We start from the raw sequence: 57,671 nt of genomic DNA, 5'->3' as shown, positions 1-57,671 counted from the left end.
TTTGCCTTCGGTGACGAGCGCTTTGGCCCCAATTATACAGTTTTTACCTATTTTTGCTTTATTAAGTATCACCGCGCCAATACCAATCAAGCTATTATCGCCGACTTCACAGCCATGTAACATCGCTAAATGACCGATAGTGACATAATCGCCAATTTTCACCTCGATGCCTGCATCGGTATGAATCACGCTATTTTCTTGTACATTGCTATAGTCGCCGATATGAATGCGCTCGTTATCCCCGCGAATCACCGCGCCAAACCAAACGCTGGCTTGATGGCCTAAATAAACATCGCCGATGACCCGTGCCGTATCCGCCACCCAACCATTAAAAGGGCTGGCAAATTCAGGTGTTTTATCTAAATATTGATAAATCATAGCCTATCCTTAGTCTTTATTATGATTGATTTTTATGAATAACAATTTGTCGCTAATGGCGGTTTGATGCTAATAATTTGACCGCACTTTATAGTACAATCGCTGCAAAATTAATCTGTCTATTCAGAGTATAACCAATACAACTTTAGGAATTAGGCTATGAGCCATAAAAATCATCTAGCGATACTTGTAATATCAACTGGCCTAATAACCATAAGTCCTGTTTGCAGCGCTAATAATTCTAACCTTGAGCTGGCAGGCGATATCGTTGCCGTGGCTATACCCGCACTTGCCTACGGTAGCACTTATTATAAGGATGATAAAGAAGGTCGTCAGCAATTTTATAAATCATTTGCAACCAACTTAGCAGCCACTCAAGTGCTCAAACTGACTGTCGATAAAGAGCGACCCAACGGCAGCGATGATAATTCCTTCCCATCACGGCATGTCTCTGTGGCTTTTCAAGGTGCTAGCTTCATTCATAAACGCTATGGATTAAACTCCAGTATTCCCGCTTATGTGGGCGCAGGATTTGTTGCTTATACGCGCTTGAAAGCCGATGAGCATGATGCTACAGATGTGTTGGCTGGCGCGGCACTAGGTATCGCTAGCAGTATGTTTCTAACTAAAAGCTATAACGATATTTTGCATATCGCTACTAATCTGTCACCTGATTATTATGGTCTAACGGTAAATTATCAGTTTTAATTTTTTAAATTTCAGTTTTGAAATCCAGTACTGAAATTAAGCATCTTGAAATATTCTGTAAAAACTTTACGAATGATGATGCTAGCCCTAAAAGTAAAATTTTAGTATAATACTCAAAATCTGTACCCAAGCGAGTGGACATGATGTGAGTTACTCTTCACCTAAAGTGAATTAAGTATCTTTTCATCTATTTGTCTTCTCGCTTTTTTGTGGAAAATTTTTGTGCAAGCACTAAATATTCTTAACAAAATTCAGAACTTACATCAATAACAGCGGAGGCAACCCCTTGAATTCATCGGCAGAAGTACAAGCAATTTTGGCACTAGCAGACGGTACGACTTTTCGCGGTGTCAGTATCGGTAGCACAGGTCATCGTGTCGGTGAGGTGGTGTTTAATACCGCCATGACAGGGTACCAAGAAATACTGACTGACCCAAGCTACGCGCGTCAGCTGGTGACGCTTACTTATCCGCATATCGGCAATACCGGCACCAATAGCGAGGACGCTGAATCGGGTAATAGTCATCAAGTATGGGCAGATGGTCTTATTATTCGTGACTCAACGATGGTCACCTCGAGCTTCCGTAATTCTGAGTCGTTGACCGACTATTTAAAACGTAATGATACCGTTGCTATCGCTGAGATTGATACTCGCCAATTGACGCGTTTACTACGCGATAAAGGTGTGCAAAATGGTTGCATCATGACTGCATCGGATGGCGAAACCATTAGCGCAGAGGATGAAGCCCAAGCGATTACACTGGCGCAAGAATTTTCTGGCTTAGATGGCATGGACTTGGCAAAAGAGTGCTGCCATCCAGACGGTTTTGAGTGGACAGCGGGTACGTGGGAATTATCAGACACGCTGTTAAATCGTGATATAGCAGGCAATCATGACAGCGGTACAGGCGGATTTTTCAAACAGTTAGGCACGCATATCGATTCAAAATATAACGTTGTTGCTTATGATTTTGGTAGCAAAACCAATACCCTCCGTATGCTCGTTGACCGTGGCTGTCATGTCACGGTTGTCCCTGCACAGACGCCAATCAAAGATGTGCTAGCGATGAATCCAGATGGTATCTTCTTATCGAATGGCCCTGGTGACCCAGCTGCTTGTGATTATGCGATTAATAGCGTGCGTCATATTATTGAAGAGACGGACATTCCAACCTTTGGAATTTGCTTAGGTCATCAGCTGATCGGTCTTGCCAGCGGCGCAAACACTATTAAAATGAAAACTGGTCATCATGGCGCAAATCATCCAGTACAAGATTTAGAGTCTGGCATTGTGATGATTACTAGTCAAAATCATGGTTTTGCGGTTGATGAAGATACGCTTCCTGCCAATGTTAAGTCGACCCATCGCTCATTATTTGATGGTACTAACCAAGGGATTGAGCTGACCAATAAGCCTGTATTTAGTTTCCAAGGTCACCCAGAAGCCAGCCCGGGTCCTCATGATTGCGCGCCATTGTTTGATAAATTTATCACCATGATGGCAGATGCTAAAACAGCGCAAGCTTAAGTTCCCCTTATCAAAAAACCATTCATTACCAATAGACTAGGCGCTAAGAGCAATCACAGCGCCTACAGTCGCAACATATAAATAGCCACAACAGATACAATCAAAATACATCTCCATTAAAATATTACTCAAACGAAGGTAGCCCCAATCATGCCAAAACGTACCGACATAAAAAGTATTCTTATCATCGGCGCAGGTCCTATCGTTATCGGTCAAGCGTGCGAGTTCGATTATTCAGGCGCACAAGCGTGTAAATCTTTAAAAGAAGAAGGCTACCGTGTCATCTTGGTCAACTCAAACCCTGCGACCATCATGACTGACCCTGCCATGGCGGATGCGACTTATATTGAGCCGATTACGTGGCAGACGGTTGAGCAAATTATTGCTAAAGAACGTCCCGACGCTATCTTGCCTACCATGGGCGGACAAACGGCATTGAACTGTGCGTTAGAATTAGATAAGCATGGCGTATTGACCAAGTATAACTGCGAATTGATTGGCGCGACCAAAGAGTCAATCGAGATGGCAGAAGACCGCAACTTGTTTGACAAAGCTATGAAGCGTATTGGGCTTGAATGTCCACGCGCTGAAACTGCTGAAACCATGGAAGAAGCCTTTATTACCCAAGAAAAAATGGGCTATCCGTGTATCATTCGTCCTTCGTTTACCATGGGCGGTTCAGGTGGCGGTATCGCGTATAACCGTGATGAATTCATCGAGATTTGCGAGCGCGGTTTTGACTTATCGCCAAACCATCAATTGCTTATTGACGAGTCATTGATTGGTTGGAAAGAATACGAGATGGAAGTGGTTCGTGACAAAAACGACAACTGTATCATCATTTGTGCGATTGAAAACTTTGACCCAATGGGCGTACATACTGGTGACTCAATTACTGTTGCGCCAGCGCAAACCTTGACCGATAAAGAATACCAAATCATGCGTAATGCCTCATTGGCAGTTCTACGCGAGATTGGTGTAGAAACGGGCGGATCAAACGTCCAGTTTGGTATTGACCCTGAAACCGGTCGTATGGTCGTCATTGAAATGAACCCACGCGTATCACGCTCATCTGCATTGGCATCAAAAGCCACGGGGTTCCCGATTGCCAAAATCGCTGCCAAATTAGCCATTGGTTATACGCTCGATGAATTACAAAATGACATCACTGGCGGCAAAACCCCTGCCAGCTTTGAGCCGGCACTTGATTATGTCGTAACCAAGATACCTAGATTTAATTTTGAAAAATTTCCACAAGCAGATAATGTTTTATCGACGCAAATGAAGTCCGTTGGCGAAGTGATGGCAATTGGTCGTAACTTCCAAGAATCCATGCAAAAAGCCTTACGTGGTATGGAAACGGGCTCAGACGGTTTTGATGAGCAAATCGACTTGACCCAAGTTCCTGCCGATAAAGCACGCAGCGAAATTACCAACCGTCTGACCATTCCAACGCCTGAGCGTATTTATTACGTGGCTGATGCTTTCCGTATTGGTATGAGCGTTGATGAAGTCTTTAATTTAACCAAAATTGATCCATGGTTCTTGGTGCAAATTGAAGATATTGTTAAGACTGAAGCTACTGTTAAAGCACTAGGCTTTGGTGGTTTAACTGAGAACAACCTACGTCGATTTAAGCGTAAAGGCTTATCAGATTTGCGTTTGGCCAAATTGCTTGGCGTCTCACAAAAGCAATTGCGTGCTAAGCGTTGGGATTTAGGCGTGCATCCTGTTTATAAACGCGTTGATACCTGTGCCGCAGAATTTGAAACCAGCACCGCTTATATGTACTCAACTTATGATAGCGAATGTGAAGCCAAGCCGACTGACAAGAAAAAAATCATGGTGATCGGCAGTGGTCCAAACCGTATCGGTCAAGGTATCGAGTTTGATTATTGCTGTGTGCATGCGGCGCTCGCCATGCGTGAAGACGGTTACGAGACCATTATGGTCAACTGTAACCCTGAAACCGTTTCAACTGATTATGATATCTCAGACCGCTTATATTTTGAGCCAATCACGCTAGAAGACGTGTTAGAAATCGTCCGTATTGAGCAGCCTGATGGCGTTATCGTGCAGTTTGGTGGTCAAACCCCATTGAAATTAGCACGTGCACTTGAAGCGGCTGGCGTTAAAATCATCGGTACGAGCCCAGATGCGATTGATCGCGCCGAAGACCGTGAACGCTTCCAGCATATGATTCAGCAGTTAAATCTGACTCAACCAACCAATGCCCTTGCAACCAGCTTAGAAGATGGTTTGGTGAAAGCAAAAGACGTTGGCTATCCATTGGTTGTACGTCCATCATACGTCCTTGGCGGTCGTGCGATGGAAATCGTTTATAACGAAGACGAGCTCAGACATTACCTGCGTACTGCCGTACAAGCCTCTAACGAAGCGCCAGTATTGCTTGACCGCTTCTTAGACGATGCCATCGAAGTTGATGTCGATTGTATATGTGACGGCACTGATGTGGTCATTGGCGGTATCATGCAGCATATCGAACAAGCGGGCGTCCACTCAGGCGACTCAGCATGCTCATTGCCGCCGTATTCATTATCAGAAGAATTATGTGATGTGATGCGCGCGCAAACCGTTGCGATGGCAAAAGAACTTGGCGTTGTAGGCTTAATGAACGTTCAGTTCGCAGTAAAAGGCGATACCGTTTATATTTTAGAAGTCAATCCACGTGCCGCGCGTACGATTCCCTTTGTCTCTAAATGTATCGGTACTTCCTTAGCCCAAATTGCCGCCCGCTGTATGGCTGGTACTTCTTTAAAAAACCAAGGCTTTACCTGCGAGATTGTACCGTCATTTTTCGCGGTAAAAGAAGCGGTATTCCCGTTTGCTAAATTTCCAGGTGTCGATCCAATCTTGAGCCCTGAAATGAAGTCAACGGGTGAAGTCATGGGCGTGGGCAAAACCTTTGGCGAAGCATTTTACAAAGCGGTTATCAGTAGTAATGAGCGTCTGCCAGGTTTGCCAACTGAAGGCGAAACCAAAACCGTCTTTATCTCGGTACGCGATAGCGATAAAGAACAAGTTACGCCGATTGCCCGTCAACTCATCGACTACGGTTTTAACATTGTCGCCACCACCGGCACGCAAAAGGTCTTGGCGGAAAATGGCATCAAGTGCAAGCAAATCAATAAAGTCACCGAAGGTCGCCCGCATATCGTTGATGCGCTAAAAAATGGCAAAATCGATATGATTATTAACACCACTGAAGGCAAGCAGGCACAAGAGGATTCATTTTCTATCCGTCGCAGCGCGCTACAAGGTAAAGTCTTCTATGTCACCACCTTAGGCGCAGCTGACGCGGTCTGTAAATCTTATTCGATTGACTTACCATTTGAAGTTTATAAGCTGCAAGATTTACACGCGCAAGCAAAGGCGCTTGACGCAGCGGAATAAATTCAGTAAATTAAGCATAACCGTAATGATTTAAAACATAGTAGTTGTTTTATATAATATAGTCTTTTAAAAGTATAGTGATCTAAAAAGCATAGTCGCCACATTGTGACTATGCTTTTTATTACGTCAGCTTACTGCTTAATAGTCAGTAAACGATTAATAATCTGCTGATTAAGTAACCGTAACGCTCCCTTTTCTAATTTTCATACTCATTATAATAATAACGTGCACACCATCTCACTATGAGGTGGTGTGGTGTTATTGGTTTAAGGAAAAAAATATGCAACGTTATCCCATGACGCCAGAAGGACATGCGGCTTTAGAAGCCGAACTCAAACAGCTAAAAACTATTGACCGTCCACGTATCACCGCTTCTATCGCTGAAGCGCGTGAACATGGCGATTTAAAAGAAAACGCTGAATATCATGCTGCACGCGAACAACAAGGGTTTTGTGAAGCGCGAGTTCGTGATATCGAAGCTAAACTTGGTGGCGCGCAAGTGATCGATATCGCAACCTTACCAAAAGAAGGTCGAATCGTATTTGGCGTGACGGTGGTTATTGAAAATATGGACACCGAAGAGGAGAAACGCTATCAAATCGTAGGTGATGATGAAGCTGACTTTAAAGGCGGTAAAATCTCAGTGAACTCACCTATTGCTCGTGGTCTGATTGGCAAACACAAAGGAGATGAAGCCCGTATTGAAACCCCAAGAGGCGTGGTTGAATATGAGATTGTGGAAGTCATTTACGGTTAATAGATCGTAGGCTTGTTGAATAGATTTTCATAATAAATACATAAGAGTTCATAGTGACACCATGCGGCTTTACTCCTTATTTTTGGCAAATAATTATTTGGTATGAAGGTTTAAGCATTTGGTGAATAATAAGGGTGACTGCTAGATTTGCGGTTATCATTATTGGTACCCCCGTTATTTGGCATGGTTATGATGTCATTTGGCGGGGGTTTTGTTTATCTATAATAGGCTGGCTGCTTATTTTTGCTATGTATTATAATTGTTCGCTATTATTTTTATTACTCCACAACAGGGATCTATAATGACTATAAAACTTGATGTACCAACCAGTGTGATTGCAGGTGTACTGACTGGCGCTCTATTAGCGACATCTGCCACTGCCGCTCCCAAAATTATCGTTACTCAGCCTGTTGCTGCTAGCACTACAGTCGTTGAGCAGTATTCTGACGGCAAAGTTGCCACTATCACCACGACTCCTAATAGCATATCGATGCAAGATGGCATCCCGTTTTCAGTCACCCAAATCAGCAATGTGCCTCGCCACACGGTTCATCAAGGCGTAACGACAGTCACTACTTTGCCCGTAACCAATCAGGCAAGTCCAATCACAGTAGTAACCACGCCTGTAAATACCGTGGCTCAAGTGCTGACTATGACTACCAATACCATTGCTATTAATAACCCAGCAACTGGCCCATTAACCTTAGATACTTTACAGTTAAAACCAGTTTTTAGTACCCCTGGTATCGTTAGTGCGCAGACTAAAGTTATGAAAATATTAAAAAACAGCACAGGACAAGAGTTTGCCGTGCCTGCCAATCACGTGGTTTCAGGCGATGTGATTGAATACCACACCACTTATACTAATACGTCAGCCCAGCCAATCCATCAGCTCAATGCGACGGTGTCTTTGCCGAACGGCGTTAACCTCGTCTCTTTAAACAGCCCGCTGCCAACGCTGGCAACTACGGGTGGAGGCCGCTATCAGACCATTCAGCAAATGGGGAATAATGTTGTGATTCAAGAAGCTTACTCTGGATTACAATGGAACTTGGTTAATCTTGCCGCCAATACGCCGCAAACTGTAATAATCAGAGCTAAAGTTCAATAGATTAAGAGCTAAAGTTCAATAGATTAAGAGCTAAAGTTCAATATGTAGCGCTCAATGATTTGATTATAATTTTCCCTAAGTTGCGATATGCTCAAAAATATTTGGTTATTCAAGGTCTTTTTTAAGCGTAAAAAGCAAACGCAATTTACCCGTATCTATACCCCGAATGTCTAGCACGCTAGAAGTTCACCACTGATGCTACTTACACTTACCTTCTTATTTATGATACTGAATAAGACTTCATAGTTGAGTTTTGACTGTTTTTAACTGACAATAGCCCCTTGATATTATTAACGGATATTTACCGCTATTATGATCGTAATGCGCCTACTATCGTCTTTAAAACATGATGAATCCGAACGGGGTATCTTTTATCTTGGGCGTGCTCTGGTCAAAAACGGTCATACCTCGATTATTGTCTCTAGCGCCGACGATGATAATGAGCTGGTCAAACGTCTAGAACGTGATGGCAACCTATATCATCAGCTATATATGAATAAAAAATCCTGGTTATCGTTATTACAAATTGCGCCGCTACGCCATTTAATTGAACAATATGAGCCTGATATTATTCACGTTCATTCTCGAACGCCTGCTTGGATATTACATTTAGCATTACGCCGCGCCCGCGTCAAAAACATACCAAAATTGGTCTCGACCATGTATGGTTTTTACCCTATTAATAAATACTCCCAAGCACTACTAGATGTCGATACCATTATTACAGTCTCTGATAGTGTGACTAATTATCTGAATAAAGGGCTGCGCCGCGAACATCTTGGCCCTAAAACTATCAAACGTATCTACCGCGGTATCGATATACGTCGTTACCCTTATCGCCATAATCCGTCAGTTTACTGGTTACGGCACACTTTTGCAGAATATCCTGAGCTTGAGAATAAAAAATGGCTGGTGTTTCCAACGGTTATCGGTAATGAGTATGGACAAGAATGGCTGATTGATATATTAGGCAATTTAAAAGAGCAATTTCCTAATATTCACGCCATTATTATGGATGAAGACCATAAAGATGGTGACGTGGCTCACGAGGACTTTCGCCAGCGCAGCAATACCCTTAATCTTGGCGATCATATCACTTATGTCGGCAGTAAGCGGAACGATATGCGCGAATGGCTATCGGCTGCCAATATCGTTTTGGCATTAGCTAACCAGCCGGAATCGATTGGGATTAACGCCCTACAAGCTATTCACTTAGGGACACCCGTGATTGGTTGGGATCAAGCTGCTTTTAGTGAGATTTTACAGCCCCTATATCCGCAAGGACTGGTCAAAAAGTATAATGCCCATGCGTTGTGTAAGGCGGTGAAAAACCAGCTGGAAGGGGTTACGCGTCCTGAGATGACTGATAAATTTACCATGCGTGAGATGATTCAAGAAACCCTTGCGGTCTATCAGGATTTATATGAGCAGACATTAACAGAAGAGCAGTTACTAAAAAAGAACTACACATCTCGTAAACTTAAGAAAAACCCAAAATCCATGCTTAACTACTATACAGAACCTACGGGGAAATTATCTACTATAACCAAGCCACTGAATACATCAAAAGCGCCTTCAGTATCAACGACTAAGCAACCAATAACCAACCTGAATGTTAATGAGTCGCCTACCGTAAAGTCCACACAGAAATAATAGTCATAAAGCCGGCGTATAAGAAGATAGAGTGCATCATGTATTAATTTGCTAAATAACACATGGTGCGCTCTAGATAGAATACTTAAATCTTCTTAGTAAAATCAGCTGATATCAGAACACCAATATTTAGTCACCACATATTCCTCAATACCATATTTGGAACCTTCGCGACCAAATCCTGACTGCTTTACCCCACCAAATGGCGCAACTTCCGTTGAAATCATACCAGTATTGTGTCCGACCATGCCATACTCCAGCCCTTCCGTAACACGCCAAGCCCGCGCAAAGTCGCGACTATAGAAGTAAGATGCCAAGCCATAAATAGTGTCATTAGCAGCTTGAATGGCTTCTTCTTCGGTCTCAAAAGTAAATATTGAAGCAATAGGACCGAATATCTCTTCGCTTGCAATATCCATATCGCTATTAAGATCAGTAATGACGGTTGGATTAAAGCTGAGCGCTGAAGCATCATTTTTATCACCGCCGGTTACTATTGTTGCTCCTTTATCAAGCGCATCCTGTAATAATGCTTGGACTTTCTCTAGGCCGTCTTGATTGATTAACGGGCCAATATCCACGCCTTCTTTTGCACCGTCTCCCACGCTAAGCGCTTGGACTTTTTTGACAAAGATATCTAAAAACTTATCTTTAATACTTGCTTGCACATAGACACGATTGGCGCACACGCAGGTTTGCCCGGCATTACGAAACTTGGAGGCAATCAAGCCATCAGCGGCTTTTTCTAGATCCGCATCATCGAACACTATGAAGGGCGCATTACCACCAAGCTCAAGCGATAACTTTTTGATTGTAGGCGCACATTGTGCCATTAAAGTACGTCCAACTTCAGTAGAACCGGTAAATGACAGTTTTTGAATGCGCGCATCGCCGGTTAAAATATCGCCTATCATGGACGATTTACCCGTCACGACTTGAATAACGCCCGCTGGAATACCCGCTTGCTCGGCTAATACGCCCAATGCCAACGCTGAAAATGGCGTTTCGGTTGCCGGTTTAATAATAATGGTACAGCCCGCCGCTAATGCAGGCGCCGCTTTACGAGTAATCATCGCTGCTGGAAAGTTCCAAGGGGTAATCGCTGCACAAACACCGACTGGCTGTTTCAAAACGACATAACGCAGATTGGCTTGGGTCGCTGGAATGGTATCGCCATAGACGCGCTTGCCCTCTTCAGCAAACCAGCGAATAAAGCTATTGGCATAGCCAATCTCACCGCGCGACTCAGAGATAGGTTTGCCTTGCTCAGCCGTCATTAAAATGGCTAAGTCCTCTTTATTATCGTCAATGAGATCCGCCCATTTTTGTAATAATTCAGCGCGCTCTTGGGCTGTTTTTGCTGCCCAAGTCTTTTGTACTTTGTGAGCATACGCTACTGCATCATTGACGTCTTGCTCGGTCAAACTTGGAATAGTGCCAATAACCTCACCATTGAATGGATTAGTCACGTTAATAGTAGTGCCGTCAACAGCAGCATGCCATCCGTCTTTAATGAAACAGCGTTGTTTAAGTAAATCGGGATTTGAAAGCGTTAGCATTTTTAGATTCCTTATTATTTTATGAGGCAGTATTTTTTGAATAGTGTTTCTTGCATCGTAAATTTAGACTATTTTTCAATAAATAGGATTACTTATTAATACAACCACCACTCTAATCACTATCTAGAACGTTATCGTTACCTATTTTGTTATTTTTCTGCCTGTATCTAGACTTGAATGTAGCCAATACAGGATACTGATAGCAATGTTAGCAAGCTGTTACTTCATTTATCTTTAACCCGTGATATTATGGAGGCAAGATACACGTGGCTTTTTAATAGGTTTACTTGCTACATCAGTAGCAAGTAAACCTATTATGTTCATTATTTGTTTTAATGAGGGCTGCGTTTTTTATTTTTCATGTTTTATAGTTGAGCGCTACTATGCCCAAATCTCGTACCAATCTAAACCCTAAACCTGAACATAACTCTCCCTATTTTATAGGGGTACTGTTGCGTTATAGTACCTTTGGCGCAGCGATATTACTGCTCATAGCAGGGCTATTGTTGTTGAACTGGTGGCTGATTGTCATTGGTGGGTTTGGGGTTGCGTTGGGCATTTATGATGTACTGCAATCAAAGCATGCCATATTGAACAACTATCCCGTTGCTGGTCATATACGCTATATTTTAGAAGATTTTCGACCTGAAATTCGCCAATACTTGCTTGAAGATGATAAAGAACAAGTGCCGTTTTCACGCCAACAGCGGGCGCTCGTGTATCAACGTGCTAAGAATGTGAGCGACACCAATGCGTTTGGTACGCTTGATAATCTATATGCGCATGGTAAAGAGTGGTTTTTACAATCGGCAATTAGTGAGCCGTTAAAAAATAAAGACTTTCGTATTAGCGTTGGGGGTGAGCGTTGCCTGCAGCCGCACGACATGTCAGTGTTTAATATCTCAGCCATGAGCTTTGGTAGCTTGTCAGCTAATGCCATCATGGCACTGAATCAAGGCGCAAAAATGGGGGGCTTCACCCACGATACTGGTGAAGGTGCGATCAGCCCTTATCATCGTAAGTTCGGTGGTGATTTAATTTGGGAATTAGGAACCGGCTACTTTGGCTGCCGCGATGACAATGGTCATTTTGATCCCCAGTCTTTTGCAGAAAAAGCGGTTGACCCCCAAGTAAAAATGATTGAGATTAAACTGTCACAAGGTGCCAAACCTGGTAAAGGGGGCGTACTGCCGTCTGAAAAAATCACACAAGAAATCGCTGATACGCGTCAAGTGCCGATGGGACAAGATTGCGTCTCGCCATCCTCCCACTCTGCTTTTAGTAACCCACGCGAGCTGGTTGCATTTTGGCAGCAGTTGCGTGAATTATCAGAAGGTAAACCGGTCGGCTTTAAAATCTGTATTGGGCAGCCGTGGCAATTTATGGCGATTGTGAAAGCCATGATTGAAGCGGACAACTATCCTGACTTTATTGTGATTGACGGTGCGGAAGGTGGGACAGGTGCAGCGCCAGTTGAGTTTATGGACAATGTCGGTATGCCAATGGTCGATGGTTTTTTATTAGTACACAATACCTTAGTCGGCGCGGGTATCCGTGACAAGATTAAGCTTGGTGTCAGCGGTAAAATCGTCTCAGGATTTGATATTGCACGTTTAATCGCCTTGGGCGCAGATTGGTGTAACTCAGCACGTGGATTTATGTTTGCCGTGGGTTGTATTCAGTCGCGCTCATGCCATACCAACACTTGCCCTACAGGGGTGGCAACGCAAGACCCTTATCGTCAAAAAGCGCTCGATGTCCCTAGTAAAGCTGAACGCGTAGCAAGCTTTCATAAAAATACGGTCAAGTCTCTTGCCAGTATCGTGGGCGCGGTAGGGTTACAACATCCAAGTCAGTTGCAACCCTACCATATTGCGCGGCGTTTAGATGATGGCAAGATTAAACTATTATCAAAATTCTTTTACTTCGCCGATAAAGGCGCGTTACTAGATCATAGTGCTCGAGCAGATGTATTTAATCAGATGTGGGTGATGGCAAATCCTGCTAGTTTCTTAGCGGATAATGATGCACTAATTGCTTACAATTCGGACTCCCGTGATAAGGGTAAAGAGACTGAGGCGCCCACTCTTGAGTCTGGAGATACGGTAATGGATGAGGTTCACGGTGGCCGGTTGATCGGCAATGTTAATCATACTTTCCGTGATCTACCTGATACAACAAGCTAAGCAAACATAAAAACTGACAAATCATCAACCCTCTAAACTCTATAGAAGTTAAGTGCACTATGCCGCGCTCTATTATTACTGTACCCGTTATAGCGGCATTGCTTGCGCTGACTTCAAGCGTAAGTGCCTGTCGGCCTTCACCTCCTGACGCTACTGCCGAAAGCTGGTTGTGTCAGACTCAAGAGAAGCCTTTTAAGTATAGTGTTTGCCGTATAAATGCAACGGCTCTAACCGATAATGACGCGACCCATAGCGATTATGCATTGAAACTGTTTTGGCAAGAAACAGATAATGAGACGCCGCTGCTGACCTTTGATAAGCTATTATCTGCCTTGCCGTCATCGCAAACCTTAGCTTTTGCTATGAATGCTGGCATGTATAATGAGCGTTATGCCCCGATTGGTTATACCGTCATCGAAGGAAAAGAGATACGCGCGCTAAACCTCAATGAAGGCGGTGGTAATTTCCATCTGTTGCCCAATGGTGTCATGTGGTGGGATAAAGCCGGTCAAGTCCAAATTACTGAAAGCCATGCGCTTCAACAACAGCTTAATGATGGGTCGGCTAAGCCTTGGTTTGCCACCCAATCAGGACCGATGCTGGTCATTAATAACGAAATCCATCCAAAGCTTAATCCAGCGGGTACTTCTGCCAAATTCCGTAATGGCGCAGGCGTCTGTAGCGATGGCAGCATACAATTTGTCAATAGCAATGAGCCTGTTACCTTTTATCAATTTGCCTCACTGTTTAAAGATGACTTGCAGTGCCAAAATGCGCTGTTTTTAGATGGCGGCATTGCCTCAGCCTTATATGCACCCACTATCGACAAACATGATAAAAAAGAGATGGGCGTTATGATTGGAGTGGTTGCAACCAAAGAGTAAAGCTACCATAAAACTGTAAGTAAAAACGGTCTTTAGTCAGGCTGCAATTTAAATTACTTTTAATGCCATCTCTTATCTAAATATAAAACTTAGGGTTAAGTAAGCCTTAAAAACTCAAACAGAACCATCAGCGCAAGTCGGTAATTTTTGCTACAATACGCCCAATTTTGATTTCCAATTTAACTACTTATTAAACCACCTTATTTTATTACTTTATTGAGAGACTGTTATGGGTTTTAACTGCGGCATCGTCGGCCTACCAAACGTGGGTAAATCCACCTTATTTAATGCTTTAACCAAAGCGGGAATCGCCGCTGAAAACTTTCCCTTTTGTACCAAAGACCCCAATACCGGTATCGTGCCAGTACCAGACCCACGCTTAAAAAAGCTGTCTGATATCGTCAAGCCTGAACGTGTATTGCCAACTACGATGGAATTTGTTGATATTGCAGGCTTGGTTGCTGGAGCTTCAAAAGGTGAAGGTATGGGTAACCAGTTCTTGGCCAATATCCGCGAAACTGACGCCATTGCCCATGTGGTACGCTGCTTCGATGACGATAATATCGTCCACGTCGATGGTCGCATCAGTCCGATTGATGATATCGAAACCATCAATACTGAATTGGCATTGGCTGACCTCGAAGCAGTTGAACGTGCTATATTTAACTTGACCAAAAAAGCTAAAGGCGGCGATAAAGACGCGGCAGCCATGCTTGATGTGTTCAAAAAAATTGAGCCATTACTTGCTGAAGGTCAACCTGCACGTGCAGCCAATCTAGATAGTGACGAGAAAAAACTGATTAGAAGTTATGGTTTGATTACTCTAAAACCAACGATGTATATTGCTAATGTTAGTGAAGATGGTTTTGAAAACAATCCTTATCTTGATGCGGTACGCAACTATGCCACTGGCGATGAATCAATTGTCATTGCATTATGCAATCAAATTGAATCTGAGATTTCCTTGCTTGATGAAGCCGATAAGCAAGACTTCTTAGAAGCTATGGACATGGAAGAAGCGGGTCTTGATCAAGTAATCCGTGGCGGCTATGACTTACTTGATATGCAGACTTACTTTACCGCTGGTGTTAAAGAAGTACGCGCTTGGACGGTTGCCGTTGGTGCTACCGCGCCGCAAGCCGCTGGGGTGATTCATACCGATTTTGAGCGCGGATTTATTCGTGCTGAAGTGATTGCTTATGACGACTTTATCGAATGCAACGGTGAAAAAGGCGCAGCAGCAGCCGGAAAGTCACGTTTAGAGGGCAAAACCTATATTGTCCAAGATGGCGATGTGATGCATTTCCGCTTTAACGTGTAAGTAAAAAACTTACCTAATATTGTTATTTATATCACTTTGATATTGAACAACTAAAAGTCAGCCTTTGTGCTGGCTTTTTTACTATACTAAGTTTAACAATTATTGGAAAAGCCAGTTAACTTTAAAGTTTAAAATAATAATAATGGACTATTATTTATGAGCAATCAATTCGATGAACCACGCAATTCTTCCGAACACTGGGCACGACTATTTAGTGCACAGCGCTTGGGTAGTGATAAATTACCACCAACCCCCGATAGTGTCCGTAGCGCCTTTCATAAAGATTACGATAGACTGGTGTTCTCCCACTCCTTTCGTCAGCTTAATCAAAAAACTCAAGTGCACCCCTTAACCAATCAATTGGGTATTCATACCCGTTTGACTCATTCATTGGAAGTGTCTTGTATTGGGCGCTCACTAGGAATGATGGCTGCAGAAAAGCTGCATGACGTATTAGCAGAGGGCTTGCCAGCCGGAGTCACACCTGCCGATGTTGGCGTGATTGTCCAAGCAGCTTGCCTTGCTCATGATATCGGTAATCCGCCGTTTGGTCATGCCGGCGAATATGCCATTCGTGATTGGTTTTTAAATCCTGAGCGTGAGTCAGTGCTGCAATATTTAAGCGCTGATGAGCGTTTGGATATCACTACTTATGAAGGCAATGCCCAAGGGTTTCGACTGTTGGTAAGCAATGAGCGTCATCCAGATGCAGGTGGCATGCGTCTCACTTGCGCGACCCTTGGCGCCTTTATGAAGTATCCGTGGTTGGCCACTCATAGCAATGGCAATGATAGTCATAATAATAAAACACTAAATCCGCAAAAATTTGGTAGCTTCTCTAGTGAGGCGGCACAATTAGAAGAGCTGGCGGCTTGTTTGCATCTGCCACGTTCAGCACAACATGGTGGCTACGCCCGTCATCCCCTTGCCTATTTGCTAGAAGCCGCCGATGATATTTGCTATGCGCTGATAGATTTAGAAGACGGTGTTCATCTTGGTATGCTCAGCTACAAGGAAGTGGCCCGTATCCTATATGAGCTGATTGGCGAGCGTCCTGACACGATAACTTTACCGCTAACAATGTCGATTAGGCAAAGTCTAGCTTCTCTAAGGGCACGAGCCATGATGCGTTTGGTTAATACTGTCACCGATGCCTTCGTTGCCAATAGCGATGCAATGCTAGCAGGAACTCTAACTGGTAGTTTATTTACCCATTGTGATGCAGCAGTACAAAACGGTATCACTCAGGCAAAGCAGCTGGCACGTGAGAAGATATTCAATCATCCCAGTAAAGTAAGGATGGAGCTGATGGCCAATCAATGCTTGCACCGACTGCTTGATGCTTTTATGCCGCTAGCTTGGACTCAAGTAGCAGCGTTGCAAGCTGCGCCAATGTCTTTTGAGCAACAACGGTTATTAAGTTTGCTACAGCCACATCTTGCTGAACATCAACGCGTATTATCAGACAATATTTATCATAATATTCTTAATATTTTAGATTTTATTACCGGTATGAATGACCATGAGGCTTATCGATTGGCGCAAGAACTACAAGGCCATTGGGGGACAATGGTATAGCAAATTTGCCATATGGAGTTTTGCTGTATTTAAGATAGATAGGGATTTCAGTCGTATTTTTGCAGCGATGTGAGTATGATAAACCTCTAATAACTAACTTTTGATACATTATGAGCAGTCGCGAACAAAAAAAACTTCAAACCCGGCGTGCCTTCTTTAACGCAGTCTTAGACCTTTGTATGACCGGCCAATCTTTTAGCTCCATCAGCTTACGGCAAGTGACGCGTGAGGTCGGTGTGGTGCCGACCGCCTTCTATCGACATTTTGATGATATGGAATCGCTCGGTCAGGCGCTAGTGGTTGAGGAGTTAGGCAGTACGCTCGCGATATTAAGTAATAGCCTACAAATTGGGCGCAAACGTAGTTTTGATCGGCAAATCGCCAAAAGTATTCAGCTGTTTTTGCAAACAGTCAGTACCCAGCCACACTATTGGCAGTTTTTAGTGAGCGAACGTTTTGGTGGCTCAGAAGCAGTGCGCAAAGCAATCAATACATTGATGAAAATGCATGCACAGATTTTAGGAGAAGATTTAGCGCTGCAACCTGCTTTTGCTCATATCAATGCTTATGACCGCCGCCTGCTTGCTGAGGCTGGAGTCAATATGTTCTTTTCTTGGATAATCGACTGGCTGGAGCTGACTTATTCTGAAGCTCATGATGACGAAATTAATTTGACAGAGATTGAAGATAAGAAACAATTGATGCTACACAATTGCACTCGCCAAGCACAAATGCTGTTTTATGGCGCTTATAATTGGAAGTCGAGCGAAGAGACCCGCCTTAACGACTGATTTTATATAAATAATTTTTAACTAACCGGCTCTTAATTATTTACTTTTAAGTGACTGGTTGTTGAATAACTAGAAACTGGGTCGAAATGCCCACAAGCGTTGCGAGATTACTCGAATCTCTTTAGCGCTGTCGCTAGCCTCATTGCTATTGGTGTTGGTACTGTTATTACCATTACTGTTGCCCGTAGAATTTGTATTGCTATTGCCATTACTAACAACGCTATTTTCAGCAGTATTAATTTTGGTTTTACTAATCAACACTGTGGCATAACGCTGGCGCGCCGCACCCATATTTGAGTTATCGGTCGCAGTGATAAGTGCTGTAAAAGCTTGGCTATCCACTGCTAGCATTGGTGTTAAAGCTTGGCGCTGCTCATCACTTAAAGCACCCAACTGTGGCAATTGCCATAGATTATCAATAGACTCTAATACTTGCTGGCTGCGCAGCTCAGTCAATGCTTGCATCTGCTCAACAGTACCGCCCTTTATCAACGCCGCCAACACCACTGGACTGGCAGTATTGACATTAATAGGTAAGTAATAAGGCACAGCAGTGATATAAGGGCGCAAAGTCGCCAACACGTCAGCACTTACTCCGCGTACCTCTTGCAACTGTTCAATATCTATAAACGGCTGATTGGGCAAGGTCTTATCGGCACTATTCCCAGATTGACTATTACCTGCCTGCTGTGCATAAACCACTGCTTCATCACCGCCATCTTTATAACTTTCACTATCTGTATCCTGCCAATCTAGCACCGCAATAGCAATGTCAGGCTCTAAATTTAGTTGGGTTAAAAGCCGCTGAAATACATCTAATGCTACGCTATCAGCTGCGCCATCATGATAAAGATTATTGATATTAAAACGACTGCCTTCATCACGCAGTTCAGCAGTAATGCTATGTGAGCCCAAGGTATAAGGTGGTAGCGGCTGCGCCCAAATATCTTGCATGCTATCGGTATCATTAAGCTTGGCATCTGCACGCAGCATAGTAATTGCCAACTGCTGACCAGCATTGATATCTTGTAGTAACTGATTTTGGTTAAATAGTAAACCACTGCGGCGAATAGCAATTTTTTGACTGGCCAGCATCGCCCCTGCAACCACAGTAATGCTGACCACCAATAGTAAAATGGTCAATAGTGCCACACCGCGCTGAGAGTCTGCTGTGTTTATCATAAGCGATTTATTTTATTGAATCCTTATTAACTTACTGGCGGATTATTAGAACTGGAGTTATTGCCTGCATTGTTTTGCGAACCATTATTGTTACTGCTATTGCTGTTATTAGAATTATTGCCATTAGCGTTATTATTATTCTGATTATTAGGGTTATTGTTCTGCGGATTATTAATGCTGTTTTGAGGAATGGCTTGCGGGGTCAGCGCCCATTGCCAAGTAATTGGCATATCTTGATAAGTGAAACTAACACCAATACCTTTAGGCAGCAGCATCGTTTCCACATCACCGACAGCAGAATTGCTTGGTTGTCCTACTACACTATTATTATTGCTCTGACTATTTTTCGCATCTGCATTGGGGAATTTTGTACTGATCTCAGGTAAATAAGCCTGCCAGCGCCCTGCACTTATCCCTTCAAGTAGTATGGTATCTAGGCTGATACTATCACGCCCCTCTTGAACGCTAGTATATTGGCGGCGAATCAAACGCTCATCAGCAAGAATATATTCAATACGTTGGATGCTAGGACTGTTTTGATAGCGTGGGTCAGGGTCAGCAAAACGCACAAAGCTAACATGCTCGCCATCCAAACTCATAAAAGGTTCAGTAACAATAACTGCGGCTTGATTGCTGTTTGGGTTGGAGGGATTAGGCGTATTCTCAGCATTATTATTTTGAGCAGCAGGTGCTTGATAGGCAATGACTTGCCCCATATCTTGCTGTAGCTGTAGATAAGCATATTGCAATACTGCCAAATTATCGGCATGGTATTGCGCTCGTTCACGCGCTCGATTAACGCTATCAAATACTTGCCAGCCTGAGACCGCTAACATCGCAAATATCGCCATCGCTACCATCAGCTCAAGTAAGGTGAAGCCGCGTTGTGGTCTCACCGCTGGCCTCGCGCTTTATTTAAGCTACCCAAATCCATACTGCCGATATCTTGCTTAGCATTACTTAGCAGCACGTTGATATCAGTGACAGTTGCTCGTGCTTGACCATTGATAATGGGTGCAACCGCAATATTAACGTCTTTTAAGGCTGGAGTTAAGGTATCGGTAGTGGTCATATTAATTTGCCAATCACGACCTTGAGCATTGACAGTTTGAGTACGATTGGCCGTCAGCCATGTCTCTTGAATACGTAAATCAGCTGCTGCGTTTTGTGCCACAAAGTGTGCGAGCGTACGTGTTCGCAGCACATCAACTGAGCTTAAATAGGCACTGCTGGCACGGCTAGCCGCAACCGCTACCACGGCTAAAATAGCCAGCGCTACTATCACTTCAATGAGTGTAAAGCCACTTTCACGTTTTACTAATAGAGGTTTAGGAATTATCAATTTATTAACGACGTTTTTACTGGTCGATTGATCAGTTTTGGACATCAGTTATAACCCCTGTCCAATGGTGATACTGCCATCAGGCATGATAGTAATCACTTCACCAACCAAGCGCGACTGATGCCGAACCTCTATAGTTACCGGCGCAGCTTGCCCCGTGCCAAACCACAATACTTGCGGCACAGTTTGGTCACTAAACCAAGGTTGTAACGTGCGCGTTTCTACCTCAGCGCTGCCAGTGCTCATACTACTGGCCTCTAAGCTCTGAATATTTAGACTTACCCCAAGCGGTAGCTCTGGCAACGTCACTTCTGGCTCCAACTCCCAACTCGGTGTGGGTTGTTTTTCACCATTAGTCGCTAACAAATTAGTGGACAGCTCCATTGAATTTTTGGGCGTACTATCGTTGTTATTGGCGGGGTTAGCTGAGGTTTGATAAGGGCTATAAGGATTGGATAAGGTGACGATAACTGGCGTGACTTGCCCTTGTTTATTTGATTGCAAGCTCAAGCCCATCGGCTGCATACGCTCAGCGGATAGCAGACGCACGTAGCTTAACGAATCAGTGAGATGCTCATAAAAAGCACGGTTCTTACGCGATTCACCACTACCAACCGACAAGCTCATCATGCCAGCAAAGATAGAGATAATAACCACTACCACCACGATTTCAACCAGCGTAAAACCAGCCTGCGTGCTGGCTACTACAGATTTATTTGATTGGTTAAATTGGCTAAATTTAGTACGTTGACCAGACTTGATAGATTTTGCAGACATATCTGCTGATAGGCAAGGCGCGACGCTGGACTGAGATTTAGCAGTGACCGGCATAATATACCTATTATCAGGATGTATAAAAATAGAGAGAAAGTACAAAGGTTAGAAGATACTAAGAGCTTAACCGATGCCCATAGCGACCGGCTAAGCTTTTTGAAGTCATAGTTTTAATTTAATTATTAACTTAAGTTAAATCTTAATTTAACAGACGCTTTTTAATAAAATGCTATTTTCAATAAGCGGTATTGCGATGTGCCTTCGACTCAGTCTCAATTTGCTCGACCAGCTCATGCATATCCTCATCCCTCACCTCTTCATTACGCGCGGAGGACGGATAGTGACTGGGCAAATCTAACATCTGCTGTACTAAAGCATAGCGCAAGGTATCACGGCGACCTAAATAACGCTGATAAAAGCTAGAATTTAGTAGACCAGCACCGCCTTGTCCCATCGCCCAAATTGAAGATAGATAATCACGAGTGCTCAAAATACTGCGTTCATCTCGAAGATAAACACTAATAATATCAATCAGACGCTTCATGCGCTGGCGGCGAATGTCATACAATTCTCCAAACAGGCGATTAAGCCCGGTCACCGAAGCCGCCAGACGTTCTTCAATTTGATTGAGCAGCATGGCTTTTTGTGGATTTAGTAACTGCTGAAGAATCATTCGGGCAACGCCGGCTGATGCACAATCATCAATGCGATTAATGTCGAATAACTGCTCTTCATAACGAATAATAATACGCAAATACAGCTCATCTTTACTGGAAAAGTGCTTATACAAGGTACCTTTTGCCAAATCAAGCTGGTCAGCAAGACTGTCCAAAGTAATATCACCATTGCCAGACTCAAGCAACAATTGCTCAGCCATCGCTAAGATATTCTCTTCTCGTGCTTTGAACTGATGCTGGCGACTCATGACCTCTCCTAAAACCTGTTAAGGATTAGCCGCAACGAGCAGCTAAACAACTATATTCGGTAAATGACTGACTGGTCATAGCATAACGATTTTAGTGATACTGTGCTAGCAAATTCTCGAAGTTTTTTGCAGTCAGCACGCCGACCTCATCAACGCTCATGCCGTACATCTCCGCAAGGCAACTGGCCACATAAGGCACATAGGCTGGCTCATTTGGACGCCCTCGTTTTGGCACGGGCGCAAGATACGGACTATCCGTTTCAATTAACACCCTATCTCTAGGCATTTTTTGCGCAGCATCCTTGATGGTTTGCGCACTTTTAAAACTAACAATTCCTGAAAACGAGATATAAAACCCCAAATCAAGAGCTTTTTTGGCGGTATCCCAGTCTTCAGTAAAGCAATGAATAATACCGTGCTCTGCACCTTCTGCCTTGAGAATATCAATGGTATCGTCTTTAGCTTCACGGGTATGGACGACCAGGGGTTTTTTAAGTTGTTGGCTGGCATGGATATGACGCGCCAGGCTTTCTTGCTGAGCCAGTTTGTTCTCCGTTGACCAATAATAATCCAGCCCTGTCTCACCTATTGCCCACACATGCTCAGCGCTTGCTGTCTCAATAAGCCGTTCTACGGTTGCTGACTGTAATACGTTAATATCTTCGCACGGATGAATTCCGACACTCATACCCAAGTTTAAAGTCTCATCACTATAAGTGCTGACGATATTGGCAATCTCGTCATATTCAGCAAAATCACACATAATGGCCATGGCACGGGTGACGTTGGCTTCTTTCATCGCGGCAATTGCTCCGGACAACTCACCGTCATATTTAGTCAAATCTAAGCGGTTAAGATGGCAGTGGCTATCAGTAAACATAAATAATCTCGTAATTTAAAAGTGTTTTAATAAAAGCTTTAATTGTCCTAACTATGATATTTTTCAAGTGACCGTTTTTAAGAAGCTGTTCTAAATAAAATGCTAAATTGATTTGACGTTATATGAACGATCGTTGCTCAGTTTAGTTTAGTGGCACCACGCGCATAACTTCTTCCAATGTCGTCACCCCTTCACTAATACGTTTTGCACCGGATAGACGCAAGGGTTGCAACCCTTCACGGTACGCTTGTTGTTTAATAACATCCAAATTGGCATCAGCTGCGACCAGCTTTTTGAGCTCATTGGACAAGGGCATAATCTCATACAAGCCAATACGTCCTTGATAACCGGTGTGACGACAATGCTCACAGCCTTGGGCGCTATAAACTTTCTCAGGTAATGACGCGCGCCATGGTTGGACAAGCTCTTGCCACTGAATAGCAATCTCACTATCAGCTGTCACAGTATGGGCTTGCTTACAATGGGGACAGAGCGTTCTTAACAGGCGCTGCGCCATGACACCCAGTATCGTCGCTGAAGTCAAAAATGGCTGCACTCCTAGATCATGCAACCGCGTTAAAGAGCTGGGCGCATCATTGGTATGCAAGGTCGATAATACCAAATGCCCCGTTAATGAAGCTTGTACCGCCATATTAGCCGTCTCGCTATCACGAATCTCACCAATCATCACAATGTCAGGATCTTGGCGCATAAGCGAGCGGATACCATCAACAAAATTTAAATCAATGCTTGTATTTACCTGCATCTGATTAAATGCCGGCTCAATCATCTCAATCGGATCTTCAATCGTACAGACGTTGACTTGCTCAGTTGCCAATTGCTTGAGCGTACTATAAAGGGTGGTGGTCTTACCGGAACCTGTTGGACCCGTGACAAGAATAATACCATTAGGATGCGCAGTCAGCTCATGCCACATCTCTAGCTGCTTTCCAGACAAGCCCAGCTGAGCAAAAGAGCGCACTAATACTTCTGGGTCAAATACACGCATCACTAGCTTTTCACCAAAAGCCGTCGGCAAAGTAGATAAGCGCAGCTCCGTTTCTACCCCATTATGAGTACGCGTTTTTAGACGCCCATCTTGCGGCTTGCGCTTTTCTGCGACGTTCAATCGCCCTAAGATTTTAATGCGGGCAGTGACCGCAGTCATAATAGCAATCGGCATCTCATAAACGGTATGCAGCACTCCGTCAATACGAAAGCGTACTTTGCCAGTCTCACGGCGCGGCTCCAAATGAATGTCACTCGCCCGCTGCTCAAAAGCATATTGCAACAACCAATCGACAACTTTAACAATATGCTGGTCATTGGCATCAGGATTGGTATTATTACCCAATTGCAGTAAAGCCTCGACATTACTAATATCAGCCGCTGCCCGCTTATGAGCGGAACTTGCCCCAGCAATCGCTCGGGTCACTTGATAAAAATCTTGCCGATAACGGTTAATTTGTTCAGGATTAATATAAACCGTACGATAGGTTTTTGATTTGATGATTTTATCAATATTGGCATGCCAATCCGTATAAAACGGTTGATCGGTACCAATAACGACTTCATCATTAGTAACTTCAATCGGTAAAACATGCTGCGAGCGCGCGTATTCAAATGACATGATTTGAGTCACAGCTGGCACATCAATCTTCAACGGGTCAATGCGTACTATTGGCATATTTGCTTTGGCAGCCAACCACTGATTAAGCCAAATCAGCGTCAGTTTCTGCTCGTTTTTATTATCCAAATCATGACCATTGGGCAGACCAAATTCGCTGATAGTAACAAGTGGATGCTGGGCTTTGTCACGGCGACTGGTCATCACTAAGTTATAACCGCGCTGGTCAATGACTCTATCCGCCAACAACTCATCCAAACACCAGCGTAAATCAACGACTAAGGAGAGTTCTGGAACAGGCATATTTTTCTTCTTTTATTGTCGAGTATTAAAATCTAATTTTTAAGGTAAATCTGCAGCTAACTTAAGATTATTTAATGCAAGCTTAGTTTATGTTGCTGACGTTGGTTATCTGGAGTTGTCTCTCTCCTATCATTTGGAAACTCACATCAACGTTTTTATAACGCATGACAAACGGTTTATTTAGTTCTTCACGGCGATAGGCAGGTCGTGGGTCTTGCGCAATCAATGTATTAATATAATCAATGTCTGCTTCTATAAGTTGAGTTTGATAGGTATAAATAATGGCTGTCAAACTAGAATTTTTGTCGCTAGTCTTATTTCTATCTCTATAGTCCTGTCCATCAGATATTATTTTTACAAACTGATCTCGTACTTGTACCGTCATAGTGACTGTTAATAGTGTAGGCACACTTGCGGCAAAACCACTGTCCGCGCTGATAAGCGCATCACTATAGGCCACGTACGGCTTAATATCGATAATCGGTGTGCCATCAATCATATCAGCCCCACTAATCATCAATAATACGCGCCCCTCTGCTACTTCAACACGCTCAAGCTTAACCACCGACAATCCTAAGCCTGACGGACGATACATACTACGACTGGCAAATACGCCTATCTTTCGATTGCCACCGAGACGAGGCGGTCGTACTTGCGGGCGAAACGTGGCTTCGTTGGCAGTGGTTGTGTGCTCTTTTTTCTTAGATTGGTTGGATTGACTTAATTTATTAATAGAATTTGCTTTATAAAGATAATTATGATGAAACTGCCAACTTATCCAAATATGGCTAAAACCTTCTAAGCCTACGAATGCTGCTGGCGTATCATAAGGCGCGAGCATTTCAATCACACTAATGAGCGCCACTAAATTCGGCTGCCTTGGCGCGCCAAATTTCTGCGATAATGGCGCGCGGTGATAGCCAATAATAGGCGCAACATGGCTAGTTTCAGAATGACCCAGCATAAACCACATCCATAAAATATTTATTAACAATAAATTAGCGCTCTAATACTTGCATAAGTGAGCATACAAAGTTTTTCGCTAACGATATTCCATTTTATCATGCTAGTGATAACGCTACTTGCCGGATTTTTATTTTAAAGTTTGTTATGATAAGCAACCATATTTATTGAGAATAGCTTGCATCCTTACTTACGTCTTGATAGACGGATAATAAATGGCGCGCTAATAACCACGTAACTTGTTTAATTTGAAGGAAATTTGCTTGCCTTCGCAGTATCAATTTCGACAAATTTATTTTTCCTCTTTACTATTATTACTAATTTTTAACCCCATTTTTTATCTAATGTTTAATTTAACACCCATATTTAATACCATTCTCATTCTATTTAAACCCATAACGAGCTACCAACGAGGAATTTATGTCAAAACTTCGCACCGAAACCGTCACAGAGGTTCACCATTGGAATGATGCCTTATTTAGCATTAAGACCACGCGTGACGACGGCTTACGTTTTCGCAATGGCGAGTTTGCGATGATTGGAATCGTTGTCGATGGTAGACCTTTATTACGCGCATATTCTATCGCCAGCCCCAACTATGAAGAACATTTAGAATTTTTCTCTATCAAAGTTCAAGACGGTCCACTGACTTCACGCTTGCAACATATCAAAGTCGGTGACGAATTACTGGTTAGCAAAAAACCAACGGGCACCTTAGTATTAGACGATTTGTTACCAGGTAAACATCTGTATATGCTGTCAACCGGCACCGGACTTGCCCCATTTTTGGCATTAGCCCGTGACCCTGAAGTATATGAGCGCTTTGACAAAATTATCTTGGTACATGGGGTACGCTGTGTCAGCGATTTAGCCTATCGTGATATGTTTGAGAACGAATTGCCTAATGATGAGATATTTGGTGAATGGTTCCGCGAAAAGTTCATCTACTACCCGACTGTTACCCGTGAAGAATTCAGAAACCAAGGTCGCGTTACAGATTTAATGACCTCAGGCAAACTTTTTGAAGACATTGGTCTACCGCCAATGAATAAAGAAGATGACCGCGTTATGCTTTGCGGCAGTATGCCGTTTAATGCTGAAGTATCCGCTATTTTAGATGACTTTGGTCTGACGGTATCACCGCGTATGGGCGTGCAAGCTGATTACGCGGTTGAACGTGCCTTTGTTGGTTAAAAAAATGTCAATTAAGGCAATGCGGGTCAGAAAAAAGATAATTATCATAAATAATTCTTGACGGCTAACAATAGGCTGCTATAATACGCCACCTATACAGTTAATCCTGTAACCCAATACGATAGAGTTTAACTTTATTATCCTAACACGCCGGTGTGATGGAATTGGTAGACATGACGGATTCAAAATCCGTTGCCTTTAAAAGCGTGTCGGTTCAAGTCCGACCACCGGTACCAATATTAAAATACCGCTAACAATTTAAGTTAGCGGTATTTTTTTGTCTAATATTTATAAAAGCATCTTAAAACTATCATTTTATTCTGCAGCATCTAATAGCTTATTAAGCGCATCCACCATACCATCATTTATAATACTGTCTTCTACGTAATCAACTATTTCATGTATGGTGGTCAGATCCATTTCCCGAATCCCTAAACTTGCCAGCTGCTCATTAATAGATTCTAAACTTTCATTATCTTCAGGATTACCTAATAAGCTTTCTTCAAATCCACTACTGGCGAACCAGTATATTTTCTCTAATAAAGACTCGTTTCTGGTTAAAGTAGAATAACTATCGCCATGAATAAATAAGTTAAACTGATAAGGCATCTCTACGTCGTTAATGAAAAAAGTACGTGTGCATTCTAAAGTATAAGCTTGTGCCTCCTCTTCATTACCGTCTTCGTCCGCAAGCTCTTCTTTTACTAAGCCGCCCAATATCTCATAATCACCTACTTTTATCTTGTGGTTATAAATGATACAGAAATCAGCGATTGCTTCAAAAACCACCGCACAGATATCTAAAGTATTATTGTCAATATCATAAAAACTTTTTAGAAACGGTAAAAACTCAGTCAGCTTTTCTTCCGATACTGGGGTTAAAAACTGTTGTTCGTATATCTTAATCATATCTTGAGGAGAATAGGTATTGCCACTATCCGTCTCATTTCTACCGGTAGGCTGCAAAGGTATGAGGTTGTATGGGTTATTATTGGTCATTCAGGACTGCCTTCTTATTTAAGTGAGCTGTATTAGATGTCTGTTGCTATGTATTTTAGTTATCACACTGTCTCAGAATCTATCAAGAGTATTATCTCTTATTCAGTCACTTTTAGATATGTTGTGTGCTTTATCGAAATACTTAAACAAAAAATAAGTGTCGCCACATTACCTTTAGGTGCTTATTTGTACTGTCGCTTCGATTCTGGCCAATGATAAAATTTAGTTATTTTAGACTAACCTATAACTTTCAACAAACTTTTACAATCAAGATTTTAAGTTTTCCTGTATATGCTATACCCTACTTTATCTCACCCCATTCGTACATTTTGATTATACTTATGATGTCTTATTTTTCAGGTAAAAAATAGCACTCATGACAGCTCCTATAAACCAAGCCCAGCGTAAGATTATTCATATCGATATGGATGCCTTTTATGCCAGCGTTGAACAGCGCGATTTTCCTGAGCTTCGCGGTAAGCCCTTAGTGGTTGGCGGTGACCCTAGCGGACGTGGTGTAGTTGCAGCAGCTAGTTATGAGGTGCGACAATTTGGCGTGCGCTCGGCAATGTCCTGCTATGAGGCGCGTAAACGCTGTCCAGATGTGTTATTTGTATTACCACGCTTTGACGTTTACCGCGCTGTTAGCGCCGATATTCGAGCAATTATGCTTAGTTTAACTTCGCAAGTTGAGCCGCTGTCTTTAGATGAAGCCTATCTTGATGTGACAGGTCTACAGGTTCATAAAGGTTCAGCAACCTTAATGGCTAATTGGGTACGAGCGCAAATTCTAGAGCAAACAGGCCTGACCGCATCAGCTGGTGTCTCATTTAATAAAATGCTGGCCAAGATTGCCTCTGACCTCAATAAGCCGAATGGTACAGCAGTTATCACCCCAGCAGATGCCGATGCCTTTATTAGTACCCTACCGATTGAGCGCTTTCACGGTATAGGTAAGGCTACTGCCAAGCGTCTACATGATATGGATATCAGTACCGGAGCTGATCTCAAGCGTGTGTCTGCTGCATTATTGGTCAACGAATTTGGTAAGCGTGGCCAGTTTTATCATGATATTGCGCATGGCCGTGATGAGCGCCCGGTAAAAGCTGAGCGCCAGCATAAATCTGTAGGTTCTGAGACCACGTTTCGAGATAATTTGAGCGCGAATGAGGAATTGCTGACACAAATATACGAGCAGAATGCGGATGCTTTTACCCAACTGTGTAATAAAAACCTCATTGCTTATACGATTACTCTAAAAATAAAATATGCTGACTTCACGCAAATTACACGCTCACATACTCTATCAACAGCTTTTGTCAGTGCTGAATCGTCTCATTATTGGTTAAATAAACTCTTTTTAGACATTCCGCGCACTTTACCAATCAGATTAGTCGGGGTAACTTACTCATCTTTAACTCCTGCTGGGCAAAAGCTACCTCAATTGAACTTATTTGATTGATACTTTGCATGCTACAAATAAGTAAATTTCAAATGATTTTTGACATTTAATACTTAGGCTATTTTATAAAGTATATTGCTACTTGTCATTAGTGAATAACTATAAAACGTCCAAATAGCGACCGCGCTAGCACCTAGTTTCTGCTACAATTACGGCAAAATTACCCTTCATTTAATGACCAATTATGACCACTTCTAATTCTACCAATTCTGCTAGCCAATCTCGTGCAGACGATACTACCTTAGAATATCTAAGTGTAGCTGACTACGATTATGAGCTCCCAGACTCTCTAATTGCGCGTTATCCTTTAGATCAGCGCTCAGCCTCTAAACTATTATACTTGCCAGCAAGTTCCCAGGACCAGCCGCTGCACTCACCACAAGACCATATATTTACTGAGCTACCGGAACTTCTCAACGCTGGTGATTTAATCGTTTTTAATGATACCAAAGTCATGAAAGCGCGCTTGTTTGGAAATAAAGATACGGGTGGTCGCGTTGAAGTGTTGATTGAGCGTTTGCTAAATGGCGACTCTTTAGATATTAACAATACAAATCCTAAAGAAGCGCTAAGCCTGCATAAAAATGTGGCGCTGTGTCATGTAAAAGCCAGTAAAGCGCCAAAGCTGGGACAACGTCTATCATTAGCCGATGGTAATATGGGTTGTGTAATGATTGGACGTCGCGATAATCTATTTATTTTAGCTTTTGATGCGCCCATTTTACCAAATTTAGAACTTCATGGTGAGCTACCCATACCACCCTACTTTGAGCGTCATGCTGATGCCACTGACAATATCCGCTATCAAACGGTGTTTCATGATCCCGCTAAACTTGCCAGCGTTGCAGCACCTACTGCTAGCTTGCATTTTGATACGTCTGTTTTAGAGCGCTTAGCCGCCAAAGGTATTAACACCGCTTTTGTCACCTTACATGTTGGTGCTGGTACTTTTGCGCCAGTCAAAACGGAAAACCTACTCAACCATACTATGCATAGTGAATACGCCCACTTACCGCAAGCGACAGCAGAGATAATCAATCAGACCCATGCTAATGGTGGTAAGGTGATTGCGATTGGTACTACGGTGACCCGTGTCCTTGAGACCGCTTACCAAAAAACGGCGCAAAATGGTCAACCGCTCACTTCTTGGTCAGGTGATACCGATATTTTTATTTATCCTGGATTTAAATTTGGGGTAATAGATCGCCTGTTAACTAACTTTCATTTGCCTAAATCCACTTTATTAATGTTGGTATCAGCATTTGCAGGAAAATCAGCTATTGAAGAGGCATATCAACACGCTATTACTAACCAATACCGCTTTTTTAGTTATGGCGATGCCATGCTGCTTGATAAAATCAATTTTTAAGCACGCCACTTTCTATTAGAGCTCAAAAACGACATAAAGTAGCAAAAACAATAGTTATTCGCTAGAACACCCTAATTTGTTATATCAGTATAGATAGTATAATATTTGATGAAACAAAACGTTTTATGTATGGATTAGCTAGGCCGATAGATTATAAATAGTATAAGATGGGCTCAGTAACGGCTTTTGAGTTCAGTTATGTCTGTTGTCATTTACGCTGTACTTCTTTGCGTTTGTGTTTTATCACGTGCGACACGTTATTGTTGCTTCTATTAATATCTCATCAGTTACTATAAAAGGGCTGTGCATGTTTTGGCATTTACCTCATCGCTTGACCACCATATATTATACTGTGTCAATTGCGCTCCTGTATTCGGTCAGCTCAGCTGCACTACCCTCTGTCGCACATGCAGCGAGCTTTGGTAAAACCATGATTACCTCAACTCAATTTGAGCCGCTTGCTGCCAGTATCACGGTAGCAGATATCAGTTCAGCTGATTTTACGGTAGGTTTAGCCAGTCCCACAGTATATGAGCAAATGGGGCTGACACCAACGACCTCAATGTCGGTACGCTTTGTACCTACCTCTGCTGACACGGGGAAAGTCATTATCAATACTACGCAACCTATTGCCCTGCCATTCGCTGACATGATATTGACCCTCAATGACAAGGGACAGCGTAACGTCATGCCTAAGACTTTGCTTTTACCCTTGAGCAAGAGCGTTTTAACCGAGCAGCCAAATAATAGTATTATGAGTCGTATTGCTTCTACTTCTACCACCCAAGCGCCTAGTTTGGTTATGAACCAGACCTTCGATGACCAACCTTTAATAGTCAAACATGTAACACCTCCGCCATTGTTATTTATCTCATCTAAAGCGTCTACATCTATGCAGATGCAGGCATTAACACAAGATACGGCGCCCAACACTGAGTACAATCGCTCTCCATTTAGCTTTAACCTACCTCCAATTTCAGCCTCTAGTATAGACATGCCAGCAGCTCCGCAAACGTCGCAAGCATCAAATACGACTGTAAGCACATCATCGGTATATCAAGGCAATAGCCTTATTAACAGCAATACTGACACTGTTATTAGCATTGATAATCAAGCGCTCACGGCACGAAATGAGCAAGACCCAGCAGAATTAACAACCGTCCGTACGATAGATCAACTGCTTGATGTTCTCACGATACAAATAACTCGTCGCATTCAATTGTCTAATCAAAAATTCGCTGTTGATACCACACAGTCGTCACTATCGTCAGGCATCGCAGAAGACTTAAACCTTCAGTCATCTATGATATTGGCTGCTGACTCTAACGATGCTGACGCGATAACTGACGAAACTATAACTAACAAAGATGCCTTTTATCAGCAAGTGACATTGATTCCACAAGTGCTTACTCCTAAAGCAGGCAGCTATACGGTTCAACGTAACGATAATTTATGGCTAATCTCGCAGTATATTGCTCAGAAAAATAATCTTAACGTCACAACGACCATGGCGCAAATTCAGAATCAAAACCCTGAAGCCTTTACTAATCAAGATGCCAGTCAACTTAAGCACAAGGCTCAACTGAATCTCTCCATTTACGATGTCGTACCTTCTCAACAGAGTATGCAAACTGCGATTGCGGCACAAAGACAACTACAATATACAAAAGCTATCAAACAACAAAAAGCTAAGCGCAACAAATCAACTAATAGTATCCTTGGCAACTACTCCAAAGAGTTACCATTACAAAACCAAAAACTGGCTAAGCGTAACGCTCGCCTTAAAACATTACGCACTCAATGAAAGCCTAATTGCTCAGCATGAGATGCTGTAGACAGTAGTTATAGGCGTGGGAATCTCTATGGATAATATGCTATATATCATTGCAGGACTGGTTATCATTTTGCTGGTAGGAGTCTGGGTGCTACGCAAAAACAAGGCGCAACAGCAGCCTACTTCACCGCGCGCTCAACCTATTAGTGATGACAGAAAGAATACGGCATTCTCTGCGGTACATGTCAACCAAGGAACGCCGACCCAACGCGCAGCTGGTAATGCAACACATGGCGTTACTAAGTTTGATAACCTAACCGTTGCTCAGCGCTTTATGGATCAGCAGCGTTATGATAAGGCAATTGAGGCCTTAGAGCGTGGTTTGAGTGAAAAACCAAATGATGCCCAGCTGTCTCTCAAACTGCTCAGTGTCTATGCACTGACCAATCAGAAAGAAGATTTCTATAGCACTTATGCGACTATTAAAATGCACAATGACGCGTCAACTGTTGAAGAAGCCCAGCAGCTCAAAGATTTGTTAGAGGAAGCACAAGCATCAGCGACATTCGGTACAATGACCGATACCAAAACCAGTATGAATTTAGAGAGTGATATACCTCTATATCATTCTAAAAACTCAACCCCAACTACAGACATCAGTGATGATGACATGTCTTTAGACTTTGACATACTATCACCGTCTACCGAACAAGAAAGTACCTCTGACTCAATCGCTAGCAATAGTATTAGCAGTGATGATGACGATAGCGACGTCTTTGACCTTACTTTAGATGATTTAGAAACAGCAGAACTACAGCAAGATACTTTAGATGATAATTCCACATTTGCACTAGAAGATACCCCTGCCGTTACAGCTACCGATGCCGATTCAAACACCAAAGCAGCCGTATTAGGCCTCGATAATATTAATGATACTAATAGCTTCGATGACACTAACGATGATGGTTTCACGCTCGATTTTGATATGCTCTTGGAGGATATGTCTACAGACCTGAAAGAGGAAAAACAGAAAAATGAGCCCACGCCCACGCTTAGCGATGATGACTTTATTTTAGATTTTGATAATTTGGCTGAAGATGTAGACAATGAAGTTCATGTAGCTACTACGCCAGTAAGCTCAGAGTCCATTGATGATGACTTTACACTATTTATAGATGGGGATGACAACGCTACTGTTCATACTACTACTATTAACGCGCCGACAACTGACACTCAGGACAGTAGCCAAACCCTAAGTTTAGAAAGCGATGTTTCAGAAAGTAGCACTAACGGTACGCCAACACAGCTTGACGGACTAGTTATAGGCCAAGAAGATGTGCCAACAGACAGCGCTGATTTTATTGATTTAAATGTAGGCTTTGATACTGACAACAACCTAGATATAAGCAATAATGAGACAGAATCAACCCCCACCCTAGATAATGACATTCTCACTTTTGACGATGACACTGGCATTGATAGTTTTGACTTCGATATTGATGTTGATAGCACCGATATATTACCAACAATACTCACACCCGTAATTGTAGAAAGTGACAATGTTAATGATGGTAACGATAATGTTAGCTTTGATAGTAAATACGAAGAGTCGTTACCGTCAGCTGACTTTACCGCACAATTTGCCTCAGATTTTGATTTTGTTAAAAACTTAGATAACAATCAAATCACCTTGGATTTAGCGGGTCAGTATCTACAATTGGGTGAATACGATAGTGCCAAACGCCTACTTAATGAAGTGGTTGCGCAAGGTAATAGCCAGCAGCAGCAGCAAGCACAAGAGTTGCTTACTCGTACAGCTTAAGTGATGGGACTCTAAACGACATTTAGATTTAATAGCCATCTTCTATAAGAATAGTCTACATGTTGGCTAACCCTACCTAACAAGCATTCTATAATCATAGACTGCTTGTTAGGTAGGGTTGATTATGATTTATATTATCGACTCTTTCTCTTAATCTCTACTGCGGTACTTTTATGCGCTCACGCACTGCTTTATTATTACACTCTGATAGCAATCCTATTCAAGTCATTTATGCGGGTGGCACTTTTGGTAGCTATGGCAAACCCCTAGCACCTCTATCAACCGCAGAGTTTTTACCAGTTATGCAAGTCTTGCTTGCAGAGCATGAAAGTGCTGCAAATCTACCTGCTATATCCTGGTTAGACAACCCTTTAATCAAAGACAGCAGTCAGCTCAATGCGTGTGATTTTGTTCATTTTTATACCTTATTGTTAGAATCTTATGCCGCAGGACATCGCCAGTTCGTTCTAATTACAGGAACAGATACCTTGAGCTATTTGGGTGCGTTTTTAGCAGAAGCGTTTGCTGGTACTGACTTATGCCTGATTGTTACCGGCAGTATGAGTCCCTTATTAGACAGTGAAATGCTAGAGTCTTATAGCATAAATGCCAATAGCGATGCTTGGGACAACTTGAGTGATGCTCTACGGCTAGCTGCAGCTGGAGAATCTGGAGTCAAAATAAGCTTTGGCGGTGAATCATGGGCTGCACAAACCGTCCAGAAAATTCATAGCCATGATTTTATGGCTTTTACTGGCCATACTCGTGCCGCTTATCCCGCTAATAGTTATCTAAAAGCACTACCTGCTACGCGCAAACAACATTGGCTTGATGACCAGCACGCTGTTTTAGAAGCTATCCAGACTCGTGCTGAGCATAGTAGGGTTCATGCATTATATTGTCTGCCAAACGACCCCGAAGTCTTATGCACACAAATTCAAGCGTTAATATCGCAGCCACCTTGCGGTATTATTTTATTAGGGTTTGGGGCTGGTAATATCCCTTATTCATCAGCATTGGCAGCAGCGCTACAGAGCGCTTATGACTGTGGCCATATGATAGTATGTGCCAGTCAATGTCCGTTTGGCGGAGTCAGTGATAATTATGCAGCTGGCAGTTGGCAATATGAGTATCAAGTGATTGCTGGAGGTCGATTGACCATTCCAGCTATTTATGCTCGATTATTATGGTTATTGCTACGCTACGCTACTGCTGCACGCCGGCGTCAACGCTGGATGCATACGATTAGCAAAACACAAACTACCATCAGCAAACATCGCTAATCAAAAGTACACTAATTAGAATTACCTTATTTACAAATACAATGCGAAATATTATGTCCGACCCTATCCTACTTGAGCCTGTAAAAGCTTCAGAACTACCCACTTATACCTTAGCTATTGCTATTGAGTTTTTGGGTACCAACTATCATGGCTGGCAGCGCCAAAAAGAAGTCCTTGGTGTCCAAGAAGCATTAGAAACAGCCATCAGTAAAGTCGCTAACGAACCTGTAGAGGTGATTGCTGCAGGGCGTACCGATTCTAGCGTCCATGCCAGCAATATGATTGCCCATTTCGTCACCCATGCTTACCGGCCAGCTTATAACTGGCTGCGCGGCATCAACAGTCTGCTGCCAGATGATATTTCATTGCGCTGGGTTCAGCCTATGCCTCCCGACTTTCATGCGCGTTTTGGGGCGATTGCCCGTCGTTATCACTATATTACGCTTAACCAGCCCCAGCGCCCTGCTATTCTTAATCATCAAGTGACTCACATTCATGAGCCGCTTGATTTGGCAGCAATGCAGCTTGCCGCCGCTGATATTATCGGTACGCACGACTTCAGTAGTTATCGTGCTGCTGCCTGTCAGTCCAATCAGCCAGTGCGTACTATTAGCCATGCTAGACTTTTTATGCATGGACAATTTATCATCTTTGATATTCAAGCGGATGGTTTCTTACATCATATGGTACGCAACCTGATGGGCACGCTATATGCGATTGGCAAACATGACTTACAACCAGCGGACTTCCTCAGTATTTTAGCTAAAAAAGACCGCACTATTGCACCGCCCACCGCCTCAGGAGATGGGTTATATTTTATTAATGCTTATTATTCTGAACAGTATCAGCAGCTATTACCCAAAGCTCCTTTAACCCCTATCTGGCTAAATCTGCCTGATTGATATACATAACGCTTACACGCTGTCAAGTAAAAATCATATATTTTGTTGCTTTAAGCCGTTAACTTACGTATAATGTGGGCTTATTTTTCATTGATTGATTATATAATTATGGCCAAAAAAGACGACATTATTGAATTCGAAGGCGAAGTTGTTGATACCCTTCCAAACACCCTATTTAAAGTTCGTTTAGAAAACGGACACGAAATTATTGCCCACATTTCAGGTAAAATGCGTAAGCATTATATTCGTATTTTGACCGGTGATAAAGTTAAGGTCGAGATGACCCCTTACGACTTGACTAAAGGTCGCATTACTTATCGCGGTAAAACCTAGTTATTAAGTTATATTCGCAATACATAAGCCTTTGAGAACAGTACTTGTTAACAAGCAGCACCTATTCATAAGTGCTGTTTATTAAGCTACGGGCGCCCGTAAGCATGATTACAAGTAACAAGCATACACCGTTTTAATAACTGGATATTCATTGGTAACTAAGAATATATACTGATGAGTTGCTGGTGTTATTGTTAGCCTTATATTTTTACCATGCCATCAATCTTATCTTTGTTCATTTATTCCTATTTATAAAAAATACCGCTAATCTTCAGCGGTATTTTTTTGTCTAAATTTCTTAACTGACTTACCTTTTTATTAAAATGCTTGGAAGCATATTAAAACTTCACAGCTGCTATTGAAATTCAACCGTCGCATCATTGGTAATGGTCCCTAGTAAAGCCAGCGCATCCCAGTTGGTTAAGCGTACACAACCAGCGGACGCTTGACGACTGATACGCGCAGGATCTGGTGAGCCATGAATACCATATGTAGGTTCGCTCAGTCCAATCCAGACCGCTCCCACTGGGTTATTAGGGCCTGGTGGAATAATTAACTTACTCCCATCCTCGTTAGTATAGGTATAATTCGGTTCATGAACCTTCACTTTTACCGTGTGCGTGCCTGTAGGTGATGGTGTGGCGATACTACCAACGGTAGATGGATAGCTGGCAACCAAATTATTCTCATCATCATAGGCATACAAGGTTTGCGTCGTTTTGTCAGCAACGACTCGACTAACTGACTTGGTATTTGGGTTGCCGGGGTTATAAACGGTAATAATATCACCCGTGTTAAAAGTAGCCTTAGGGTTCAATGACTTAAGATAACTCTCGCTCATATGAAATTTTTCCGCCAAACCTTCTAGTACACTTTCATAGTACATGCCGTCAAGCTTGGCTTTTTCTGCTGCACTCGCAGGTATGGTGGTGGTCTTAATATAAACGTCGTTATCACTAAGTATGTAGTTGGCCAATACTGGCTGCATGTTTAATTTACTATCTTTAGTTAATGCCTGCCATGTTTCCATATTTAAAGTGTTCGTTATAGGTAACCCTTGCGCTTTTTGAAAGGCTTGCATGGCTTTAAGCGTATTTTTGCCCCAATACCCGTCTACGGGACCAACGCCGCTATGTTGCCAGTTCAATAAAGCTTGCAGCTTAGTGCCAATGGTACGGTCTATCTTTGCACCAACAGTCCAGTTAGCAGCGTTAACTTGTTGGGCTGCCTTTGGTAAGTTTTCTGTATTATATTGAATAGTAGGCAAGAGCTTATTGAGCAAGGGTACCGATTTATTAGTGCCAGTGAGCTGTTGGCTAAGCTTGTCGGGCTTAACGTTGACTTCATTGCTATTGTTTACAGCTCTGTTAGGCATACCCTCAGTTGTAGAACCATTTTCGTCAGCATCGTTGCTGCCATCTTGATTGGTAACTGTAGCTGATAAGTCTGCTACGGCAGTAAGTGATTGGATTGATTTTGCCATCCTGTCCGGCGTTTTAGCTGGTATATTGGCACTTGTATCAGCAACACTATGACCCATAAATAATACAGAAGATAGCCCAACCATTCCTATCGCTGTACTAATTTTTGTTAATTGACGCATGAATTACTCCCAAAATTATTCTTAGTGTGTTACCTACCTTTCTGTATTATGAATAATGCCATACCAGCAGGTTATCCTGTAAGAGATTTGTGTTAATAAACGCTGACTCATACGTTAACTCTATTCATGCTAAAGCCTAACCAAAAGGTACGATAAAAACTCAGAATTAATACTAATATTATAGATAGCCATCAAAAAACCCATAAACTGCCAAGCAATTTATGGGTTTTTAGCTTTTAGTCTCTAATATTTATTAAAAATGTGCGTTATATTAATTTAGCTAATACGGCGGCGCCCATTTGTTTACAGCCCACTTGGATAAGTCCAGCTTCATTTTTATCTAAAATATCAAGGGTACGCAGACCATCATCAAGTACGTCACTGACTGCTTGTTCAATAGCGAGCGCGGCCTCTTCGTGTTTGAAGGTATAACGCAGCATCATCGCAACTGATAAAATAGTCGCTAATGGATTGGCTTTGTCTTGTCCGGCAATATCAGGCGCTGAACCATGACAAGGCTCATACATGCCTTTGCCTTGCTCATTAAGGCTGGCGGATGGCAGCATGCCAATTGAACCCGTCAACATGGCGGCTTCATCGGATAAAATATCACCGAACATATTACCGGTGACCATGACATCAAACTGCTTAGGGTCACGAATCAGCTGCATACAAGCATTATCCGCATACATGTGTGACAAGTTCACATCGCTATAATCTGACTCTTGCATCTTTGTTATTGTCTGTTTCCACAGCTCAGTGACTTCTAAGACGTTGGCTTTATCTACTGAGCATACTTTAGCTGGTTTTCCTGAGGCCTCAGCGCGGGTTTGTGCCAGCTCAAACGCAACTTTACCAATACGCTGAATCTCGCTAGTGCTGTATACCATCGTATTATAGCCTTGCTGTTCGCCATTTTCTAATGTGCGAATACCACGTGGCTCTCCAAAATAAATACCGCCCGTTAATTCACGAACAATAAGTAAGTCCAAACCTTTGATAATCTCAGGTTTAATACTTGACGCGTTTACCAGCTGCGGATAGAGTTTCGCCACGCGCAAGTTAGCAAATAAGCCCAGCTCACTACGGATTTTAAGTAGGCCACGCTCAGGGCGTTTGCTACGCTCAATGCCATCCCATTTAGGCCCGCCCACTGCCCCTAATAATACGGCATCAGCTGCGCGGGCACGGTTTAGAGTTTCTTCTGGCAACGGCTCACCAGTGGCATCAAATGCCACACCACCGATCAAACCAGACTCAAGGGTCAAACCCAACGCAAACTTGTTATTGACGGCTTGCAGCACATCAATCGCTTGGGTCATAATCTCAGGACCAATGCCATCGCCTGCTAATGTTAATATCGTTGCCATACTAATCCTTGTGAGTAAATGAGCTATGAGATGTACTATATAATGATTGAACGCAATGATAATGCGATATTAAGTAATATAAAATGCAAAGGCAATAATATTACTTATTAGCCTTTAGCTTGGTTATTAACTTTTAATTTGGCTGGCGCTTTATTGACCACACGCGTTTCTACAAACTCACCCTGATGCTCAGTATCTAATTGCTTACAAAAGCGTCTTACTAAGCTACTGTCTTGTAGCAAGTCAATGCATAACGGTTCAGGCGAAGCAGTATCTAATAGACTGCCTGTTGCTTGGGGGGATTTTTGGCGATAAGCGCGTAGATGATAAATACCGGGCTGCATGAACTCATGAATCATCGCAAAACGCTCGACATAGCCGACGTTATTTTCAGGATAAAAATTGAGATGCACTTCGCGCTTTGCGGGTTTTACTCGTACATAGTAATTGGTTAGGCCCTTCATACCGGACGCAGATAACGGCACCACCTTTACCGATTTTTGGTTTAATAGTGGCGTCATATCTATATCTACTGGTGCTGTCTTATTTAGGGTTTGTGCTTGCGCGCCTTTATTAGGCTTGGCATTATTTAGTCCGCTGCTACCGCTTATATTCGCTAACATAGCGGCATTTACAGGTTTATGGGAGTCAGGAGCAATCACCAGCGTCTGATCAATTTGGGTAATCTCACAATGATAGGTTCCTAAACAGGCGATATTCACCTCACCTGCCACAGGTTTAATTTTTCCTGCCCATGACTCAGCATTTTCCGCTTGGTCTATCTGCTGATAACCGGTCAAAGATTGGCAGCCAGACAAAGCCAATAATGATAATAAGCTGGCAGCGACAGCCATGCTTGTAAATGCAGCGTAACGTTTTTTATTCATAATGGCGGCTACTACTCTTATAAAGGTGAGAAAGTCTTATAAATATGAGGAAGCATATAAATCTAATTATAGCCTATATATTGCCACTCATTTTATCCAGTTCATCGTCATAACTCAACGCTATAGGCCTAACTGCATTCTTTTATTTCTATCTATCTTCATGACAGTGTGAATAAATAGACCAACCACTATGTTTGTAAAAATAACTACGCTTGCACCTCATTGAATATCCAAGGCGTCTTTTGCATCATCTTACCTTCATAAGCCTTGATGGCATCGCCTTGCTGCAATGTTAAATCAATATCATCTAGACCATTTAATAAGCAATGTTTACGAAAGGCATCAACTTCAAATGAATATTCTTCACCCGTTGGCGTAATAACGACTTGGCGCTCAAGATCAGCGCTCAGCTCATAGCCTTCGATAGCAAAGGTCTCTTGCATGAGTTTATCAACAATGGCTTCATCTAAAACGATAGGTAACATACCGTTCTTAAAGCAGTTATTATAAAATATATCGGCAAAACTTGGCGCAATAACCGTACGAAAACCATATTCTGACAGTGCCCAAGGTGCATGCTCACGGCTAGAGCCACAACCAAAGTTCTTGCGTGCGAGCAAAATATTAGCACCTTGATAGCGTGGTTGGTTTAAGACAAAATCTGGATTAATGATCCTTTTGCTGTTGTCTTGACCCGGATAGCCGTCATCAAGATAACGCCAGTCGTCAAATAAGTTGACCCCAAAGCCAGTACGTTTAATAGATTTTAAAAACTGCTTGGCAATGATTTGATCAGTGTCAACGTTCGAGCGATCAAGTGGACAGACGATGCCAGTTTGGACATGATAGGCTTGCATAAATATTTCCTATAAATAAAATGTCTTATGAAAAGATAAATAGCTAGTGCATATCGTTAAAACGTACGCACATCAACAAAGTGACCGGCTAATGCCGCTGCTGCTGCCATTGCTGGACTCACCAAATGCGTACGTCCGCCCGTTCCTTGACGACCCTCAAAGTTGCGGTTAGAAGTTGAGGCACAATGCTCTTCAGGCTCAAGCTTATCGGCATTCATCGCCAAACACATTGAACAACCCGGCTCACGCCACTCAAAACCTGCATCGGTAAATAAGACGTCCAAGCCTTCTGCTTCCGCTTGTAGTTTTACTTGTCCTGACCCTGGCACTACGATGGCCTCTTTCACAGTAGACGCTACCGTACGACCCTTAATGACTGCCGCCGCATCGCGTAAATCTTCGATACGAGAATTGGTACAAGAGCCGATAAATATCCGATCGAGCTGAATATCAGTAATTTTTTGACCAGCCTCTAAGCCCATATAAGTATAAGCACGTAGCCAGCCTTCTTCCTGTGCTGCATCTACTGCTTGCTCAGGCATCGGTACAGACTGAGTAATATCTACGACCATCTCAGGGGACGTACCCCAAGACACTTGTGGGGCAATTTGACCTCCATCAATCTCAATAAGGGTATCAAAGACCGCATTGTCGTCTGAGTATAAAGTACGCCAGTACGCTTCTGCTTGTGACCATTGTTCATCTGTTGGCGCATAAGGGCGACCTTTTACATAGTCAATCGTGATGTCGTCAACCGCGACCATACCGACGCGCGCACCCGCTTCAATCGCCATGTTACAGACCGTCATGCGCCCTTCCATGCTCATATCTTCGAACACTTCCCCTGCAAACTCAATCGCATGACCCGTGCCACCAGCAGTACCAATTTGCGCAATAATAGCCAGCACCACATCTTTTGAGCTCACGCCAGCACCAAGCTTACCGGTAACGCGAATCTGCATATTTTTCATTTTTTTAGCGATCAAACACTGGGTAGCAAGGACGTGTTCAACTTCAGACGTACCAATACCATGTGCTAAGCAGCCTAGTGCGCCATGAGTTGCTGTATGCGAATCACCGCATACCACCGTCATACCCGGTAATACCAATCCTTGCTCAGGACCAACGACATGCAAAATACCTTGACGGGCATCATTAATCGTAAATTCTGCAATATCAAACTTCGCACAGTTATCATCTAAAGTCACTACCTGCAAGCGTGACACTTTATCTTTAATACCCGCCACGCCCTCTAGCCGCTCTTTGGTCACCGTCGGCACGTTATGGTCAGGGCTTGCGATATTAGCAGAGAGACGCCACGGTGCTCTATTGGCCAGCTCTAGGCCTTCAAACGCTTGCGGGCTCGTCACCTCATGTAATAGATGACGGTCAATATAAATGAGGCTTGAGCCATCATCACGTTTAGTAACTTCGTGAGCATTCCAAAGTTTGTCGTATAAAGTTTGACCGGCCATGTTGCTATCCTTTATTGGTTGCTAGTTGCTTAAGAGGCTATATCTGCTCATATATTTATCAGCAAAGTCTTTAAGCGTTGGCGTTTTACAATTATCTGAAATATCTAATCTTTAAGCTATCTGGTATTTGAACTATTCGTTACTGGCACTGTTAACCACTGGGTTATGAAGAAATATTATTGACACAATAAAATATCAAAAACTCTCTTCTATGTCTTGTGATTATAACAGGCTAATCCTATAATAATAATTGATGATTTTTATCTATTCACAAACTTTTATTTCTAATACTTTATGAATAGGTCAGCCAACTTTTATTTATAGCTTAATTAATAGCTAAGGACACCGGTTTGAATACCACTAATCTGACAACGTTTGTGACCGTTATGCAAGTAGGCAGTATCTCGGGTGCTGCAGAAAAGCTTTTTATCACCCAGCCTGCGGTAAGTAAGCGTATCAAAAATCTAGAAGAAGAATTTAAAATTACCTTGTTTGATACGGTGGGTCGCGGTATTGTTCCCACTCAAGCAGCAAGTGAGATGCTACCGCATGCCAAACGCTGGCTGGATGACTACGAAAATTTTAAGATTAATCTGCAACATTCCAAGAAAATCGTATCGGGCAAACTGGTCATAGGTACTAGTCATCATATTGGTCTGCATCATTTAGCGCCGGTATTGAAACACTTTATCCAAAGTTATCCAGCAGTACAGTTGGAAGTGCATTTTGTAGATTCAGAAGAAGCACATAAAGCGGTGCTTGATGGTGACTTATCCCTAGCCTTTCTGACGCTGCCACCTGTATATGACAAGCGTCTGACCTATCATACCTTATGGTCAGATCCACTCTACTTTATGACCGGCACGCTATCGCCGCTGGCACAAAAGACCAATGTAACTCTAGAGCAACTGGCACGTTATCCCGCTATTTTGCCTTCTGCAAATACCTTTACCAGTCAGATCACTTTAGCAGAGTTTGCCAAGCATAACCTGAAACCTTATGCCACGATGAGTACCAATCCACTAGAGTCTATTCGTATGTTGGTATCGGTTGGACTAGGCTGGTCAGTGCTACCGCAAACTATGATTAGTCAGGATTTAGAGCGTATCAATATGGCGGATAACATTGAGCTTCAGCGTTATTTGGGCGTGGTTATTAATCCAAAATTGACGCCTTCTAACAGCGTTACCGCCTTACTTAACCTTCTTGCGCCTATTGATTAACACCAAAAGGTTAAAGAGACTACCTTGTTTAAGAGTATAGGTTGAGGATACTGCTAAATAGCCACAATTCGCAATTGAACTTGCTATACGTTATAATGCGTCCTAATTTAATGTTATAACATATAATTACTAGAACCGTACTGATGGTTACTTTTTGAATGTTTTGAGTAAGGTACTATGGCGAAAAGGCTATAAATATCTTTAAAGACATTGGGTGATAGCGCTATATGTTAGTACCTTTTATTTTGCATGAAGGGACTATTTATATTTTATAAAATATTGTGATACAAAATATGACACTGTTTAGCAGCGGGGCTAAGGGTTTTAAATGATTGATGTTATACGTGGCTACGCATTAGACATAATGATGTGACAATTTTACTGATTAGATTCGTAAGTAAAAGGTAGCTCGACAAGAGGATAAAGTAGTATCAACCCTATAGAACTAACAGCAAATTTTTATCCTAAAAAGCCATTATGTCTTACTTAATGGCTTTTTTTGTCTTCAGATGTCGTCTTTAGATATGTTTTTTAAGATTATGGTCTTACCGTCGAATATTATTACAGCCAACTATGTTGGTTAAGGACAGTTTATATGAACGGAGTTTCTAGTGGCGTGCTGGTATCGCTTGGCGCCTATTTTATTGTAATGATTGGGATCGGCATTTATGCCTACTTTAAGCAGTCTAATGACTCAGAAGGGTATATGCTTGGCGGTCGTAACTTAGGGCCTGCAGTAACAGCGCTATCTGCTGGTGCCTCAGACATGTCCGGTTGGTTGTTACTTGGACTGCCCGGTTACATGTATGCTGACGGTGTCGTCAGTATCTGGATTGCGCTTGGTCTAACGACAGGTGCCTTTTTAAACTATATTATTGTGGCCCCACGTCTGCGTGTTTATACCGAGATTGCAGACAATGCCATCACTCTTCCCGACTATTTTGCCAACCGCTTTGAAGATAAATCGCACATGCTACGCGTCATCTCAGCAGTGGTTATTATTTTATTCTTTACCGTCTATACCGCAGCCAGCTTAGTTGGTGGTGGTAAGCTTTTTGAAAGCTCGCTTAATTTATCTTATAGTACTGGTCTTTGGGTTACCGCCGGTGTCGTTGTCGCTTATACCTTATTTGGTGGTTTCTTAGCCGTCTCAATGACGGACTTTGTACAAGGTGTCATCATGTTATTTGCGATGGTGATTGTACCTGTGGTTGCGTTTACTGACCTTGGCGGAATTTCAGCTACGACTGCTGCTGTCAGAAACATTGACCCGAACTTACTAAATATTACTAGCGGCATGACAATTTTAGGCATTATTTCATTGTTAGCTTGGGGCTTAGGCTATTTTGGTCAGCCACATATTATCGTACGCTTTATGGCCATTCGTTCAGTTAAAGATGTTCCGACCGCGCGTAATATCGGTATGAGCTGGATGATTGTGAGTTTGCTTGGTTCTTTAGCAACTGGTTTTGCTGGTCGTGCTTATGTACAAAAAACAGCGATGACGTTAGATGATCCTGAAACTATATTTTTAGTATTCACGCAGTTCTTATTTACGCCATTAGTCTCAGGATTCTTATTAGCGGCTATTTTAGCAGCAATTATGAGTACGATTTCATCACAGTTATTGGTGGTATCAAGCTCACTGACAAAGGACGTTTATAAACTTTTTTTTGATAGAGAAGCATCAGAATCCCGTCAAGTAATGGTCGGTCGTATTTCTGTGGTATTGGTCGCTGTGGTTTCTATTCTATTGGCCTCTGACCCTGAAAGCTCTGTACTTAGCCTTGTATCCCATGCATGGGCAGGCTTCGGTGCTGCATTTGCACCATTAGTGGTGTTCAGTTTGACATGGCGCCGTATGAACCGCAATGGCGCCGTTGCTGGTATGGTCGTTGGTGCACTAACTGTAATCTTATGGGTCTACGGTGGCTTTGAATATAATGGTATGCCACTCAATGATTGGTTATACGCTATTGTTCCTGGCTTTGCCCTCAGTACTATCGCCATCTTTGCGGTTAGCATCATGACAGGTGCTCCAAAACCTTCAGTCTCAGCGAAGTTTGAAGAGATGGAAAGCATCATAAAAGAGTAAGTTCAATAGCTATTCTATGATAGCTATCACCTTAATCTAAACTAACAACCCTCGTTATCATTATGATAGCGAGGGGTTTTTTATGGGATACTATGACAAATGTGCCTGACACACCTGAAGTACAGACCTAAAAAAGCGACCTACAAGAGGTCGCTTTTACATTATGCACAATGTAAATAACTTTAAATGAACGCTATATCATTCTAGTTAAAGTTTTGTTTGCCTTGATAAGAGAGCTTCAAGCCAAGTATATACCCATCATTATCTTGGAAATCACCAACAAGTTTTTTGGTTGGTAATTGGCCTTTAGCATCACCGAACCATAGGTATTTACCACCGGCTGATACTGCCCAGTTTTCAGTGACATTATACTTCGCGCCAAGACCGACACTGTAGTAGCCATCGATAGGGCCTAGTGAAGTCGTTGGGTCACCAGCGCCACTATCCCAACCAACAGTACCACTTAAAGCAAGAGCTGGCGATAGACGCTTAGCCATGCCTAGCTCTACCTGCCATTGATCATCATCATAGCCAACCAGTGCTAAGCCATCTGGACCATATGAGCCCTTGCTAACATCATTATATAGTGGCGGAACGATTTCAAAGTCACTCCATGGTACCCAACGTACTTTTGCCGTTGCTAATGTGGTTTTATTGAGACCCGTTTGGAAGTCAAAGTTCACTGACTTCGGCGTAGACAACTCCATAGTATTGCTCTGGACTGGATTAATACCCAATGCTGCAGCTACTGGATAGGTCTCAGCGATCTGCAGCTTATGATCAATCTCAGAACGATAAGTCAAAGCTGCTTTTAAAGCAATTTCAGGTTTACTATAAGAGACGCCCGCAAGCCAGCCATAATCTTGATCAGGGCTTATATGGGAAGTGTAACCTGTTGCTGGACCATAAGCAGTACCACGTAGTTTCACATCCGCTTGAAGGCGCTGAGCGACTGGGCCGCCATAGACTTGAAACTCTTTATTGGCACCAAATTTTGCGCCTAAAATGGCAGTTATATTCTCACTGCGTACTTCAACGTTTGTACCCTCACCTCTAGTATTATACTCCGCTTGAGTAATGGCTACTGGTGCCCCTAATTGAGCTAACTGACCCTGTTCCGTAGGTGTTAGTGTATTACCAGCGGCAATTTTGTCCTGAATATCGCCGACTATACCAGCTGCTGCGCCAAAGTTAGTGATGGCACCACCTGATATATCACTAATAATGGCATTACGATCACCTCTGGCTACAAAGTTATTGTTACCACTGTAATCAGCAGCAGCACCGAAAGGCTCATCGTATAAAATCCCAATACTAAAAGTATCGTTAACATCCGCTTTTACACCATAACGAAAAAAGTCATAGGATTCGGCGATATCTCCGACTTTGTTACCCTGAACATAGCCATTGCTCGTAGGAATATTGTTAGCACTGTCATAACCACTAACGTCGGCATCAATGTAAGTATAGACGGCCTCAGCATAGACGCCATCTTGTAAAAAGGCAGTGATATCTTGACCGGAACGATCTAGACCTGCAGCACTAGCAACGCTAGTGACGGACAAAGTAGCAACGGCTACTGCAAGAGTTTTTAAATGAAAGGTAGGGCGCATTATATTTCTCCAAACATCCATGTTATATACGGTTATATTGTTAACAAATGGTCAATATGCACCAAATGCGAACTCCCTTAAACGTCGTCCTAATCTGAATAGTAATGGCTTTCACACACTAAAACAACAATTAAAGTACTTTATTTCATAGATATGACTGAACAGTATATTTAACATTTTAAGTTATTTCAGATACTAGTTTTTTATAATGTTAGTAATACTTGCCATAAAAAAAGCGACCCTCAACGGATCGCTTTTTTATTCTTTAACAACAGATAACTATTATTGATTATAAAAATTATTATTTAGCTTGATAAGATACTTTGACACCTAGTATATAGCCATTGTTGTCTTCAAAATTACTGACAATGTCCTTAGTCGGTAATTGACCTTTAGCATCACCGAACCATAGGTATTTACCACCGGCGGATACTGCCCAGTTTTCGGTTACATTGTATTTAGCACCAAGACCAGCACTATAATAGCCTTCGATAGGACCTAATGATGTTACTGGATTACCAGCACCGCTATCCCAACCAACGTTACCTGTTACTGCTAAAGCTGGCGTTAAACGCTTAGCCAAACCTAACTCTACTAACCACTGATCCTTATCATAGCTTACTAATGGCAAGCCTTCTGGATATTTAGCTTTACTGACTTCGGTATATACTGGCGGTACAATAGCAAAGTCATCCCATGGCACATAGCGTACTTTTGCCGTGGCTAGCAGAGTAGGGTTGAGGCCTGTTTGAAAGTCAAAGTTGACTGATTTCGGTGTGGTGATATCAATAGTATTACCTGTAGCAATACCAACCGCTGGATAACTCTCAAAAATTGGCAAGCTATGGTCAATCTCAGAACGATAAGTTAATGCTGCCTGTAAAGCAATTTCAGGCTTACTGTAAGACACGCCAGCCAGCCAGCCATAGTCTTGGTTAGAGCTGATATGGGCGCTATAACCTGTAGCAGGACCGTAAGCAAGACCACGTAAGTTAACATCAGCCTTAATACGCTGAGCGACTGGTCCACCATATACTTGGAAGTTCTTATTTGCACCAAACTTTGCGCCAAGAATAGCGGTAATGCTTTCACTACGTACTTCGACGTTTGTGCCTTCACCTTTAGTCGCTTCTTCAGCATCTGCTATTGCTTTTGCGGTAAGAAGATCCTTGTATTCTTTTCCTGCTTTTTGTAGCTGCTCTGCTGTCAGTCCGCCTGGATTGCCTGGAGTAAGCGCTTCTTTCAAGTCAGGTAACAACACATTATCGATATATTTTTCAGTGATATCGGGGTTACCTATGATATCTTTGAGTACTGCATCACGATCGCCTCTAGCGACAAAATTATTATTGCCACTGTAGTCAGCTGCAGCGCCAAAAGGCTCATCGTATAAGATACCAACACTAAATGTGTCGTTGATATCGGCTTTTACACCATAGCGAAAGAAGTCATAAGACTCCGCAATGTCGCCAATTTTTTTACCTTGCTGGTAAGCTTTATTGTCTTTACCAACATAAGCATTGTCATAGCCCGTCACATCAGCATCAAGATAAGTATAACTGGCTTCAGCGTATAAGCCATCCTGTAAGAATGCGGTGATATCTTGGCCTGAGCGATCAAGACCAGCAGCACTGGCAACACTGGCAACAGAAAAAGCAGCGACGGCTACTACTAGAGTTTTTAAATGAAGGGTGGGGCGCATTCTATATCTCCAAACATCCTAATTGTATTGCTGCTGCATCCATTTTTATTGGATGAGCGGCTTCCTGAGGTGAATAGTAATGATTATTCAACACTAAGACAACAATAAAAAGCAATAACTTGTTGATTATGACTGGATAGTCATAATCTTGTAACCGTTTTAATTTTCTAAACATATTAAATGATGTACATAGAAAATATTGCAATTTGTTAAAAATAATTAGGAATCATACTTACTTTTATTAAAAATTATTAGAGTGAAACCTTAACAATCTTTGGAAATTAAGAATTAAATCTTTTGGCTATAGTCATTAATGATTATATTTAATAGTGTGGCGGTCGGTCAGCTATGACATCAAAAGGCGCAATGCCATCATCAGCGCTTTGGCTTTCTACTTGTTTATAAACCAGCTGTAGCTGTCGTTGTAGGTTGCGAATATGCTTATCTTGCTGTGTAACAACGTCATTAAGGCGCTCAACCGTCAGCTCCAGATGTGCAATATTCATTTGTAGCTCAATCATTTGTTCTTGCAGCTCAGTTGGCACCGATAGGCTTTTTTGTTGGGATTTATTAATATTTTGTGTTCGTTCCATTGGTATCTCAGTATAATTGGTCTAATAACTGTTAATAAGTTAAAGTCTATAACTTAGGGTCTGATGCGTCTTTGCTCATTGATGTTAATTGCCAACAGCACCCTACCCGTGCATTATGAGTATCCTTTCAATAAAATCATAGCGATAAAAAATCTAGGCGCACGCTAAAGTCGCGTGGCAGCATGGTATACTGCTAACAATCTAGCATCACCCTTTATATGATAATAATTTTGTTACCCCTTTTACTCCTATATATAAGCTTAAGATAACCTATGGCACTGATACATTTAAAAGATATTCATCTCGCTTTTGGCGTTGCTCCTGTTCTTGATGGCGTTGATTTTAGTATCGACGCAGGCGAGCGCGTATGTTTGATTGGCCGTAATGGCGAAGGCAAATCGACTTTATTTAAGCTCATCAATGGCACGTTACAGCCAGATAGCGGCGAAGTCATTATTAACAATAGCGTGCGCGTAGCAATGCTGGAGCAAGATGTACCAGAAACCAGCGGTAAAATATTAGATATCGTCATGGGCGGTAGCCGCCGTACTGCAGACCTATTGATCAGCTATAATAAGCAAACCGACTTGTGCGCCAATGGTGACATGGACGCTTGCGAGCGTATGGCAGACTTACAGCATGATATTGATGCGGTTCATGGTTGGGATTTGGAGCGTGAAGCGACGCGCCTGATAACCACTATGGGACTAGATCCAGAAGACGACTTATCGTCTTTGTCCGGCGGTCGTAAACGCCGTGTATTATTAGCACGCTCGTTAGTGACTAAGCCTGATGTGCTACTCCTTGATGAGCCAACCAACCATTTAGACGTTGATAGTATTGAGTGGCTAGAGCGCTTCTTATTAGATTGGCAAGGTCTGACTTTGTTATTCGTCACTCATGATAGAGCATTCGTAAATAAGCTATCGACCCGCATTATTGAGCTTGATCGCGGTCAATTGACCAGCTATGACGTGACGCAAGGCGAAGGCGGCTACGCGCGCTATCAAGAGCTAAAAGAGCTACAACTACTGGCGGAAGAAAAAAACAACGCTAACTTTGATAAGAAACTGGCACAAGAAGAAGTTTGGATTCGCCAAGGTATCAAAGCCCGCCGCACCCGTAATGAAGGTCGTGTCCGTGATCTAAAAGCATTGCGCGAAGAACGTGGTGAGCGCCGTGAGCAAGTGGGTAATGTTAATATTACCATGGGTCAAGGCGAGAAAAGTGGCAAGCTGGTCTGTAAAGTCAAAAACCTACATCTACAATATGACGACCATGTATTGGTCGATAACTTTAGTACCACCATCATGCGCGGGGACAAAATCGGTATCGTAGGTCCTAATGGCGCCGGTAAAACCACGCTGATTAAAGCTCTACTCGACATGTCTGACGATGACGTCATTAAAACTGGCAGCGTTGAGCTCGGTACTAACTTAAAAATTGCGTTTTTTGACCAGTTACGTGACCAGTTAGACCTTGAAGCAACAGTTGCTCAAAACGTCTCTGAAGGCTCAGACTTCGTTGAAGTCGGTGGCCGCAAGACTCATATTATGAGCTATCTACAAGACTTCTTATTTGCGCCAGAGCGTGCACGTACCCCAGTTAAAGCCTTGTCAGGTGGTGAGCGCAACCGTGTGCTACTGGCTAAGCAACTGTTAAAACCTGCTAATATTCTAGTGCTCGATGAGCCAACCAACGATTTGGATATGGCAACCCTTGAGCTATTAGAGGAGTCCGTAGCAAGCTTTGGCGGTACTATCTTACTTATCAGCCATGACCGCTCATTTATGGATAACGTCGTCACCTCAACGTGGGTTTTTGATACTGATGAAGACGGTAAGGGCACCGTTAGCGAGTATGTCGGTGGCTATCAAGAATATTTGGTACAAAAAAACCGTGCGGCGGCAGCCAATGCAGCTAAATCTAATAATGGTACGACTAATAATAAAACCAGCAAACCTGCCGCTACTGCTCCAAAGGTGTCTAATGCACCCAAAAAGCTGAATTTCAATGACCAGCGCGAACTTGATAATCTGCCAAAAGAAATTACTGCCTTAGAAGCTGAACAAGCTGCACTACAAGAAAAACTGGCTGATGGTTCGTGGTTTATCAAAGACTTTGATGCAGCTACCATTGCAAGTGAGCGTTTGTCGGCCATCGACGATGAGATGATGCATAAGCTTGAACGCTGGGATACCCTTGAAGGTTAGTTATTTTTCTTACTGAGTGACACTATTAATAGCTCTCATGTAAAATTTTAATGTATTTAAAGGCTAAACTAAAGATATAGCCACCATCATCATTATTTGATTCATCATGATGATTGTGGCTTTTACCTATCTACGTAGGGGAAATGTACTGAAAGTTAGTGAACATTATGTTCATTTCAAGTATCATTCCCTATTGTTAAATCCCTTATCGATTCTAAGGTGATTGTTACACTACCCTCGATAATTTAAATATTGGTGCCAAAGACGTACTATAAGGCCTTTGTGGACATTTTTACCATGTTCAATACCATTGAATGTACTGTCGGGATTGTTTTATTTTTAACACTATAATTTATTTTATGACCAAAATAGCTTAGAATAGCAACAATTAGCAAAATTAGGCACAGCTAACGTGGCTGGTAATTGATATTGTAGATTTCTAAGCCACAAACCCAGTGTGGGATAATCCCATTTCATTCACCTGGAGGAAGTATTAATGAGCCATGCCGAAGGCGTTAATGTACAACGCCGTAGAGTTCTGATTGCCTCGACTGCCGCGATTGGAGCAGCAGGAGTGGCCGCTGTGGCGACACCTTTTGTGCGTTCTTGGTATCCAAGTGCCAAAGCGGAAGCTGCCGGTGCGGCGGTTACCCAAGATATCGGTTCTGTTGAAGCTGGACAAATGATTGTCATCAAATATCGCGGTAAACCTATTTTTGTGGTTAAGCGTACCGAAGACATGTTGGCAACCCTAGATTCAGTAAAGCCGCTTCTATCTGATCCTGACTCAGCCGATTCTTTACAACCTGAATACTGTACCAATCCTGCACGCTCTTTAGACCCAAGTATATTGGTTGTCGAAGGCGTGTGTACGCATTTAGGCTGTGCACCGAACTACCGTCCTGATGTTGGCGCAACTGATTTAGGCGGTAATGATTGGTATGGTGGCTTTTTCTGTCCCTGCCATGGGTCTAAGTATGACATAGCGGGCCGCGTCTATAGTGGCGTTCCCGCACCGCTTAACTTACCCATCCCAGATTATAATATGGATGGCACCATCTTGACGGTTGGGGAGGCTTAATATGAGTATGGGTAAAAAAATCATGCAATGGGTGGACGCGCGCTTTCCGGCGACTGAAACCTATGAATACCATATGTCAAAGTACTATGCACCAAAGAACTTTAACTTTTGGTACTTCTTTGGCGTGTTGTCGATGGTGGTGTTGGTTAACCAATTAGTCACTGGTATTTGGCTTACGATGATGTACAACCCAAGCGCCGAAGGGGCATTTGCGTCTGTTGAATATATCATGCGTGATGTTAAAGGTGGCTGGCTCATCCGTTATATGCACTCGACTGGCGCATCTGCGTTCTTCGTCGTGGTGTATTTGCACATGTTCAGAGCATTGCTCTATGGGTCATACCAAAAACCGCGTGAGCTGATTTGGCTTATCGGTATGGGTATTTACTTAGCCTTAATGGCAGAAGGTTTCTTCGGTTATCTATTACCGTGGGGCAATATGTCATTCTGGGGTGCACAGGTTATTCTAAACCTTCCTGCTGCTCTGCCAGTCATTGGTGATGGTCTTGCTGAATGGGTACGTGGGGATTACATTATCTCAGGTATTACGCTAAACCGTTTCTTCGCGTTACACGTGGTTGCTATTCCGCTAGTATTAGTCGGCCTAGTATTCATGCATTTAGTGGCTCTGCATCATGTTGGTTCGAACAACCCTGATGGCATTGACATTAAAAAACTAAAAGATAAAAATGGCGTGCCATTAGACGGTATCGAATTCCATCCTTATTATACCGTGCATGACATGGTTGGTATCGTGGTGTTCTTTATTTGCTTCTTTGCAGTGGTATTTTTCTTTCCAGAGGGCGGCGGTTTCTTCCTTGAGCCACCTAACTTTGAGGCAGCAAACTCACTAAAAACACCTGCCCATATTGCACCAGTATGGTACTACACTCCTTTCTATGCCATCTTACGTGCGGTTCCGAATAAGCTGGGTGGTGTTATTGCAATGGGTGCGGCAATTGCGGTGTTGTTCTTAATTCCGTGGCTTGATAGATCTCCTGTCCGCTCTATGCGTTACAAAGGCATCTTATCGAAAATTGCTTTGACTGTTTTTGCAATTAGCTTCGTATCTCTAGGTTATCTAGGTGCAACGCCAACGACGGATGCAGCAACTTTAGCAGCGCGTATATTTACAGTCTTGTATTTCTTGTTTTTCTTATTGATGCCGATTTATACGGCTATTGAGAAGTGTAAACAGCCACCAGAACGCGTTACCGGAGGTCACTAATGAACACGCTAACAAAATACCTAACAGGTTTGGGCTTAGGTGCGGCATTAACTTTGACTGCTGGTACCGCAATGGCGGAAGGCGCTTGCGGGACTTTTACTAACGCTGACGGTGTTGTAGAGCATTTAGCTTGTAGCACAGCCCCTATTGATTTTACCAATAAGGGTTCGCTACAGAACGGCGCGAAGATGTTTATGAACTACTGCGCAGGTTGTCACTCAGCGAAATACGTTCGTCATTCGCGCATCGCTAAAGACTTAGAAATACCACCTGAGTTGGTCGAAAAATACTTGATGGTTACTACCGATCAGATCGGTGATCATATCAATGCTGAGATCGATCCTGAGATTCAAGCATCATGGTTTGGGGCAGCGCCGCCAGACCTGTCACTTGAATCAAGATTGCGCGGTGATGACTGGGTTTATACCTACCTTTTATCGTTTTACGAAGACCCAAGTCGTCCTTGGGGCGCTAATAACTTAGTGCTTGCAAACGCAGCGATGCCTCATGTTTTGCATAACTTGCAGGAAGACTTGAGTAAAGAAGAATTTGAAACTGAAGTAGGTGATTTGGTCAACTTTATGGCATGGATGGCTGAACCTGTCCGCCATGATCGTCAAGTTATCGGCTTCTTTGTGATTATTTTCTTATTAGTCTTACTCATTCCAGTTTACTTACTTAATAAAGAATTTTGGAAAGATATTAAATAAGCTAACAAAGCAAAGACTAAGTACTATATACAAGCACAAAAAAAGCACTACTTCGGTAGTGCTTTTTTCTTGTATCTCATACATGTATTGCTAGATTATATTTTTTTCACTTAGTTATATAGTTATTCATATGTTACTCAAATCAAAGATTTAAAATGCATATTTGATAAGCTCAACATTGCTATTAAAGCGTAGCTTACGCTTACTACCTTGATAAAGAGAGCCACTTTGTTTACGATAACAACCTTAACACATAACAATAGGCTCTCATGATTGATGCGAATAACATTCCAAGTAGTCAGCTGATTCTGTACGCTGACGATGGCTACGACAGTCATGTAGTGCGCTTAATACTTGAAGAAAAGAAGCTAGCCTATTATTTATCACGCCTGCATTCAGAGCGTCCTGAAGACTTGACTGAGCTTAATCCTTATCATACCTTGCCAGTGCTGCAGCAACGTGAAATTGCACTCTATGAGATTAACGTTATCTTTGAATACTTAGAAGAGCGTTATCATACTAACAAACTGCTGCCAGATACCCCGCAAGAGCGCGCCCAGTTCAGACAACTGGCGTGGCGTATTCAGCGTGATTGGCTGGTATTAGGTAAACGCTTATTGATGCACCCTGACAGTTTTAATAAAGCTCAATCGACCTTAGCCAAAAAACAGCTGGCGGATTCTTTGATTACTTTATCACCGTTGTTCGCTCATAAATCTTATTTTATGGCAGATGATTTCGGCTGGTGCGATGTGCTTTTAGCACCTCTATTATGGCGCTTAGAGGAGATGGATATTGTCTTGCCGCCTGCTATTAGCCGTCCGCTGCTCGACTACCAAACGCGAGTATTTGAACGCAAAAGCTTTCAAGCAAGCATTCGCTGAGTAAGCTTTTTTGATAAGTATTAAATTACATAACAATAAGACCACTAAATAAATCATTATTTAATCATATTCATATAGGAAAGCATCAGATGAGCGACACTACTTCTATTACTCCCACCCGTCCCTATATGGTACGCGCGCTTTATCACTGGATAGAGGATAACGCACTTACGCCTTATCTAATGGTCGATGCAACCGCTAAGAACGTACAGATTCCGACTGAACATGTGCAAGATGGACGTATTGTTCTTAATATCGCGAGCCGTGCCACCGGTAATATGAGTATGGAAAATGATTATATTCATTTTAGTGCACGTTTTGGTGGGGTATCGCAGGAGATCTGGGTACCAATTACTGCAGTATTAGGCATTTATGCTAAAGAGAATTCACAAGGAATGTTTTTTGATCCTAATGAATATGATGACTATCATCCAGAACAAGATTCGGCGTCATTACCTAAAACAAACAATACTACGGCCACGCCTAAGCCCAAACGTGACAATAAAGCAGGACTAAAAGTTTTAAAATAACAATAATAACTGCTGCCAAAAAAAAGCTGGACGTATCAATTACGCCCAGCTTTTTTATGTCTAAATATTGATACTTACTAAGTTTTTGGTAATGTCACACCTGTTTGACCTTGGTATTTACCACCGCGATCTTTATAGCTGGTCTCACAAACATCGTCAGCATCACTTTGGAAAAACAACATTTGCGCCACGCCTTCACCCGCATAAATACGGGCCGGCAAATTAGTGGTATTGCTAAACTCCAACGTGACATGCCCTTCCCACTCAGGCTCAAGTGGCGTGACATTAACGATAATACCGCAACGGGCATAAGTCGATTTACCAAGGCAGATGGTCAGCACATCACGTGGGATGCGGAAATACTCCACCGTACGCGCCAAGGCAAATGAATTAGGTGGAATAATACACTCATCACCGACAATATCAATAAAGCTTCTTTCATCGAAGTTCTTCGGGTCAACGACTACTGAATGCACGTTGGTAAACACTTTAAACTCTGGTGCGCAGCGTACATCATAACCATAGCTTGAGGTGCCGTAGCTGACCAAGCGTTCGCCTTTGTCATTAAAACGCACTTGACCAGCTTCAAATGGTTCAATCATGCC

At 42.6% G+C, this 57,671-nt stretch carries 47 protein-coding genes and 1 tRNA gene (2 of these 48 only partly in view); 28 read left to right on the top strand and 20 right to left on the bottom strand.

Going from position 1 to position 57,671, the window contains the following annotated elements; genetic code table 11:
• Nucleotides 1-378, bottom strand: the 5' portion of a protein-coding gene (locus ES754_RS01180) for a gamma carbonic anhydrase family protein (protein WP_147221315.1). 159 nt of this gene lie to the left of the window's left edge; 378 of the gene's 537 nt are visible here — the first part of the coding sequence; the start codon lies at nt 376-378; its stop codon lies off the left edge, out of view.
• 159 nt (nt 379-537) lie between these two features.
• Here ES754_RS01180 and ES754_RS01175 point away from each other — a divergent pair, with 159 nt between their 5' ends.
• The 6 genes from ES754_RS01175 to ES754_RS01150 all read left to right on the top strand — a co-directional run bounded on the left by ES754_RS01175 (nt 538) and on the right by ES754_RS01150 (nt 9,549).
• Nucleotides 538-1,086 (top strand): phosphatase PAP2 family protein, encoded by a 549-nt coding sequence (locus ES754_RS01175; protein WP_147221313.1) that lies wholly within the window; start codon nt 538-540, stop codon nt 1,084-1,086.
• A gap of 286 nt (nt 1,087-1,372) precedes the next feature.
• Nucleotides 1,373-2,614: a glutamine-hydrolyzing carbamoyl-phosphate synthase small subunit gene (carA, locus tag ES754_RS01170; protein WP_147221311.1), complete on the top strand. Its 1,242-nt coding sequence runs from the start codon at nt 1,373-1,375 to the stop codon at nt 2,612-2,614.
• Between the two features lie 150 nt (nt 2,615-2,764).
• Nucleotides 2,765-6,028: a carbamoyl-phosphate synthase large subunit gene (gene carB, locus ES754_RS01165; protein WP_147221309.1), complete on the top strand. Its 3,264-nt coding sequence runs from the start codon at nt 2,765-2,767 to the stop codon at nt 6,026-6,028.
• A gap of 280 nt (nt 6,029-6,308) precedes the next feature.
• A complete protein-coding gene (gene greA / locus ES754_RS01160) occupies nt 6,309-6,785 on the top strand; it encodes a transcription elongation factor GreA (RefSeq protein WP_147221307.1) in 477 nt (158 codons plus the stop codon).
• 301 nt (nt 6,786-7,086) lie between these two features.
• Nucleotides 7,087-7,896: a hypothetical protein gene (locus tag ES754_RS01155; RefSeq protein WP_147221305.1), complete on the top strand. Its 810-nt coding sequence runs from the start codon at nt 7,087-7,089 to the stop codon at nt 7,894-7,896.
• A 312-nt stretch (nt 7,897-8,208) separates the two neighbouring features.
• The gene (locus ES754_RS01150) at nt 8,209-9,549 is read left to right on the top strand and encodes a glycosyltransferase (RefSeq protein WP_227677787.1); all 1,341 of its coding nucleotides are present in this window, start codon (nt 8,209-8,211) and stop codon (nt 9,547-9,549) included.
• A 104-nt stretch (nt 9,550-9,653) separates the two neighbouring features.
• On the opposite strand, the gene ES754_RS01145 is transcribed toward ES754_RS01150, so the two are convergent.
• Entirely contained in the window at nt 9,654-11,108 is a 1,455-nt protein-coding gene (locus ES754_RS01145; protein WP_147221302.1) for an NAD-dependent succinate-semialdehyde dehydrogenase, read from the bottom strand.
• Nucleotides 11,109-11,491: 383 nt separating this feature from the next.
• Between ES754_RS01145 and ES754_RS01140 the strand changes: the two genes are divergently transcribed.
• The 5 genes from ES754_RS01140 (at nt 11,492) to ES754_RS01120 (ending at nt 17,868) form a co-directional block, all read left to right on the top strand.
• Nucleotides 11,492-13,294: an FMN-binding glutamate synthase family protein gene (locus ES754_RS01140; protein WP_147221300.1), complete on the top strand. Its 1,803-nt coding sequence runs from the start codon at nt 11,492-11,494 to the stop codon at nt 13,292-13,294.
• A gap of 59 nt (nt 13,295-13,353) precedes the next feature.
• Nucleotides 13,354-14,178, top strand: coding sequence for a phosphodiester glycosidase family protein (locus ES754_RS01135; protein WP_147221298.1), 825 nt, complete (start codon nt 13,354-13,356; stop codon nt 14,176-14,178).
• A gap of 229 nt (nt 14,179-14,407) precedes the next feature.
• Nucleotides 14,408-15,499 carry a redox-regulated ATPase YchF gene (gene ychF / locus ES754_RS01130; protein ID WP_147221296.1) on the top strand — a complete coding sequence of 364 codons (1,092 nt, stop codon included), beginning with the start codon at nt 14,408-14,410 and terminating at the stop codon, nt 15,497-15,499.
• A 156-nt stretch (nt 15,500-15,655) separates the two neighbouring features.
• The gene (locus tag ES754_RS01125) at nt 15,656-17,077 is read left to right on the top strand and encodes a deoxyguanosinetriphosphate triphosphohydrolase (protein ID WP_147221294.1); all 1,422 of its coding nucleotides are present in this window, start codon (nt 15,656-15,658) and stop codon (nt 17,075-17,077) included.
• Between the two features lie 110 nt (nt 17,078-17,187).
• Nucleotides 17,188-17,868, top strand: a complete 681-nt coding sequence (locus ES754_RS01120; protein ID WP_147221292.1) for a TetR family transcriptional regulator — start codon at nt 17,188-17,190, stop codon at nt 17,866-17,868.
• A gap of 69 nt (nt 17,869-17,937) precedes the next feature.
• On the opposite strand, the gene gspK is transcribed toward ES754_RS01120, so the two are convergent.
• From gspK to ES754_RS01080, 8 genes are all read right to left on the bottom strand, one after another.
• Nucleotides 17,938-19,050, bottom strand: a complete 1,113-nt coding sequence (gene gspK / locus ES754_RS01115; protein ID WP_147221290.1) for a type II secretion system minor pseudopilin GspK — start codon at nt 19,048-19,050, stop codon at nt 17,938-17,940.
• A gap of 26 nt (nt 19,051-19,076) precedes the next feature.
• The gene (gene gspJ, locus ES754_RS01110) at nt 19,077-19,946 is read right to left on the bottom strand and encodes a type II secretion system minor pseudopilin GspJ (protein ID WP_147221288.1); all 870 of its coding nucleotides are present in this window, start codon (nt 19,944-19,946) and stop codon (nt 19,077-19,079) included.
• Entirely contained in the window at nt 19,943-20,437 is a 495-nt protein-coding gene (gene gspI / locus ES754_RS01105) for a type II secretion system minor pseudopilin GspI (protein WP_147221286.1), read from the bottom strand. Before gspI ends, gspJ begins: the two co-directional genes overlap by 4 nt.
• Nucleotides 20,438-20,440: 3 nt before the next feature.
• On the bottom strand, nt 20,441-21,223 hold the full coding sequence (locus ES754_RS01100) for a prepilin-type N-terminal cleavage/methylation domain-containing protein (RefSeq protein WP_201538794.1): 783 nt from the start codon (nt 21,221-21,223) through the stop codon (nt 20,441-20,443).
• Between the two features lie 178 nt (nt 21,224-21,401).
• The gene (locus ES754_RS01095; RefSeq protein ID WP_147221284.1) at nt 21,402-22,091 is read right to left on the bottom strand and encodes a TetR/AcrR family transcriptional regulator; all 690 of its coding nucleotides are present in this window, start codon (nt 22,089-22,091) and stop codon (nt 21,402-21,404) included.
• A gap of 91 nt (nt 22,092-22,182) precedes the next feature.
• Complete coding sequence (locus ES754_RS01090) at nt 22,183-22,971, bottom strand: TatD family hydrolase (RefSeq protein ID WP_147221282.1); 789 nt, start codon at nt 22,969-22,971, stop codon at nt 22,183-22,185.
• Nucleotides 22,972-23,113: 142 nt separating this feature from the next.
• The gene (gene tfpB, locus ES754_RS01085; RefSeq protein ID WP_147221280.1) at nt 23,114-24,901 is read right to left on the bottom strand and encodes a type IV pilus assembly ATPase TfpB; all 1,788 of its coding nucleotides are present in this window, start codon (nt 24,899-24,901) and stop codon (nt 23,114-23,116) included.
• Nucleotides 24,902-24,983: 82 nt separating this feature from the next.
• Nucleotides 24,984-25,865, bottom strand: coding sequence for a tRNA (N6-threonylcarbamoyladenosine(37)-N6)-methyltransferase TrmO (locus ES754_RS01080; protein WP_201538795.1), 882 nt, complete (start codon nt 25,863-25,865; stop codon nt 24,984-24,986).
• A gap of 419 nt (nt 25,866-26,284) precedes the next feature.
• Between ES754_RS01080 and ES754_RS01075 the strand changes: the two genes are divergently transcribed.
• Both ES754_RS01075 and ES754_RS01070 read left to right on the top strand, forming a co-directional pair.
• Nucleotides 26,285-27,058, top strand: a complete 774-nt coding sequence (locus ES754_RS01075; protein WP_147221278.1) for a ferredoxin--NADP reductase — start codon at nt 26,285-26,287, stop codon at nt 27,056-27,058.
• A 149-nt stretch (nt 27,059-27,207) separates the two neighbouring features.
• Nucleotides 27,208-27,294 (top strand) — tRNA-Leu (locus ES754_RS01070).
• Between the two features lie 79 nt (nt 27,295-27,373).
• Here the strand turns inward: ES754_RS01070 and ES754_RS01065 are convergent.
• Entirely contained in the window at nt 27,374-28,057 is a 684-nt protein-coding gene (locus ES754_RS01065; protein ID WP_147221276.1) for a hypothetical protein, read from the bottom strand.
• A gap of 376 nt (nt 28,058-28,433) precedes the next feature.
• On the opposite strand from ES754_RS01065, the gene dinB reads away from it, so the two are divergent.
• The 7 genes from dinB (at nt 28,434) to infA (ending at nt 37,002) form a co-directional block, all read left to right on the top strand.
• Nucleotides 28,434-29,519 carry a DNA polymerase IV gene (dinB, locus tag ES754_RS01060; protein ID WP_147221274.1) on the top strand — a complete coding sequence of 362 codons (1,086 nt, stop codon included), beginning with the start codon at nt 28,434-28,436 and terminating at the stop codon, nt 29,517-29,519.
• A 184-nt stretch (nt 29,520-29,703) separates the two neighbouring features.
• The gene (gene queA, locus ES754_RS01055; protein WP_147221270.1) at nt 29,704-30,888 is read left to right on the top strand and encodes a tRNA preQ1(34) S-adenosylmethionine ribosyltransferase-isomerase QueA; all 1,185 of its coding nucleotides are present in this window, start codon (nt 29,704-29,706) and stop codon (nt 30,886-30,888) included.
• Nucleotides 30,889-31,195: 307 nt separating this feature from the next.
• Nucleotides 31,196-32,692, top strand: a complete 1,497-nt coding sequence (locus ES754_RS01050) for a type IV pilus assembly protein FimV (protein ID WP_147221268.1) — start codon at nt 31,196-31,198, stop codon at nt 32,690-32,692.
• A gap of 58 nt (nt 32,693-32,750) precedes the next feature.
• Complete coding sequence (locus ES754_RS01045; RefSeq protein WP_147221266.1) at nt 32,751-34,484, top strand: FimV/HubP family polar landmark protein; 1,734 nt, start codon at nt 32,751-32,753, stop codon at nt 34,482-34,484.
• Between the two features lie 173 nt (nt 34,485-34,657).
• Nucleotides 34,658-35,767 carry an asparaginase gene (locus ES754_RS01040; protein WP_147221264.1) on the top strand — a complete coding sequence of 370 codons (1,110 nt, stop codon included), beginning with the start codon at nt 34,658-34,660 and terminating at the stop codon, nt 35,765-35,767.
• A 53-nt stretch (nt 35,768-35,820) separates the two neighbouring features.
• The gene (gene truA, locus ES754_RS01035) at nt 35,821-36,669 is read left to right on the top strand and encodes a tRNA pseudouridine(38-40) synthase TruA (RefSeq protein ID WP_147221262.1); all 849 of its coding nucleotides are present in this window, start codon (nt 35,821-35,823) and stop codon (nt 36,667-36,669) included.
• A 108-nt stretch (nt 36,670-36,777) separates the two neighbouring features.
• Nucleotides 36,778-37,002 carry a translation initiation factor IF-1 gene (gene infA / locus ES754_RS01030; RefSeq protein ID WP_147221260.1) on the top strand — a complete coding sequence of 75 codons (225 nt, stop codon included), beginning with the start codon at nt 36,778-36,780 and terminating at the stop codon, nt 37,000-37,002.
• 355 nt (nt 37,003-37,357) lie between these two features.
• Here the strand turns inward: infA and ES754_RS01025 are convergent, their stop codons facing one another.
• The 5 genes from ES754_RS01025 to leuC all read right to left on the bottom strand — a co-directional run bounded on the left by ES754_RS01025 (nt 37,358) and on the right by leuC (nt 43,194).
• Nucleotides 37,358-38,605 (bottom strand): L,D-transpeptidase family protein, encoded by a 1,248-nt coding sequence (locus ES754_RS01025; protein ID WP_147221258.1) that lies wholly within the window; start codon nt 38,603-38,605, stop codon nt 37,358-37,360.
• Between the two features lie 266 nt (nt 38,606-38,871).
• The gene (leuB, locus tag ES754_RS01020) at nt 38,872-39,975 is read right to left on the bottom strand and encodes a 3-isopropylmalate dehydrogenase (RefSeq protein WP_147221256.1); all 1,104 of its coding nucleotides are present in this window, start codon (nt 39,973-39,975) and stop codon (nt 38,872-38,874) included.
• 107 nt (nt 39,976-40,082) lie between these two features.
• Nucleotides 40,083-40,862 carry a hypothetical protein gene (locus ES754_RS01015; protein ID WP_147221254.1) on the bottom strand — a complete coding sequence of 260 codons (780 nt, stop codon included), beginning with the start codon at nt 40,860-40,862 and terminating at the stop codon, nt 40,083-40,085.
• Nucleotides 40,863-41,068: 206 nt separating this feature from the next.
• Complete coding sequence (gene leuD / locus ES754_RS01010; protein ID WP_147221252.1) at nt 41,069-41,719, bottom strand: 3-isopropylmalate dehydratase small subunit; 651 nt, start codon at nt 41,717-41,719, stop codon at nt 41,069-41,071.
• A gap of 56 nt (nt 41,720-41,775) precedes the next feature.
• Nucleotides 41,776-43,194, bottom strand: coding sequence for a 3-isopropylmalate dehydratase large subunit (gene leuC / locus ES754_RS01005; protein ID WP_147221250.1), 1,419 nt, complete (start codon nt 43,192-43,194; stop codon nt 41,776-41,778).
• A gap of 350 nt (nt 43,195-43,544) precedes the next feature.
• On the opposite strand from leuC, the gene ES754_RS01000 reads away from it, so the two are divergent.
• Together ES754_RS01000 and putP are read left to right on the top strand one after the other, a co-directional pair.
• Nucleotides 43,545-44,417, top strand: coding sequence for a LysR family transcriptional regulator (locus ES754_RS01000; protein WP_147221248.1), 873 nt, complete (start codon nt 43,545-43,547; stop codon nt 44,415-44,417).
• A gap of 595 nt (nt 44,418-45,012) precedes the next feature.
• The gene (gene putP, locus ES754_RS00995; RefSeq protein WP_147221246.1) at nt 45,013-46,512 is read left to right on the top strand and encodes a sodium/proline symporter PutP; all 1,500 of its coding nucleotides are present in this window, start codon (nt 45,013-45,015) and stop codon (nt 46,510-46,512) included.
• Between the two features lie 203 nt (nt 46,513-46,715).
• Here putP and ES754_RS00990 read toward each other — a convergent pair whose 3' ends face one another.
• The 3 genes from ES754_RS00990 to ES754_RS00980 all read right to left on the bottom strand — a co-directional run bounded on the left by ES754_RS00990 (nt 46,716) and on the right by ES754_RS00980 (nt 50,420).
• On the bottom strand, nt 46,716-48,125 hold the full coding sequence (locus tag ES754_RS00990) for an OmpP1/FadL family transporter (protein ID WP_147221243.1): 1,410 nt from the start codon (nt 48,123-48,125) through the stop codon (nt 46,716-46,718).
• A 301-nt stretch (nt 48,126-48,426) separates the two neighbouring features.
• Nucleotides 48,427-49,827 (bottom strand): hypothetical protein, encoded by a 1,401-nt coding sequence (locus tag ES754_RS00985; protein ID WP_147221241.1) that lies wholly within the window; start codon nt 49,825-49,827, stop codon nt 48,427-48,429.
• Between the two features lie 323 nt (nt 49,828-50,150).
• On the bottom strand, nt 50,151-50,420 hold the full coding sequence (locus ES754_RS00980) for a SlyX family protein (protein ID WP_147221239.1): 270 nt from the start codon (nt 50,418-50,420) through the stop codon (nt 50,151-50,153).
• A 272-nt stretch (nt 50,421-50,692) separates the two neighbouring features.
• Between ES754_RS00980 and ES754_RS00975 the strand changes: the two genes are divergently transcribed.
• The 6 genes from ES754_RS00975 (at nt 50,693) to ES754_RS00950 (ending at nt 57,066) form a co-directional block, all read left to right on the top strand.
• Nucleotides 50,693-52,633, top strand: coding sequence for an ATP-binding cassette domain-containing protein (locus tag ES754_RS00975; RefSeq protein ID WP_147221238.1), 1,941 nt, complete (start codon nt 50,693-50,695; stop codon nt 52,631-52,633).
• Between the two features lie 496 nt (nt 52,634-53,129).
• Nucleotides 53,130-53,714, top strand: a complete 585-nt coding sequence (gene petA, locus ES754_RS00970; protein ID WP_147221236.1) for a ubiquinol-cytochrome c reductase iron-sulfur subunit — start codon at nt 53,130-53,132, stop codon at nt 53,712-53,714.
• Between the two features lie 22 nt (nt 53,715-53,736).
• Nucleotides 53,737-54,942, top strand: a complete 1,206-nt coding sequence (locus ES754_RS00965) for a cytochrome b (RefSeq protein ID WP_201538832.1) — start codon at nt 53,737-53,739, stop codon at nt 54,940-54,942.
• Nucleotides 54,942-55,652 (top strand): cytochrome c1, encoded by a 711-nt coding sequence (locus ES754_RS00960; RefSeq protein WP_147221232.1) that lies wholly within the window; start codon nt 54,942-54,944, stop codon nt 55,650-55,652. Before ES754_RS00965 ends, ES754_RS00960 begins: the two co-directional genes overlap by 1 nt.
• Nucleotides 55,653-55,921: 269 nt before the next feature.
• Nucleotides 55,922-56,536 carry a glutathione S-transferase N-terminal domain-containing protein gene (locus ES754_RS00955; protein WP_147221230.1) on the top strand — a complete coding sequence of 205 codons (615 nt, stop codon included), beginning with the start codon at nt 55,922-55,924 and terminating at the stop codon, nt 56,534-56,536.
• A gap of 89 nt (nt 56,537-56,625) precedes the next feature.
• Nucleotides 56,626-57,066 (top strand): ClpXP protease specificity-enhancing factor, encoded by a 441-nt coding sequence (locus tag ES754_RS00950; RefSeq protein WP_147221228.1) that lies wholly within the window; start codon nt 56,626-56,628, stop codon nt 57,064-57,066.
• Between the two features lie 77 nt (nt 57,067-57,143).
• On the opposite strand, the gene dcd is transcribed toward ES754_RS00950, so the two are convergent.
• Nucleotides 57,144-57,671, bottom strand: partial view of a dCTP deaminase gene (gene dcd / locus ES754_RS00945; RefSeq protein WP_147221226.1) — the 3' portion only. The gene runs 48 nt beyond the window's last position; 528 of the gene's 576 nt are visible here — the last part of the coding sequence; the start codon falls outside the window, past its right edge; the stop codon is at nt 57,144-57,146.

Source organism: Psychrobacter frigidicola (assembly GCF_007997305.1).
Taxonomy (GTDB): domain Bacteria; phylum Pseudomonadota; class Gammaproteobacteria; order Pseudomonadales; family Moraxellaceae; genus Psychrobacter; species Psychrobacter frigidicola.
This window is presented reverse-complemented; position numbering and strand designations above follow the sequence as displayed.

Excerpts from the sequence above, each read along its gene's own strand:
- ES754_RS00965 (WP_201538832.1), top strand. The coding sequence starts at position 53,737 with ATGCAATGGGTGGACGCGCGCTTTCCGGCGACTGAAACCTATGAATAC.
- ES754_RS00950 (WP_147221228.1), top strand. The coding sequence starts at position 56,626 with ATGAGCGACACTACTTCTATTACTCCCACCCGTCCCTATATGGTACGC.
- ES754_RS01045 (WP_147221266.1), top strand. The coding sequence starts at position 32,751 with ATGGATAATATGCTATATATCATTGCAGGACTGGTTATCATTTTGCTG.
- greA (WP_147221307.1), top strand. The coding sequence starts at position 6,309 with ATGCAACGTTATCCCATGACGCCAGAAGGACATGCGGCTTTAGAAGCC.
- leuB (WP_147221256.1), bottom strand. The coding sequence starts at position 39,975 with ATGGCAACGATATTAACATTAGCAGGCGATGGCATTGGTCCTGAGATT.
- gspK (WP_147221290.1), bottom strand. The coding sequence starts at position 19,050 with ATGATAAACACAGCAGACTCTCAGCGCGGTGTGGCACTATTGACCATT.
- carB (WP_147221309.1), top strand. The coding sequence starts at position 2,765 with ATGCCAAAACGTACCGACATAAAAAGTATTCTTATCATCGGCGCAGGT.
- ES754_RS01120 (WP_147221292.1), top strand. The coding sequence starts at position 17,188 with ATGAGCAGTCGCGAACAAAAAAAACTTCAAACCCGGCGTGCCTTCTTT.
- ES754_RS01125 (WP_147221294.1), top strand. The coding sequence starts at position 15,656 with ATGAGCAATCAATTCGATGAACCACGCAATTCTTCCGAACACTGGGCA.
- ES754_RS01095 (WP_147221284.1), bottom strand. The coding sequence starts at position 22,091 with ATGAGTCGCCAGCATCAGTTCAAAGCACGAGAAGAGAATATCTTAGCG.
- ychF (WP_147221296.1), top strand. The coding sequence starts at position 14,408 with ATGGGTTTTAACTGCGGCATCGTCGGCCTACCAAACGTGGGTAAATCC.
- ES754_RS01015 (WP_147221254.1), bottom strand. The coding sequence starts at position 40,862 with ATGAATAAAAAACGTTACGCTGCATTTACAAGCATGGCTGTCGCTGCC.
- ES754_RS01155 (WP_147221305.1), top strand. The coding sequence starts at position 7,087 with ATGACTATAAAACTTGATGTACCAACCAGTGTGATTGCAGGTGTACTG.
- ES754_RS01135 (WP_147221298.1), top strand. The coding sequence starts at position 13,354 with ATGCCGCGCTCTATTATTACTGTACCCGTTATAGCGGCATTGCTTGCG.
- ES754_RS01100 (WP_201538794.1), bottom strand. The coding sequence starts at position 21,223 with ATGCCGGTCACTGCTAAATCTCAGTCCAGCGTCGCGCCTTGCCTATCA.
- ES754_RS00960 (WP_147221232.1), top strand. The coding sequence starts at position 54,942 with ATGAACACGCTAACAAAATACCTAACAGGTTTGGGCTTAGGTGCGGCA.
- dinB (WP_147221274.1), top strand. The coding sequence starts at position 28,434 with ATGACAGCTCCTATAAACCAAGCCCAGCGTAAGATTATTCATATCGAT.
- ES754_RS00975 (WP_147221238.1), top strand. The coding sequence starts at position 50,693 with ATGGCACTGATACATTTAAAAGATATTCATCTCGCTTTTGGCGTTGCT.
- infA (WP_147221260.1), top strand. The coding sequence starts at position 36,778 with ATGGCCAAAAAAGACGACATTATTGAATTCGAAGGCGAAGTTGTTGAT.
- ES754_RS00990 (WP_147221243.1), bottom strand. The coding sequence starts at position 48,125 with ATGCGCCCTACCTTTCATTTAAAAACTCTTGCAGTAGCCGTTGCTACT.
- ES754_RS01065 (WP_147221276.1), bottom strand. The coding sequence starts at position 28,057 with ATGACCAATAATAACCCATACAACCTCATACCTTTGCAGCCTACCGGT.
- ES754_RS01025 (WP_147221258.1), bottom strand. The coding sequence starts at position 38,605 with ATGCGTCAATTAACAAAAATTAGTACAGCGATAGGAATGGTTGGGCTA.
- ES754_RS01040 (WP_147221264.1), top strand. The coding sequence starts at position 34,658 with ATGCGCTCACGCACTGCTTTATTATTACACTCTGATAGCAATCCTATT.
- queA (WP_147221270.1), top strand. The coding sequence starts at position 29,704 with ATGACCACTTCTAATTCTACCAATTCTGCTAGCCAATCTCGTGCAGAC.
- ES754_RS00985 (WP_147221241.1), bottom strand. The coding sequence starts at position 49,827 with ATGCGCCCCACCCTTCATTTAAAAACTCTAGTAGTAGCCGTCGCTGCT.
- leuC (WP_147221250.1), bottom strand. The coding sequence starts at position 43,194 with ATGGCCGGTCAAACTTTATACGACAAACTTTGGAATGCTCACGAAGTT.
- ES754_RS01140 (WP_147221300.1), top strand. The coding sequence starts at position 11,492 with ATGCCCAAATCTCGTACCAATCTAAACCCTAAACCTGAACATAACTCT.
- gspI (WP_147221286.1), bottom strand. The coding sequence starts at position 20,437 with ATGTCCAAAACTGATCAATCGACCAGTAAAAACGTCGTTAATAAATTG.
- ES754_RS00955 (WP_147221230.1), top strand. The coding sequence starts at position 55,922 with ATGATTGATGCGAATAACATTCCAAGTAGTCAGCTGATTCTGTACGCT.
- truA (WP_147221262.1), top strand. The coding sequence starts at position 35,821 with ATGTCCGACCCTATCCTACTTGAGCCTGTAAAAGCTTCAGAACTACCC.
- ES754_RS01175 (WP_147221313.1), top strand. The coding sequence starts at position 538 with ATGAGCCATAAAAATCATCTAGCGATACTTGTAATATCAACTGGCCTA.
- ES754_RS01150 (WP_227677787.1), top strand. The coding sequence starts at position 8,209 with ATGATCGTAATGCGCCTACTATCGTCTTTAAAACATGATGAATCCGAA.
- tfpB (WP_147221280.1), bottom strand. The coding sequence starts at position 24,901 with ATGCCTGTTCCAGAACTCTCCTTAGTCGTTGATTTACGCTGGTGTTTG.
- ES754_RS00980 (WP_147221239.1), bottom strand. The coding sequence starts at position 50,420 with ATGGAACGAACACAAAATATTAATAAATCCCAACAAAAAAGCCTATCG.
- ES754_RS01080 (WP_201538795.1), bottom strand. The coding sequence starts at position 25,865 with ATGCTGGGTCATTCTGAAACTAGCCATGTTGCGCCTATTATTGGCTAT.
- putP (WP_147221246.1), top strand. The coding sequence starts at position 45,013 with ATGAACGGAGTTTCTAGTGGCGTGCTGGTATCGCTTGGCGCCTATTTT.
- ES754_RS01050 (WP_147221268.1), top strand. The coding sequence starts at position 31,196 with ATGTTTTGGCATTTACCTCATCGCTTGACCACCATATATTATACTGTG.
- ES754_RS01075 (WP_147221278.1), top strand. The coding sequence starts at position 26,285 with ATGTCAAAACTTCGCACCGAAACCGTCACAGAGGTTCACCATTGGAAT.
- ES754_RS01090 (WP_147221282.1), bottom strand. The coding sequence starts at position 22,971 with ATGTTTACTGATAGCCACTGCCATCTTAACCGCTTAGATTTGACTAAA.
- ES754_RS01145 (WP_147221302.1), bottom strand. The coding sequence starts at position 11,108 with ATGCTAACGCTTTCAAATCCCGATTTACTTAAACAACGCTGTTTCATT.
- petA (WP_147221236.1), top strand. The coding sequence starts at position 53,130 with ATGAGCCATGCCGAAGGCGTTAATGTACAACGCCGTAGAGTTCTGATT.
- leuD (WP_147221252.1), bottom strand. The coding sequence starts at position 41,719 with ATGCAAGCCTATCATGTCCAAACTGGCATCGTCTGTCCACTTGATCGC.